Annotated in this window: 63 protein-coding genes and 2 riboswitches (2 of these 65 running past the window's edge); of the genes, 53 read left to right on the top strand and 10 right to left on the bottom strand. The window is 52.6% G+C overall.

Annotation, left to right across the window (positions count from 1 at the left end):
- The 3 genes from yaaA to dnaA all read right to left on the bottom strand — a co-directional run.
- A protein-coding gene (gene yaaA / locus YWK_RS0103630) for a S4 domain-containing protein YaaA (protein WP_026963731.1) crosses the window boundary here: on the bottom strand, nt 1–35 show its 5' portion. The gene continues 175 nt to the left of window position 1, outside the view; the window shows 35 of its 210 coding nt (coding positions 1–35); its start codon is at nt 33–35; its stop codon lies off the left edge, out of view.
- Nucleotides 36–157: 122 nt separating this feature from the next.
- Nucleotides 158–1,285 carry a DNA polymerase III subunit beta gene (gene dnaN / locus YWK_RS0103625; RefSeq protein WP_026963730.1) on the bottom strand — a complete coding sequence of 376 codons (1,128 nt, stop codon included), beginning with the start codon at nt 1,283–1,285 and terminating at the stop codon, nt 158–160.
- Nucleotides 1,286–1,574: 289 nt separating this feature from the next.
- A complete protein-coding gene (gene dnaA / locus YWK_RS0103620; RefSeq protein WP_026963729.1) occupies nt 1,575–2,945 on the bottom strand; it encodes a chromosomal replication initiator protein DnaA in 1,371 nt (456 codons plus the stop codon).
- Between the two features lie 538 nt (nt 2,946–3,483).
- On the opposite strand from dnaA, the gene rpmH reads away from it, so the two are divergent.
- The 14 genes from rpmH to YWK_RS0103555 all read left to right on the top strand — a co-directional run bounded on the left by rpmH (nt 3,484) and on the right by YWK_RS0103555 (nt 15,152).
- Entirely contained in the window at nt 3,484–3,618 is a 135-nt protein-coding gene (gene rpmH / locus YWK_RS21345) for a 50S ribosomal protein L34 (protein WP_084453451.1), read from the top strand.
- Nucleotides 3,619–3,755: 137 nt separating this feature from the next.
- A complete protein-coding gene (gene rnpA / locus YWK_RS0103615; protein ID WP_026963728.1) occupies nt 3,756–4,097 on the top strand; it encodes a ribonuclease P protein component in 342 nt (113 codons plus the stop codon).
- Nucleotides 4,098–4,135: 38 nt separating this feature from the next.
- Nucleotides 4,136–4,339 (top strand): membrane protein insertion efficiency factor YidD, encoded by a 204-nt coding sequence (gene yidD, locus YWK_RS18150; protein ID WP_035465947.1) that lies wholly within the window; start codon nt 4,136–4,138, stop codon nt 4,337–4,339.
- Nucleotides 4,340–4,352: 13 nt separating this feature from the next.
- Nucleotides 4,353–5,108, top strand: coding sequence for a YidC/Oxa1 family membrane protein insertase (locus tag YWK_RS0103610; RefSeq protein ID WP_245578501.1), 756 nt, complete (start codon nt 4,353–4,355; stop codon nt 5,106–5,108).
- 34 nt (nt 5,109–5,142) lie between these two features.
- Nucleotides 5,143–5,814: an RNA-binding cell elongation regulator Jag/EloR gene (gene jag / locus YWK_RS18145; protein ID WP_051375043.1), complete on the top strand. Its 672-nt coding sequence runs from the start codon at nt 5,143–5,145 to the stop codon at nt 5,812–5,814.
- A 158-nt stretch (nt 5,815–5,972) separates the two neighbouring features.
- Nucleotides 5,973–7,361, top strand: a complete 1,389-nt coding sequence (mnmE, locus tag YWK_RS0103600) for a tRNA uridine-5-carboxymethylaminomethyl(34) synthesis GTPase MnmE (RefSeq protein WP_026963726.1) — start codon at nt 5,973–5,975, stop codon at nt 7,359–7,361.
- 31 nt (nt 7,362–7,392) lie between these two features.
- Nucleotides 7,393–9,282 carry a tRNA uridine-5-carboxymethylaminomethyl(34) synthesis enzyme MnmG gene (gene mnmG / locus YWK_RS0103595; protein ID WP_026963725.1) on the top strand — a complete coding sequence of 630 codons (1,890 nt, stop codon included), beginning with the start codon at nt 7,393–7,395 and terminating at the stop codon, nt 9,280–9,282.
- Complete coding sequence (gene rsmG, locus YWK_RS0103590) at nt 9,275–9,970, top strand: 16S rRNA (guanine(527)-N(7))-methyltransferase RsmG (RefSeq protein ID WP_035465864.1); 696 nt, start codon at nt 9,275–9,277, stop codon at nt 9,968–9,970. Before mnmG ends, rsmG begins: the two co-directional genes overlap by 8 nt.
- A 135-nt stretch (nt 9,971–10,105) precedes the next feature.
- Entirely contained in the window at nt 10,106–10,930 is an 825-nt protein-coding gene (noc, locus tag YWK_RS0103585; protein WP_026963723.1) for a nucleoid occlusion protein, read from the top strand.
- Between the two features lie 325 nt (nt 10,931–11,255).
- On the top strand, nt 11,256–12,023 hold the full coding sequence (locus YWK_RS0103575; RefSeq protein ID WP_026963722.1) for a ParA family protein: 768 nt from the start codon (nt 11,256–11,258) through the stop codon (nt 12,021–12,023).
- Nucleotides 12,016–12,864 carry a ParB/RepB/Spo0J family partition protein gene (locus tag YWK_RS0103570; RefSeq protein ID WP_026963721.1) on the top strand — a complete coding sequence of 283 codons (849 nt, stop codon included), beginning with the start codon at nt 12,016–12,018 and terminating at the stop codon, nt 12,862–12,864. The genes YWK_RS0103575 and YWK_RS0103570 overlap by 8 nt, the downstream gene beginning before the upstream one ends.
- Before the next feature lie 15 nt (nt 12,865–12,879).
- Nucleotides 12,880–13,593: a DUF554 domain-containing protein gene (locus YWK_RS0103565; protein WP_026963720.1), complete on the top strand. Its 714-nt coding sequence runs from the start codon at nt 12,880–12,882 to the stop codon at nt 13,591–13,593.
- A 165-nt stretch (nt 13,594–13,758) separates the two neighbouring features.
- Nucleotides 13,759–14,271, top strand: coding sequence for a DUF4446 family protein (locus YWK_RS0103560; protein ID WP_051375040.1), 513 nt, complete (start codon nt 13,759–13,761; stop codon nt 14,269–14,271).
- The gene (locus tag YWK_RS0103555) at nt 14,268–15,152 is read left to right on the top strand and encodes a diacylglycerol/lipid kinase family protein (protein ID WP_026963718.1); all 885 of its coding nucleotides are present in this window, start codon (nt 14,268–14,270) and stop codon (nt 15,150–15,152) included. Before YWK_RS0103560 ends, YWK_RS0103555 begins: the two co-directional genes overlap by 4 nt.
- On the opposite strand, the gene yyaC is transcribed toward YWK_RS0103555, so the two are convergent.
- The gene (gene yyaC / locus YWK_RS0103550) at nt 15,149–15,760 is read right to left on the bottom strand and encodes a spore protease YyaC (protein ID WP_245578500.1); all 612 of its coding nucleotides are present in this window, start codon (nt 15,758–15,760) and stop codon (nt 15,149–15,151) included. The two genes, YWK_RS0103555 and yyaC, sit on opposite strands and share 4 nt — an antisense overlap.
- A gap of 110 nt (nt 15,761–15,870) precedes the next feature.
- Between yyaC and YWK_RS0103545 the strand changes: the two genes are divergently transcribed.
- From YWK_RS0103545 to YWK_RS0103495, 11 genes are all read left to right on the top strand, one after another.
- Nucleotides 15,871–16,449: a hypothetical protein gene (locus YWK_RS0103545; protein WP_026963716.1), complete on the top strand. Its 579-nt coding sequence runs from the start codon at nt 15,871–15,873 to the stop codon at nt 16,447–16,449.
- Nucleotides 16,450–16,540: 91 nt separating this feature from the next.
- The gene (locus tag YWK_RS18140; RefSeq protein ID WP_169727131.1) at nt 16,541–17,431 is read left to right on the top strand and encodes a mechanosensitive ion channel family protein; all 891 of its coding nucleotides are present in this window, start codon (nt 16,541–16,543) and stop codon (nt 17,429–17,431) included.
- 35 nt (nt 17,432–17,466) lie between these two features.
- Nucleotides 17,467–17,667, top strand: a complete 201-nt coding sequence (locus tag YWK_RS22215; protein WP_026963715.1) for a DUF951 domain-containing protein — start codon at nt 17,467–17,469, stop codon at nt 17,665–17,667.
- Between the two features lie 3 nt (nt 17,668–17,670).
- Complete coding sequence (locus tag YWK_RS0103530; protein ID WP_026963714.1) at nt 17,671–19,692, top strand: molybdopterin-dependent oxidoreductase; 2,022 nt, start codon at nt 17,671–17,673, stop codon at nt 19,690–19,692.
- 385 nt (nt 19,693–20,077) lie between these two features.
- Complete coding sequence (gene ychF, locus YWK_RS0103525; protein WP_026963713.1) at nt 20,078–21,178, top strand: redox-regulated ATPase YchF; 1,101 nt, start codon at nt 20,078–20,080, stop codon at nt 21,176–21,178.
- Nucleotides 21,179–21,300: 122 nt separating this feature from the next.
- Nucleotides 21,301–21,588, top strand: a complete 288-nt coding sequence (gene rpsF / locus YWK_RS0103520) for a 30S ribosomal protein S6 (protein WP_026963712.1) — start codon at nt 21,301–21,303, stop codon at nt 21,586–21,588.
- Between the two features lie 20 nt (nt 21,589–21,608).
- Entirely contained in the window at nt 21,609–22,070 is a 462-nt protein-coding gene (locus tag YWK_RS0103515; protein ID WP_026963711.1) for a single-stranded DNA-binding protein, read from the top strand.
- A 71-nt stretch (nt 22,071–22,141) separates the two neighbouring features.
- Nucleotides 22,142–22,372, top strand: a complete 231-nt coding sequence (rpsR, locus tag YWK_RS0103510) for a 30S ribosomal protein S18 (RefSeq protein ID WP_026963710.1) — start codon at nt 22,142–22,144, stop codon at nt 22,370–22,372.
- A 156-nt stretch (nt 22,373–22,528) separates the two neighbouring features.
- On the top strand, nt 22,529–24,376 hold the full coding sequence (locus YWK_RS18135; RefSeq protein ID WP_084453447.1) for a spore germination protein: 1,848 nt from the start codon (nt 22,529–22,531) through the stop codon (nt 24,374–24,376).
- Between the two features lie 46 nt (nt 24,377–24,422).
- Complete coding sequence (locus YWK_RS18130; RefSeq protein ID WP_035465863.1) at nt 24,423–25,541, top strand: GerAB/ArcD/ProY family transporter; 1,119 nt, start codon at nt 24,423–24,425, stop codon at nt 25,539–25,541.
- Nucleotides 25,538–26,746, top strand: a complete 1,209-nt coding sequence (locus tag YWK_RS0103495) for a Ger(x)C family spore germination protein (protein ID WP_035465861.1) — start codon at nt 25,538–25,540, stop codon at nt 26,744–26,746. Before YWK_RS18130 ends, YWK_RS0103495 begins: the two co-directional genes overlap by 4 nt.
- Nucleotides 26,747–26,820: 74 nt before the next feature.
- Here the strand turns inward: YWK_RS0103495 and YWK_RS0103490 are convergent, their stop codons facing one another.
- Nucleotides 26,821–27,069 carry a hypothetical protein gene (locus YWK_RS0103490; RefSeq protein WP_026963708.1) on the bottom strand — a complete coding sequence of 83 codons (249 nt, stop codon included), beginning with the start codon at nt 27,067–27,069 and terminating at the stop codon, nt 26,821–26,823.
- A gap of 171 nt (nt 27,070–27,240) precedes the next feature.
- Between YWK_RS0103490 and YWK_RS0103485 the strand changes: the two genes are divergently transcribed.
- The 5 genes from YWK_RS0103485 to YWK_RS18125 all read left to right on the top strand — a co-directional run bounded on the left by YWK_RS0103485 (nt 27,241) and on the right by YWK_RS18125 (nt 30,781).
- Entirely contained in the window at nt 27,241–27,543 is a 303-nt protein-coding gene (locus tag YWK_RS0103485) for a MazG-like family protein (RefSeq protein WP_026963707.1), read from the top strand.
- Between the two features lie 5 nt (nt 27,544–27,548).
- The gene (locus tag YWK_RS0103480; RefSeq protein ID WP_026963706.1) at nt 27,549–28,445 is read left to right on the top strand and encodes a DUF2232 domain-containing protein; all 897 of its coding nucleotides are present in this window, start codon (nt 27,549–27,551) and stop codon (nt 28,443–28,445) included.
- Nucleotides 28,446–28,459: 14 nt separating this feature from the next.
- The gene (rplI, locus tag YWK_RS0103475; protein ID WP_026963705.1) at nt 28,460–28,903 is read left to right on the top strand and encodes a 50S ribosomal protein L9; all 444 of its coding nucleotides are present in this window, start codon (nt 28,460–28,462) and stop codon (nt 28,901–28,903) included.
- A gap of 94 nt (nt 28,904–28,997) precedes the next feature.
- On the top strand, nt 28,998–30,365 hold the full coding sequence (dnaB, locus tag YWK_RS0103470; RefSeq protein WP_051375070.1) for a replicative DNA helicase: 1,368 nt from the start codon (nt 28,998–29,000) through the stop codon (nt 30,363–30,365).
- On the top strand, nt 30,362–30,781 hold the full coding sequence (locus YWK_RS18125) for a hypothetical protein (RefSeq protein WP_051375038.1): 420 nt from the start codon (nt 30,362–30,364) through the stop codon (nt 30,779–30,781). The genes dnaB and YWK_RS18125 overlap by 4 nt, the downstream gene beginning before the upstream one ends.
- Nucleotides 30,782–30,791: 10 nt before the next feature.
- Here YWK_RS18125 and YWK_RS0103460 read toward each other — a convergent pair whose 3' ends face one another.
- Nucleotides 30,792–31,160 (bottom strand): hypothetical protein, encoded by a 369-nt coding sequence (locus YWK_RS0103460; RefSeq protein ID WP_026963703.1) that lies wholly within the window; start codon nt 31,158–31,160, stop codon nt 30,792–30,794.
- Nucleotides 31,161–31,257: 97 nt separating this feature from the next.
- Between YWK_RS0103460 and YWK_RS0103455 the strand changes: the two genes are divergently transcribed.
- From YWK_RS0103455 to YWK_RS0103390, 13 genes are all read left to right on the top strand, one after another.
- Complete coding sequence (locus tag YWK_RS0103455) at nt 31,258–31,950, top strand: response regulator (protein WP_026963702.1); 693 nt, start codon at nt 31,258–31,260, stop codon at nt 31,948–31,950.
- A gap of 4 nt (nt 31,951–31,954) precedes the next feature.
- Nucleotides 31,955–33,700 carry an ATP-binding protein gene (locus YWK_RS0103450; protein WP_245578499.1) on the top strand — a complete coding sequence of 582 codons (1,746 nt, stop codon included), beginning with the start codon at nt 31,955–31,957 and terminating at the stop codon, nt 33,698–33,700.
- The gene (yycH, locus tag YWK_RS0103445; RefSeq protein ID WP_026963700.1) at nt 33,697–35,004 is read left to right on the top strand and encodes a two-component system activity regulator YycH; all 1,308 of its coding nucleotides are present in this window, start codon (nt 33,697–33,699) and stop codon (nt 35,002–35,004) included. The genes YWK_RS0103450 and yycH overlap by 4 nt, the downstream gene beginning before the upstream one ends.
- The gene (gene yycI, locus YWK_RS0103440) at nt 35,001–35,861 is read left to right on the top strand and encodes a two-component system regulatory protein YycI (RefSeq protein WP_026963699.1); all 861 of its coding nucleotides are present in this window, start codon (nt 35,001–35,003) and stop codon (nt 35,859–35,861) included. The genes yycH and yycI overlap by 4 nt, the downstream gene beginning before the upstream one ends.
- 114 nt (nt 35,862–35,975) lie before the next feature.
- Entirely contained in the window at nt 35,976–36,773 is a 798-nt protein-coding gene (locus YWK_RS0103435) for an MBL fold metallo-hydrolase (protein ID WP_245578498.1), read from the top strand.
- Nucleotides 36,774–37,011: 238 nt separating this feature from the next.
- The gene (locus YWK_RS18120; protein ID WP_051375036.1) at nt 37,012–38,286 is read left to right on the top strand and encodes a S1C family serine protease; all 1,275 of its coding nucleotides are present in this window, start codon (nt 37,012–37,014) and stop codon (nt 38,284–38,286) included.
- A 4-nt stretch (nt 38,287–38,290) separates the two neighbouring features.
- On the top strand, nt 38,291–38,770 hold the full coding sequence (rlmH, locus tag YWK_RS0103425; protein WP_026963697.1) for a 23S rRNA (pseudouridine(1915)-N(3))-methyltransferase RlmH: 480 nt from the start codon (nt 38,291–38,293) through the stop codon (nt 38,768–38,770).
- A 634-nt stretch (nt 38,771–39,404) separates the two neighbouring features.
- Entirely contained in the window at nt 39,405–39,779 is a 375-nt protein-coding gene (locus YWK_RS0103415) for a DUF423 domain-containing protein (protein WP_026963695.1), read from the top strand.
- A 135-nt stretch (nt 39,780–39,914) separates the two neighbouring features.
- A complete protein-coding gene (locus YWK_RS0103410; protein WP_026963694.1) occupies nt 39,915–40,244 on the top strand; it encodes a hypothetical protein in 330 nt (109 codons plus the stop codon).
- A 467-nt stretch (nt 40,245–40,711) separates the two neighbouring features.
- Complete coding sequence (locus YWK_RS0103405) at nt 40,712–41,905, top strand: ParM/StbA family protein (RefSeq protein ID WP_026963693.1); 1,194 nt, start codon at nt 40,712–40,714, stop codon at nt 41,903–41,905.
- A complete protein-coding gene (locus YWK_RS0103400) occupies nt 41,902–42,354 on the top strand; it encodes a hypothetical protein (protein WP_026963692.1) in 453 nt (150 codons plus the stop codon). The genes YWK_RS0103405 and YWK_RS0103400 overlap by 4 nt, the downstream gene beginning before the upstream one ends.
- A 131-nt stretch (nt 42,355–42,485) precedes the next feature.
- A riboswitch (cyclic di-AMP (ydaO/yuaA leader) is annotated at nt 42,486–42,611 on the top strand.
- Between the two features lie 3 nt (nt 42,612–42,614).
- Nucleotides 42,615–43,427, top strand: coding sequence for a lytic murein transglycosylase (locus tag YWK_RS18115; RefSeq protein ID WP_051375034.1), 813 nt, complete (start codon nt 42,615–42,617; stop codon nt 43,425–43,427).
- Nucleotides 43,428–43,451: 24 nt separating this feature from the next.
- Nucleotides 43,452–43,916 carry a hypothetical protein gene (locus tag YWK_RS0103390; RefSeq protein ID WP_026963691.1) on the top strand — a complete coding sequence of 155 codons (465 nt, stop codon included), beginning with the start codon at nt 43,452–43,454 and terminating at the stop codon, nt 43,914–43,916.
- A 219-nt stretch (nt 43,917–44,135) separates the two neighbouring features.
- On the opposite strand, the gene YWK_RS0103385 is transcribed toward YWK_RS0103390, so the two are convergent.
- Together YWK_RS0103385 and YWK_RS0103380 are read right to left on the bottom strand one after the other, a co-directional pair.
- Nucleotides 44,136–44,813: an LrgB family protein gene (locus YWK_RS0103385; protein WP_026963690.1), complete on the bottom strand. Its 678-nt coding sequence runs from the start codon at nt 44,811–44,813 to the stop codon at nt 44,136–44,138.
- The gene (locus tag YWK_RS0103380) at nt 44,797–45,183 is read right to left on the bottom strand and encodes a CidA/LrgA family protein (protein WP_026963689.1); all 387 of its coding nucleotides are present in this window, start codon (nt 45,181–45,183) and stop codon (nt 44,797–44,799) included. The genes YWK_RS0103385 and YWK_RS0103380 overlap by 17 nt, the downstream gene beginning before the upstream one ends.
- 196 nt (nt 45,184–45,379) lie before the next feature.
- Nucleotides 45,380–45,530: riboswitch (cyclic di-AMP (ydaO/yuaA leader) on the top strand.
- 199 nt (nt 45,531–45,729) lie between these two features.
- Between YWK_RS0103380 and YWK_RS0103375 the strand changes: the two genes are divergently transcribed.
- The 5 genes from YWK_RS0103375 to YWK_RS0103355 all read left to right on the top strand — a co-directional run bounded on the left by YWK_RS0103375 (nt 45,730) and on the right by YWK_RS0103355 (nt 50,534).
- Nucleotides 45,730–46,902, top strand: coding sequence for an ABC transporter ATP-binding protein (locus tag YWK_RS0103375; protein ID WP_026963688.1), 1,173 nt, complete (start codon nt 45,730–45,732; stop codon nt 46,900–46,902).
- On the top strand, nt 46,874–47,584 hold the full coding sequence (locus YWK_RS18110) for an ABC transporter permease (protein ID WP_084453456.1): 711 nt from the start codon (nt 46,874–46,876) through the stop codon (nt 47,582–47,584). The genes YWK_RS0103375 and YWK_RS18110 overlap by 29 nt, the downstream gene beginning before the upstream one ends.
- Before the next feature lie 53 nt (nt 47,585–47,637).
- Nucleotides 47,638–48,543: an ABC transporter substrate-binding protein gene (locus tag YWK_RS0103365; protein WP_425387171.1), complete on the top strand. Its 906-nt coding sequence runs from the start codon at nt 47,638–47,640 to the stop codon at nt 48,541–48,543.
- A gap of 215 nt (nt 48,544–48,758) precedes the next feature.
- A complete protein-coding gene (locus YWK_RS0103360; RefSeq protein WP_026963686.1) occupies nt 48,759–49,964 on the top strand; it encodes an MFS transporter in 1,206 nt (401 codons plus the stop codon).
- Nucleotides 49,965–50,111: 147 nt separating this feature from the next.
- A complete protein-coding gene (locus tag YWK_RS0103355; RefSeq protein WP_035465856.1) occupies nt 50,112–50,534 on the top strand; it encodes a hypothetical protein in 423 nt (140 codons plus the stop codon).
- 211 nt (nt 50,535–50,745) lie between these two features.
- On the opposite strand, the gene YWK_RS0103345 is transcribed toward YWK_RS0103355, so the two are convergent.
- Nucleotides 50,746–51,930: an ROK family transcriptional regulator gene (locus tag YWK_RS0103345; protein WP_051375032.1), complete on the bottom strand. Its 1,185-nt coding sequence runs from the start codon at nt 51,928–51,930 to the stop codon at nt 50,746–50,748.
- A 349-nt stretch (nt 51,931–52,279) separates the two neighbouring features.
- On the opposite strand from YWK_RS0103345, the gene YWK_RS0103340 reads away from it, so the two are divergent.
- The 4 genes from YWK_RS0103340 (at nt 52,280) to YWK_RS0103325 (ending at nt 56,037) form a co-directional block, all read left to right on the top strand.
- Nucleotides 52,280–53,533 (top strand): ABC transporter substrate-binding protein, encoded by a 1,254-nt coding sequence (locus tag YWK_RS0103340; RefSeq protein WP_051375065.1) that lies wholly within the window; start codon nt 52,280–52,282, stop codon nt 53,531–53,533.
- A gap of 124 nt (nt 53,534–53,657) precedes the next feature.
- Nucleotides 53,658–54,653, top strand: coding sequence for a carbohydrate ABC transporter permease (locus YWK_RS0103335; protein WP_035465855.1), 996 nt, complete (start codon nt 53,658–53,660; stop codon nt 54,651–54,653).
- A complete protein-coding gene (locus YWK_RS0103330) occupies nt 54,653–55,474 on the top strand; it encodes a carbohydrate ABC transporter permease (protein WP_026963681.1) in 822 nt (273 codons plus the stop codon). The genes YWK_RS0103335 and YWK_RS0103330 overlap by 1 nt, the downstream gene beginning before the upstream one ends.
- Nucleotides 55,475–55,629: 155 nt before the next feature.
- Nucleotides 55,630–56,037, top strand: a complete 408-nt coding sequence (locus tag YWK_RS0103325) for a DUF7376 domain-containing protein (protein WP_026963680.1) — start codon at nt 55,630–55,632, stop codon at nt 56,035–56,037.
- A gap of 439 nt (nt 56,038–56,476) precedes the next feature.
- Here YWK_RS0103325 and YWK_RS22815 read toward each other — a convergent pair whose 3' ends face one another.
- Nucleotides 56,477–56,998 (bottom strand): EsaB/YukD family protein, encoded by a 522-nt coding sequence (locus tag YWK_RS22815; protein ID WP_026963679.1) that lies wholly within the window; start codon nt 56,996–56,998, stop codon nt 56,477–56,479.
- A gap of 414 nt (nt 56,999–57,412) precedes the next feature.
- On the opposite strand from YWK_RS22815, the gene YWK_RS0103315 reads away from it, so the two are divergent.
- Nucleotides 57,413–57,443 carry the beginning of a hypothetical protein gene (locus tag YWK_RS0103315; RefSeq protein ID WP_026963678.1) on the top strand. It continues 419 nt past the right edge of the window, so only the first 31 of its 450 coding nucleotides appear in the window; it begins with the start codon at nt 57,413–57,415; its stop codon lies off the right edge, out of view.

Below are 57,443 nucleotides of genomic sequence, written 5' to 3'. Positions count from 1 at the left end.
AGCGTGATATAGGGGGTGTAAATTTGAACGTCCAATCTCTCACCTCCGGCGCCCGCGGAATTCAGATTCAGTACGGCGTCCACACAACATGTATTCCAGACGATATCGTTGCTCTCACACGCTGTGTGGGGCGCTGTACCGCAACTCAGCAGAGCGCCTACCGCATTAACACAGGTGAAATCAACTGTAATCCGTTTTCGTTCCCTACCTCACGGAATGTGAAAGGTTGATTCCATCCGTTAAACCGAACGTTGATTTCATCGGCCGACATGGCCTTCAATGCGTCGAGAACGTACTTTGCGTTGAAAGCAATGGACATGTCTTCGCCTGTTTTTGATGTTGCTTGAACGCTTTCCGAAACGTTGCCGATTTCGGGAGAACTTGAAGACAAGACGAGGGTATTGTCCGTCAGTTCCAAGCGCACCATGTGATTGTCTCTGTCGCGTGCAATCAGCGCAGCACGGTCGATGGCATCTGTAAGTTCTGCCGCTTTCACTGTCACGTCCGTTTTGGCAGAAGTCGGAATGATGCGTGACGTGTCTGGATATGTTCCCTCAATCAGCCGAGTGTAGAAATAGGTGTCATCAATGATGAACAAACTGTGGCTGTTGGTGAGCTGCACCGTGATGGGACGTTCGTCGTCTGGAAGCAGCTTTGCCAGTTCTCCTAAGGATTTGGCAGGCAGGATGGCGTTCCACTCCTGACCCTCAGGCGTGTTGACAGATACGGTACGAGTAGCCAGGCGCAAACCGTCTGTTGCCGTGAAGGTCATCTGGTTTTCTTTACATACCACGTGAATCCCGGTGAGGATGGGACGCACTTCCGAGTTGGCTGCCGCAAACGCAGTGGTACGGATGAGTTCCTTCAGGAGATCACTGGCAACTTGGATGGATTGCGCACCGTGAAAAACGGGCAATTTTGGGAACTCCGCTGCATCAATGCCATGCAAGTGAAACTCGGCTTGTCCGGATCGGATTTCCGTCATGTAGTTGTTGTTCACTCGAATCCAAACTTCCTGACCAGGGAGCTTGCGAATCACGTCTGCGAAATAGCGGGCAGGGAGCACAATGGAGCCCTCATCGACAATGTTCAACCCGGTGTCTTCACTGGCAATCACTTTGTCTTGTATGCCCAACTCCAAGTCGTACGCGGTGGCTGTCAGGGTGTCTCCCTTGGCTTGGAGGAGGATACCCGTCAAGACCTGTTTTGTGGTGCGTACTGCGACGGCTTTCGACACGGTCTGAATGGTTTGCAGCAAAGACGATTGACGAATAGAGAATTTCATGAATGGAGGAACCCCTTCCCGCATAAGCATGATTAACATCCAGGAATGAATCCATGTAAATTCGCCGTCAGGCGAAGAATGAATCGTTGTCCTTTATTAGCATATATGTTTTTGAGTTACATAAACATAGTAGTAATAGTAATAGGCCATGTGCGTACTGTGGACAAGTTGGAAAGATCGAGAATTGATGAGATATCCACAGTGTGGATAACTTGTGCACAAATCATGCGAAACTTGTGCCGTTATACACAGAGCGTGGCCCACAGATGCTTCTCTGGTTGAATTCTGATTAATACAACGTCCGAATTGCTTCCGCCAGCCGTTCCACGGTCGACTTGAGCGAAGGGTCTTTGGCCATTTCCTCAGCCACCTTTTCACATGCGTGAATGACGGTGGTGTGATCCCGTCCACCAAACGCATCTCCAATCTTAGGTAGAGATAAGTCGGTTAGCTCTCGTGTCAGGTACATGGCAATTTGGCGAGCAAACGCAATGTTCTTGGTACGCTTTTTCGCTTTAAGTTCGTCCACTTTGAGACCAAAGTGGTCACCGACGACCTTTTGAATTTGACTGACGGTAATCACTTTTGGCCTGTCAGCAGAAATAATGTCTCGCAAGGCCTGTTCAGCGAGGTCAATCGAGATATCCTGATTGACCAATGAAGAATACGCCATGACGCGGATCAGCGCACCTTCCAACTCGCGGATATTGGAGTTGATCTGCGTTGCAATAAAGTACGCGACTTCCTCGGGGACCTGTAATCCATCCGATTTTGCCTTCCGTTGCAGAATGGCAATTCGCGTTTCCAAGTCAGGTGGCTGAATATCTGTAATGAGTCCCCACTCGAACCGGCTGCGCAGTCGGTCCTCCAAGGTCGGAATTTCCTTAGGCGGTCGGTCACTGGAGATGACAATTTGTTTTCCAGCCTCGTGCAACGCGTTAAACGTGTGGAAAAATTCCTCTTGCGTCTGCTCCTTTTTCGCGAGGAACTGGATGTCGTCAATCAGCAGGACGTCGATGGACCGATAACGGTTGCGAAACTCTTCCGTATAGTTGTCGCGTATGGCATTGATAAACTCGTTGATGAACCGCTCTGAAGATAAGTACAGGACTTTCGCGTGCGGAGTATGGCGTAACACGTAATGGCCAATGGCGTGCATCAAGTGGGTCTTTCCTAGACCTACGCCGCCGTAGATAAACAGCGGGTTATAGGCTTTCGCCGGTGTTTCAGCCACAGCGAGGCTGGCTGCGTGCGCAAAACGATTGCTGGCTCCGATGACAAACGTCTCAAACGTGTATTTAGGATTGAGTGGATGTGTGGGGCCGGCGGCGTTTCCTGACTCTGGTAATTGAGTCTCGTTGGTCTTTTCATTTGAATTTTCAGTAGATTCGGTAGATACAGCGAAATGCACGCTAAATTCGTGTTCTGTCAGTGCGGTCAAGGCGTTTTCAATCACGCGCGTGTAATGTTTTTGCAGCCAGTTGCGCGTAAACGAGTTCGGCGCGTGCACCACCAGCCGATTCGTTTTCTCGTCGTAAGAGGCAATGCGGGTACCGGTGAACCACGTTTCAAAGGTGGGGCCGCTCATGCGCTCCTTCATCATCAACAAAACTTGTTCCCAGATTTCGTTGAAAAACCGAGAGTCAAATGCAGTCGTCATGGCAGTAAATGCGGACCTCCTGAGCTGCAGAAAGGTTGCGCAGCATGTGTAGGTCTTGTCGATAATCTGTGGATAAGATGACGTTGATAATTCCCTTGTCCCGACAAGACGTGACGAAATTTGTCGCTGCTTGCGGTGTGAATAATGTGGATAACTGTTCTGGGAGTTGTGCACAGAAACACAAGGATGTGTGTAAAGTTATCCACAGCATGTGGATAGTGTTGTGGATGAATTCCACTTATACACAAGCTGGTGCCGTGTAGCAACGCCAATCATAGCAGATATAACAGGGAAAGTGCAATGATGAGATCGATTTATCCACAATTTTCACGTTGTGCAAAAACGGTTTTGCAGAAGTTGTTCAGATGTGAATAACTCTGAATACGGGTGTGGATAATGTCGCGGGGTGTCGAAACTTGGTGTTGAAGTGGTTGTGGATATTTGATGGTGACTGAACACGGGGTTCCGTTGACAATTGTCGGGGCGCTTCAGTATAATGGCAGGCAGTGTCTGTTGATTGAAGGGAGGGTGGCCGCACATGCAACCGACGTATAAGCCCAATACGCGGAAACGGAAGAAAGTGCACGGCTTTCGTAAACGTATGAGCTCCAAGAATGGACGGAAGGTATTAGCCGCTCGCCGCAGGAAGGGACGTAAGGTCTTGTCGGCGTAACAGCGCCTGACATGGATCTTCCACATAAGAAAGGGCAAACCCGGTTCTTCGCATCTGGCGGGGAACGGGTTTGTTTCGTTTTATGAGTTATCCATGATATGTTATAGGTACGATTTGCCTATGAGAGGGCGTCGACGTTGCAATCTATATATCGGTTGAAAGAAAACAAGGACTTTCGGCGGGTATTCACTCGTGGAAAATCGGTCGCGGGTGGACAGTTTGTATTGTATTGGTTAGAAAACAAACGCACACCATATTTTCGCGTGGGTTTTTCCGTGAGCAAGAAGGTTGGAAATGCTGTGGTTCGGAATCGGCTGAAACGGCGTTTGCGCGCGTGTTTTCATGAGTTGACTCCGCAACTGGTAGAGACGCATATGGATTTCGTGGTAGTCTGTCGGAAGTCGGCAGCGGATACGACATATGAAGAAATGCGTACAGAATTATCTCGACTACTCCGTAAAGCGAAGATCATGGTATGATGGTCCCTAGGAGTTGGTGAAAGATTCGTTACGTGTTGATGAGTTTGATCCGTCTCTACCAGGTCGTCATATCTCCCCTTTTTCCACCGCGATGCCGGTTTGTGCCGAGCTGTTCGCAGTATGCGTTGGAATCTGTACGCCGATACGGAGCGTTTCGCGGCGGATGGATGTCGTTGAAGCGACTCATCAAGTGTGGACCTTGGCACGAAGGTGGATACGATCCTGTACCCACAGATAAGTAGGAGGAATCGTCGATTGGACTTGCAACAAACATCGAATTCAAAGTGGTTGTGGGGGATCAGTGGCTTCCTCATGTTAACCTTATCCGGGTGCTCGATGTATCCGAGGAAGCCCGGTGAATGGCCGTCTGGCGCTTGGGGAGATGCCCTGCAGTTTGTGTCGCGTACGATTGACTTTTTTGCCAATCATTTATGGGGCAATTACGGTCTGGCGTTGCTGGTAGTGACCGTGATTGTCCGTATCTTGGTGTTGCCGTTCATGGTGAAGCAAATCCGCCTGTCGAAAATGATGCAGCAGATGCAGCCGGAGTTGCAGAAAATTCGGTCCAAATACAAAGGCGACAACCGAAAGATTCAGGAAGAAATCATGAAGTTGTACCAAGAGACCGGTGTCAACCCGATGGCGGGTTGCTTCCCAATGCTGATTCAGTTGCCCATTTTGTACGCACTATTTGGGGCGATTGAGGGGAATGTCGGTCTGTTCCACAGTACATTCCTGGGGATCTTCAAGCTGGGTCAACCAGATCATTATTACATCTTGCCTTTACTTGCCGCGATTACGACCTATTTGTCGTCCCGTGTGACGATGGCGTCAACTGACCCACAGCAGAAGATGATGTTGTTCATCATGCCAGTATTTATTTTCTTAATTGGCAGCCGGTTCCCGGCAGGTCTGGCGTTGTACTGGGTGTACACCAACATTTTCACTGCAGTGCAGACATATTTCATCCGCGTGCGGCCTATGCAAAGGGAGCGCGCTGAGGGGAGTTAATTCGGTCCAGTCGGTCGCGTAAGAGGGGATTGCGATGAAGAAAGTAATTGCCACAGGACGTACCGTTGATGACGCAGTGACATCCGCACTCGTCAAACTAGGGGCGACCCGGTCCCAAGCAAGCATTCGCGTCCTGCGCGAGCCAGTCAAAGGTCTGTTTGGCATTATTGGCGCAAAGGATGCAGAAGTAGAAGTGTCCATTCGCCTCTCACCAGAGGAAATGGCGCGTGAATTTTTGCAAGGGACGTTGCGGAGGATGGGGATTGAAGCTCGGATTCGAACGCGTATGGGCGAAGAAGAAGGGAAATCCCTGTTGCACGTGGAGATTGTCTGTGATGAAAATGATTTGCCTGTGATCATTGGACGGCACGGTAGTACATTGGAAGCGCTTCAATACCTTTCGAACGTAGTGGTAAACCAAGGTCAGGAAGGGTACTTGAAGGTCGTGGTGGATGCTGGCGATTATCGCAGGCGGCGAATGGAAGGGTTGCAGCGGATGGCGGACAAGGCCGCGTTGCGCGCCGTGCGCATGAGGCGCCCGGTGGCAATGGATCCAATGTCGGCGTCGGACAGAAAGTTTGTCCACACGTATCTGCAGGAGCGAAGCGATGTGACGACGTCCAGTGAGGGTTCCGAACCCAACCGGAAGGTCGTTGTCGTGCCTCTCGTACAATCTGGACCGTCAAAGGGTGTTTCTGCAAAGTAAAGTGTGTATAGTATGGGTAAGTATCCACCCTTCTCTACGGAGAAGGGTGGTGTTTCTGTACTTCAGAGATTTTTAGAACGCAAGTGACATTTGGTCGAGCTGAACGACTCGTGGAATGTTGTTAAATCACTACATATGTGCAAGGGGGGGGGACACGGTTGCTCACACAGGAGGATACGATTGCCGCCATTGCGACTTCGCTCGGTGAAGCGAGTATTGGTGTTGTACGAGTGAGTGGAGATGGTGTAAAAAATGTGGCGTCTAAGGCGTTTCGGCTGAGAAACGGCGCTGTTCCAAAGTGGCACGATACCAGGCGCCTGTATTACGGACAGGTGGTGGATCCGTTCACCGGAGTTCAAATTGACGAATGCATCCTGTTGTGGATGCCAGGACCCCGGAGTTATACAGCGGAAGATGTGGTTGAATTTCAGGTGCACGGGGGTATCCGTGTCGTTCAGATGGTGCTGGAAGCTGTGTTGAAGGCAGGCGCAAGACTCGCTGAACCCGGGGAGTTTACGAAGCGGGCTTTTTTGAACGGACGGATTGACTTATCTCAGGCGGAAGCTGTCATGGACCTGATTCGCGCAAAAACGGATTTGGCGAGCCGGTCGGCACTGAGCCAGGTCAACGGGCGGTTGAGCGAGCGGATTCGTGCGCTTCGCAAAACGTTGATTGAGTTGCAAGCACACGTGGAAGTCACCATTGATTATCCGGAGCATGATGTGGAAAGTGTCGCTTGTGCGCAGGTGGTCGACACCGGATGTCACCTGTTGACTGAGATTGAGGCAATGATTGAAAATGCAGAGGTCGGTCAGATCCTCCGGGAAGGGGTGGTGACCACCATCGTGGGCCGCCCAAACGTCGGTAAGTCGTCCATTATGAACGCGTTGTTGCGCAGGGACAGGGCGATTGTGACTGACATTCCCGGTACAACGCGAGATGTGCTGGAAGAGTATGTGAACGTGCGCGGGATTCCGTTCCGACTCGCAGATACGGCCGGAATACGCGACACCGCAGATGTGGTCGAAAGAATCGGCGTAGAGAAATCGCGGCAAATGGTTCAGTCTGCCCAGTTGGTATTGCTGGTGCTGAATCGGAACGAACCGTTGACTCCGGAAGATGTACAATTGATGGAGGAAACTGCAAATGTGCCGCGGATCGTGGTGTTGAACAAGATAGATCTGCCGGCGGCGTTGGATATCTCAGATATTCGGTCCCGTGCAGGGGAGTCGCCGGTGGTAGAGATTTCTGCAAAAGAGGCAGAGGGTCTGGCGGCATTGGAGGAAGCGATGGAGAAGTTGGTCATGGGGGGAATGGCCGACAGGGGCGATATCAGTTACATGACCAACGCCCGACAATCTGAGCTGCTTCGAGCGGCACGCGAGGATCTGGTTGCCGCTGTGGATGCTGCGCGGGCCGGGGCGACACTGGACATCATCGCTGTCCAGTTGCAGTCGGCGTATGCGGCGCTTGGGCGCGTGATTGGTGAAGAAGTCGGGGAAGATCTTCTGGATGAAATCTTTTCGAGGTTTTGTCTGGGGAAATAATGCTCAATCGAATCAAGTGAGGCGAAAATGCATGAGGTTTTTCAGCGGCGAATACCAAGTAATTGTGATCGGAGCCGGACATGCCGGATGCGAGGCTGCCTTGGCTGCCGCGCGCATGGGTTGCAAGACGCTGTTGCTGACCATTAACCTCGACACCATCGCGTACATGCCGTGCAATCCTTCGATTGGTGGCCCGGCCAAAGGGATTGTAGTCCGCGAAATCGATGCGCTTGGTGGAGAAATGGCACGCAACATCGACCACACATATATTCAGATGCGGATGTTGAACACGGGCAAAGGGCCTGCAGTTCAAGCGTTGCGCGCGCAGGCGGACAAAGCGTTGTACGGCTTGAACATGAAATACACGCTGGAGAACCAGCCAAACCTCTCGTTGAAGCAAGGCATGGTAGAGGAGATTCTCACCGAAGGTGGACGGGTCAAAGGGGTAGTGACGAAAACCGGTGCGGAGTACCATGCGCGTGCGATTGTCCTCACGACAGGAACCTATCTGCGCGGGAGAGTCTTCATCGGCGACGTGTCATATGAGAGTGGTCCGAATGGGCAGATGCCAGCCATCAAACTGACGGACAGTCTGCTGGATCTGGGCTTTGAGTTGGTGCGCTTTAAGACTGGCACGCCGCCGCGGGTGAACCGCAACTCCATCAACTTTGACCACTTGATTGTCCAACCAGGGGACCCCGAACCGCAACACTTTTCTTTCGATCCGGACGTGCCCCCTCGTGAACAGGTCCCGTGTTGGCTGACCTACACGAATGAACATTCGCACGAATTGATTCTGGAGAACCTGCACAGAGCGCCCATGTATTCTGGAGAAATCAAGGGCACAGGACCTCGGTACTGTCCGTCCATCGAGGATAAAGTCGTGCGTTTTCGTGAGCGCCCGAATCACCAGGTGTTCTTGGAACCGGAGGGAAAGCGTACCGCTGAGTGGTATGTTCAGGGGTTGTCGACGAGCCTTCCGGAGGATGTCCAGTTAGCGGTCTTGCACACGATACCCGGGTTGGAAAACGCCGAAATGATTCGGCCTGGATATGCCATTGAGTACGATGCAATTGTACCTACTCAGTTGTGGCCCACACTGGAGTCCAAATCCATCGAAGGGTTGTTTACGGCAGGGCAGATCAATGGTACGTCAGGTTACGAAGAAGCTGCAGGTCAGGGGATTATGGCTGGGATTAACGCGGCCTGCAAGGTACTTGGACGTGAACCGCTCATATTATCCAGATCCGATGCGTATATCGCTGTGATGATTGATGACCTTGTGACGAAAGGGACCAACGAGCCATATCGCTTGTTGACGTCACGCGCGGAGTACCGCCTACTGTTGCGCCATGACAATGCGGATTTGCGGCTTATGGAGTTCGGTCGAAAGGTCGGTCTGTTACCAGAGAAGCGATACGATGCCATGATGAGAAAGCGGGATGGTATCGCGCAGGAAATCGCTCGGTTGAAACGTACGCGTGTCAAGCCGGCGCAGGCGAACCCGGTTTTGGAGGCGGCTGGATCTCGTCCAGTGGATGATGCCGTAACGTTAGAGCAATTGTTGCGCCGTCCTGAGGTGGAATACAAACACCTCCAGGAGATGGAGGGGGACAGTGCCGATACGTCGCTTGACCCGGCCGTCATAGAACAGGTTGAAATTCAGACAAAGTACTCTGGATATATCCAGAAACAATTGCAGGAGATTGAACGACTGTCTAAGTTGGACCAACGGGTCATTCCAGCAGACGTCGATTTTCACTCCATTCGAGGATTGGCTACGGAGGCACGCCAGAAACTCTCGGCAGTTCGCCCTCATACGGTGGGACAGGCGTCACGCGTTCCGGGAGTCACACCTGCGGACATTTCCATCCTCTTGGTGTACTTGGAGCAGAGAAAGGGCAGGGCGGCAAATGGCTGATGCGTTGACGTTGGTGAAGGCAAACGAGGCGTCGTTCCGGAGATATTATGAGTTGCTTATCGAGTGGAACGAACGGATGAACCTCACTGCCATTACGGATCCACAGGAAGTGTACTATAAACATTTCGTGGATAGTGTTCTGATTGTGGACACGTCGGAATGGAAGCAGGTGGTGGATACACGAGGATCTGTCGCGGATGTTGGCACTGGTGCCGGATTTCCCGGGATACCGCTTGCCATTTGTCATCCAGAATTGTCCTTCGTTCTATGTGATTCGCTGCAGAAGCGCATTCAGTTTGTCCAGCACGTCTGTGCAGAATTAGGTTTGAAGAACGTCCATGCGGTGCACGGTCGAGCTGAGGACTTAGCCCGTGATTCGGAGTTCCGAAACAGGTTCGACGCGGTGGTTTCCCGTGCGGTGGCGCGATTGAATGTACTTGCGGAGTTCACTTTACCCTTTGTGAAAACAGGAGGATTTGTGTTTTCCTACAAAGGTCCACACGTGGACGATGAGATGGCGGATGGAGAGCGAGCTGCGCACGTGCTCGGTGGGCGAATCGCTACGACGTACGTTCGAGCATTGCCTGGGGAATTTGGTGAGCGAACCATCGTTGTCATGGTCCAGGACAAGCCCACGCCAAAAGCATACCCTCGGAAGCCGGGAACGCCGAAGAAACAACCACTGTAGGTGATTGTCGAATTGTGCTGAACCGATAGATCCTTTGTCAATGGGAAGGATTCGCTGCTGTCGGCGTTGAACAACTGTTGTCGTGGAAGACTCCGTGCAGACACCGTAGGAACGAATTGAGGGGTATAGATGGCTATGCGTGAAGCTTGGGGTAGACTGCTTGGGTCTCGTGATGGTGGCGACGAGTCGAACGTGGTCCAGATTGGTGTTGACGAGATTGTATCCAACCCGTATCAGCCGCGTACGGTGTTTGACGAAAACAGTATTCAGGAACTGGCCAAGACCATTCAGACGCATGGGATCATTCAACCGATTGTTGTGAGGCGGCAAAAGGGGCACTATGAGCTGATTGCGGGTGAGCGAAGGTGGCGTGCGGTCAAGTCGCTAGGGTGGCGTACGATTCCTGCGATTGTACGAGTCATGAATGACGCCCAGACTGCCTCGGCCGCACTCATCGAGAATCTCCAGCGAGAAGGACTCACCCCGATTGAAGAAGCTGTCGCGTACCAGCAATTGTTGGAGTTGCACGGATTGACACAGGAGAGTCTTGCACAGCGGCTTGGAAAGGGTCAATCGACAATCGCCAACAAATTGCGGTTGTTGAACCTGCCGGAAGCGGTTCAGCAAGGTCTGTTGGCGCGTCAGATTACGGAGCGTCACGCTCGAGCTCTCCTTGCGCTGCCCAGTGAGGATCTTCAGATCAAATTGTACGAGGAGTGCGTGGAGCGGGGCTGGAACGTCAAGCAAATGGAAGAGCGGGTGAAAGGCATCCTCTCGAAAATGCAGGAAGGGACTCGGAGAAAGCCACGCAAACGCGGGCTCTCCCGAGACGTGAGACTAGCCGTGAACACCATTCGTCAGTCGTTGGAAATGATTCAACAATCGGGTCTAACGATTGAATGTCAGGAGAACGACGACTCAGAGTTCTACGAATTTGTCATACGGGTTCCTAAAAAATAGGACCACGTTTTTCATTGGTTACATGAAATCATCATTGTCATGTGTATTGAAGATATTCATACTGAAATTCCAAATCGTTCGCGAGATGTAGTGGTGTTTCACCACTGTCATGGCATTTCGCAAAACGCTCATATAGATACCATTCACACCGGCGGCCCAGGGATGGTGCCGTCGCTTCTTTTTCACCAATCAGGGTCATTTCTTCTGTCTACGAAATTCCGTGGATGGGAAAACAATCAGGTGTCCACGCACTTCGTCATTTGGAGTACAATGTTTGTTAGCAAATCGGGACGAAGTAGGCACCGGGTTTAAGGAGGATGCATCAGTGGCCAGTGGTCGAGTGATAGCAGTTGCGAACCAGAAAGGCGGCGTCGGTAAGACCACAACTGCGGTCAATCTCGCGGCGTGTATAGCAAACTTGGGAAAAAGAGTTCTGTTGATTGATATTGATCCGCAAGGCAACACGACTTCTGGAATCGGCGTAAACAAGGCAGATGTGCGTTACTGCGTATATGACGTCATCATTAATGATGTACCGATACAGGAAGCGATTTTGCCCACTTGTGTCGACAATCTATCTGTATTGCCTGCGACGATTCAGCTTGCAGGTGCAGAAATTGAACTTGTTCCTACGATATCTAGGGAAGTTCGGTTGCGCCGCGCCATTCAACCGATGCGACAGCAGTTTGAATATATCGTCATTGATTGCCCTCCCTCACTCGGTTTACTGACGGTCAATGCGCTGACGGCGGCGGATTCTGTGTTGATCCCGATTCAGTGCGAGTATTACGCGCTGGAAGGTTTGAGTCAATTGCTCAACACCATTCGATTGGTACAGAAGCACCTGAACACGTCCTTGGAAGTGGAGGGCGTGTTGTTGACGATGTTGGACGCGCGCACAAATCTAGGAATTCAAGTCATTGAAGATGTGAAGAAATATTTCCGGGATAAGGTGTACCAAACCATCATTCCGCGAAACGTTCGGTTGAGTGAAGCGCCGAGTCACGGCCAACCAATTATCTATTATGACCCGAAATCTAAAGGAGCGGAGACCTATATGGATCTCGCGAAGGAAGTGGTAAAGGTTGAATAAGCGGGGACTCGGAAAGGGACTGGAGGCACTTCTTCCACAGTTAAACGTTTCGGAGTCGGACGCTGTTGCCCACTTGGATGTGCGTGATCTCAGACCGAATCCCTATCAACCAAGGCAAGATTTTAACGAGGAAAAGCTGCAGGAACTGGCAGATTCCATTCGCGAGCACGGTATCATTCAGCCCTTGGTGGTTCGCAAGAGCAGCATTCGGGGTTATGACATTGTGGCGGGGGAGCGCCGCTTTCGTGCCGCACAAATGGTTGGACTCACCACTGTGCCTGCAGTTGTGCGCGAGTTTAGCGACGTCGAATTGATGGAAATTGCCGTGATTGAGAATCTCCAGCGCGAGGATCTCAATGCGATAGAAATCGCCGAAGCTTATGCTCAGTTAATGAATAAGGCACAGCTGACACAAGAGCAGCTTGCCAAGAGGGTGGGACAAAGCCGAAGTCACGTGGCCAACATGTTGCGGTTGTTGCAACTGCCTAGACAGGTTCGTACACTTGTTTCACGTGGAACATTGTCTATGGGTCATGCCCGCGCACTGCTGGCAGTGGAGGACGAGAAAAAGCAGGCGGAGTTGGCCGAAAAGGTTGTAAAGGAAGACATGAGTGTACGGAAACTGGAATCACTCATCTATTCTCCGAAAAAGAATGTTTCACGTGAAACAGTACCTCAAAAGAACGTCACGCACATTAAACACTATGAAGAACGACTTCGCACGTTCCTCGGTACACAGGTAAGAATTCATCAGGGAAAGAAACGGGGTAAGATTGAAATTGAATATTTTTCGCCGGACGATTTAGAACGTATTCTCAATCTGTTTTCCAATCTTCATTAGAAGGTGGTGACCCGCGTGTTTTTACTTGGCAGTCTGGTGAACGCGGGTGCCATTCTGCTCGGTTCTGCGGTAGGTCTGATCATTCCAAAGATGCCAGACCGAGTACAGGAGACCACGATGCAGGGGTTATCACTGGCTGTGGCTCTCATCGGACTCGATATGGCGCTACACGATAGCCAAGATGTCATGTACATCATTCTGAGTCTCGTGATAGGTGGCTTGATTGGTGAATGGTGGAACGTTGAAGGAGCACTCCTTCGAATGGGTCAAGCCATTGAAACGAGGACGCGTCAGTGGCAAACTGGCCAAGTCGTGGAGGCATTTGTCACAGCCAGCCTGGTATTTTGCATCGGTGCCATGGCCGTTGTGGGCGCGATTCAGAGTGGTGTGAGCGACGTTCACAAGATCCTTTACGCCAAGTCTCTGTTAGATATGGTCTCCGCGACTATCTTTACGACCACACTCGGCGTAGGCGTGGCGATTGCAGCAATCCCTGTGTTGCTGTACGAAGGACTGATTGCCACCATCTCGCACTTCGCGGGCGCTGTCTTACAAAACCCTTCGGTCATTGCATGCATGACCGCGACCGGTGGACTGCTGATTGTTGGGATTGGTATCAACCTCATGGGTTTGAAAAGAATCAACGTCGGCAATTTACTTCCGGCCATGTTGGTGGCGCCAACCTTGAAATGGGGCGTACCTACGGTGTTGTCTTGGTTGCACCTGTAGCCAGTCCGTATCTTTAGTGAAATTTGGATGGCAAGGATAGAAGGGGGTTACAGATACTAAGCGATATCATGGCGCACCGCGAGTGGCTGCCATCGCACGTGTGTGAAATCAGAAGGGTGCAACAGATTTTGAAAAGGCCTAGGAACAGAAACGGAGAGGGGAACCATGCCATACTTTCAACAGTATCAACTTTATGTGATTGCCTTATCAGCAATCATCTCCATCATCGGATTTGTACTTGCTCTGGTTGCCGTATTCGCCAACGGCGCATTGAAGCGACGTTTGAAAAGGTGGAAATCCATCCGAGCTACTGCGGACCTCGAAGAGGTCTATGACCGCACCGTGAAACAGGTGGAACAATTGCGCCAGGAACTTGGGGGAACGCGTCAGATCATTGAACAACTGCAGGAGCAAGTTCGGAGTAAAGTGTCGACGGCCAGAGTGATGAGGTACAACGCGTTTGCCGAGACCGGCAGCGACTTAAGCTTTTCTGTGGCTTTGTTAGACGACAATGGCGATGGGGTCGTGATATCTTCCATTTACGGCCGAGACGAATCGCGTACATATGCAAAACCTGTGAAGGCCGGGACGTCCACCTACACACTGACAGATGAAGAGTTACAAGTGATTCGTGGAGACCATGAAAAGGTTGAGTCGAGGCGCAGCGTGAACGTATGAGGCGTTTACACTTCATTGTGAATCCGGCCGCAGGACGAGGCCGTTCACTGAAAACATGGTCGAAAATTGAAGCATACTTGAAGCAACATGAGCGATTTCGCGCGGTGCCTTACACTGTTGCGTACGACGTTCAGGACGAGATTCCCGCAGACGACGACACAGTGCTCGTTGCAGTGGGCGGTGATGGGACTGTGCATCGAGTGGCTCAAGTCTCCATTGCTCAAAACCGCCCACTGGCGGTGATTCCTGCCGGCACAGGGAACGATTTTGTCCGCAATGTGGGGATTCCAACCTCGTTGGACGCTGCCTTACTTACTGCGATGTCCCAACCGATACGACGGCTGGACGTTCTCCAGGTCAACGACGGTTGGACGGTGAATGCATGCGGGTTTGGATTGGATGCTGACGTTGTCCACCATGTTGAACAGAGTCCAAAAGTGAAGCGACTTGGCAGATTGGCCTATGGCATCATCATGCCGAAAACCTTGTATCACTATCGTCCGTTTGCAATGGAGTTGGTTGTGGATGGACAATCGTTTGCATTTCATCACGTTTCCCTAGTGGTGCTCTCCAATGGACGGAGTATTGGTGGTGGAATGCAAATCACACCGCACGCCGTAATGAACGACGGACGGTGTGACATTTGTATTGTGTCTGACCTGACGAAATTCAGTCTCCTGAGACTTTTCCCTTCTGTATACCGTGGACAGCACATCCGTCATCCTGCTGTTACCTTTTTTCAAGGGCAGGAGGTACGCATTCACTTTCGCAACACAGCCAGACGTAGTGAATTTGACGGTGAAGTGGGAAGGACCTATGAAGAAATTACAGCGACTGTGCAACCGGGCGGCCTGCGCGTGATTACACCGGCAGAACTCTAGCTGCGCATGGCCTGTGAAATGCCCAATCGCATGTTGCGGCGAAACAAACCATTCCTGATGGCTTCCACGACAATGTCCGTCATTTTCATCACAATGCCGAGTCTCGTATTTTGTAACACAAAGTACTCCATAAATCCCGACACATTGACGACCCCGGTCACGGTGAAATCCCCAAACTCCGGCAACGTTTTCTTCACACCTGCTCCCGGCCGCAAAGGCCCACGTTCAACGATGATCTGTCCGACGTGGTCAAACTTCCCCAAACACGCGTCAACCGCGATGACGAACGGGTTCTCCTTGTGTGATTTGGCGATGTATTCAAGTGTTGCGGCCAAGTTTACCGCATGAACAGGCTCGTCCAACGTGCCGTACACTTTCGCGCCCACTACAGAGTACAACTTGGACCCAATGATGGGACCGAACGAATCCCCGGTCGACCTGTCGGTGCCGACGCAAACAATGACGACTTCACGACGGCCAGCCGATTCAAGGAGACTATCCATTGCACGACTGAGTCTTTCTACCGCGTCGTCGTCGTCAAATGAGACGCGGAACGCAGGAAACTCGCCGCTGGTACCGCACACTTCGGAAGATTGAACGTTGTCCACTCCGGAAATCCTCCTAACTCGGAATATTCCCAGTATACGTAGGCGTACCATCAACTATACCTGTGTGTTTGTCCGCTCAATTGAGTGTAGACATAGAAGGGGAGACGACATTGATAGACGTATTTTTGCTCGCAGAGATCACGTGGATGGTGGTCTGGTTTCGCAACAAGGGGCTTCGGCGAGCCGTCCTGTACGCCGGGGGGATCATTTCTGCAGGGTACGTGGCTGCAAACCTGACACGGTGGCTGGCCACTGCTTTCATACCCCCAACCAGTTCCGCATTTCATTGGATTCAGTCCCAAATCTCGCTGAATACACAGACAGTTTCTGCACTCTCTCGATTTGTGCCGCCGGAGCCGGCTGTTTCTGGGATAGATCAATTACAGTGGCTTGCCCTTCACATCATCCAAGGCATTCTCTTCGCAGCCATCACCACCGCCATCTTCCTGGCGTTTGTGATTACAGGCTACTTATCGGAAGTGTTGTGGGATGGGCCGAGTACGTTGGACGGAGAGAAAAACAGGATATCCACTGCGCTGATGGGGGCAGGCTGCGGACTATACGTCTGTTTGATGACCTGTTTACTGTTTATCAATTTGGCTTGGTTCAAGGGACTTCCGCTCTTGTCCGGCATGCTCCAGCATTCTGTAGCGGTGAATCTGCTGGCCCAAACCCACTGGCATACGTAAGCCTTATGACTGCTGTGCAAAAACACAGTTACTTTGTCGGGATTCATGGCCCTGTGCTATCATGGAGACGGGAAAGGCAGGAGATAGCATAGTGCAGTACTTACTCGACTGGTATGCAGACTCGCGGAACTATCCGATTGTCACCGTGCTTGGCCACATCATTCTCGTGATTGTCTACTTTATCCTCGCTCGCATCGCCATTCGAATTTCGATTTCAGTCATCAACCGGCTGATGAAGTCCCAGACGATGCGAATGGACGAGCGTCGAAGAAACACGTTGACGTCCTTGCTCGACAACGTGGTGCGTTACCTGATTTACTTCATCTTCGTCGTGGAAGCCCTGACTTCGATAAATATCCACGTTGAGACCTTGCTCGCCGGTGCAGGCATCGCTGGACTTGCCGTAGGATTTGGCGCGCAGAGTTTAATCAAAGATGTGTTGACGGGGTTGTTTATTTTGTTTGAAGACCAATACGGTGTGGGCGACCTCGTGAAAATCAACCAGTTTACAGGTACGGTGCAGAGTATTGGCCTTCGACTGACGCGCATCAAGGCCTGGACTGGGGAAGTCGAAATTATCCCCAACGGTCAAATTCAACAGGTCACGAATTACTCCAGGCACAATTCCATCGCCGTGATTGACATTGCGGTCAGTTATGAAGCAGACCTGAAGCATGCCATGAGAGTGATTCAAATGGCAATGGACCGCGTGAAGGCCGAAAACGACAACATCGTGGGCGATGTACAGATTCAAGGCGTACAATCTCTCGGAGAAAACCATATTGTCATTCGCGTGACGGCGGAGTGTCGCCCGACGACGCAGTACGGTGTTCAGCGCTTAGCCTATCAGCGGGTCAAAGAAGCGTTTGATCAAGAAGGCATTGAAATACCAGGTGCAACGCGGATGATCTGCGTGCAAGCGCCACCGGACAAGGCACACGCCAACGCCGTTTTGGAATCGGCACACACGTCTGAGTCTTGACAACATCGCGATGGGGAACCAAGGGGGGCCACACGATGACCGTGAACTACGCATTGGGAGACACCGTTCAACTGAAGAAACCGCACGCCTGTGGGGCGAACGAATGGGTCGTCATCCGCATGGGCATGGACATTCGCGTGAAGTGTGCGCGGTGTGGGCACAGTGTTCTCATTCCGCGCGTCCGCTTTGATAGGATTGTGCGGAAGTTGCTCAAGCCTGCTGACAGTGAGGGATGATGGATGAACATAAAGACCGCATGTCCACTGGATTGCTGGGACACGTGCAGCATCATCGCACACGTGGAAGGCGGTGTGGTGAAAGACCTCGTGGGCGATCCGGATCATCCGGTCACACGGGGTTTTCTCTGTAACAAGGGGCGGCGTCTGAAAGACCGGATGTATCATCCCGACAGAGTTCTGCACCCGCTGAAAAAGGTAGCCGGCAGTTGGACGAGGATTTCGTGGGAACAGGCACTCCGGGAAATTGCAGATAAAATTCAACATGTCTTAGCGACACATGGGCACCATGCGATTTTGCACGCGTATGACTGGGGCTCAGGTACAGTCCTCAAGAATCTCAATCAACGCTTCTTCTACCTGCTTGGTGGGTGTACGGAGACCGTCGGCAGTTTGTGCTGGGAAGCCGGACTCGAGGCGCAACGCTACGATTTCGGACAAGCGAGAAGTCATGCTCCGAACGATCTCACGAACGCCAGTGGGATTGTGGTTTGGGGGAGAAATGTGAGTGTGACGAACATTCACATGACGCCATTCTTAAAAAAAGCCATCTCGAACGGCGCGAAACTGTGTATTGTGAATCCTTTACCTACCGATCTTCACCCGCGGGCAGATCTCGTCATTGCTCCTCGCCCCGGCACGGACGGTGCTTTGGCACTGGGTGTCCTGAAGCACTGCAAAGACTGCGGCTGGCTGGATGAGACGTTCCTCAGACAGCACGCTGTGGGGTGGGCCGAGTTTTCTGCCTATCTGGACCAGTTCACGCTGGACGTCGTCGAGCAAGAAACGGACGTTCCCATCGAGCACATCGTACGCCTCGCGGAGTTCTATGGTACCACCCGGCCTGTAGCTACGCTTCTCGGACTTGGTATGCAGCGGTACCCAGGGGGAGGCAACGCGATTCGCGCCATTGACGCACTTGTCGCTGCGACGGGCCACGTGGGCATCCCAGGGGGAGGCGTCAATTACGCGAACCGGATGATGTCGGAATTTCTCAATGACAGCGCTCTGACTGCGCGCGATGGTGCAGATGTGCGCGAGTTTTCGCGGGGGCAGCAAGCAGACGAGATTCTCTCTGCCAACCCACCTATCGAGTTGATGTTCGTCACGCGCACCAACCCGGTGACGCAAGTTCCTGACACGGCGAGGCTCCTCGAGGCGTACAAACGTATTCCCTGCATCGTTGTGGTCGATATGTTTATGACCAAGACTGCGGAATTGGCAGACTACTTCCTTCCGTGCACGAGTGTCCTCGAAGAGGAGGACTTCGTGTACTCGACGATGTGGCACAATTACGTGACGTACATCCACCGGGTCTGTGAACCTCGCGGCGAGGCACGACCGGACTGGGAAATCTTTGCGGCACTGGCGGACGAACTGGGATTTGGGGACAAGATGAGGCGTCCCGTGGAGGAGTGGATGAGTCTGGCGCTCCATCCGCTTCGCGAACACGGGATTACGTTGCAGGAACTGAAACAGCAAGGAACCATTCGAGTGCCGACGCCGGATGTCCCTTGGTCTGATTATCAATTCCGCACTCCGTCTGGAAAGTACGAGTTTGTGTCGGAAACGGCGCGTGCCGAAGGACACAGTGGGCATGCCACATATGTGAAACCGAGAGAAATCGGCTCACATGGAGCGCGGTGCGAGGAATCTGGTTCCGGCAGAGCGCGGTTTCCGTACCCCATGCTGACCATTCACCCGAGAGTCTCAGAAAACTCTCAACACCGAGATGCGCCCAACGTTCCACCGATTCCTACACTGGAGGTATCGTCGGCGATCGCAGCAGAGAGAGGATTGAAGCAGGACGGGCTGGCTCGGGTGTGGAATGACCAGGCCGAATTGACAGTTCGCGTAAAAATCAAGGCGGGAGGACATCCCTACACAGTAAAACTAGAGTCTGGTTGGTGGGGACAGGGTATCACGGTGAACCATTTTACGAAGCGTCACAAGGCAGATTTCGGAGACCAGACCGCACAGTATGACTGCACTGTGAACGTGGAGCCCATGACTGCCGAGGAATGACATGAAAAGAGCCCAGGTAGGGCTCAAGATGACATGTCATAAGTTCTACTCCATTACGCGCAGTGCAGAGAAGAACGCGATGGCTTCTTGGGGGACAATACTGTGGCAGCTAACGCCTTTGTCGGTACTTTGCGTAGCCGCAGCTTCCGAATCAAACGGCGGAGCATAACCAACACCTCCTTGCAGAACTAGTTTGCCATAGATGCAAAGTTGTATCCACTCATCTGAATGACCTGAGGTGGATTTGGGCGCGCTCGGCGCCCGTTGTTGCAAAAAAGCGCGCAAGAACCTTGCAAAATCACAAGTTTTCGTACCACGCATCATTGTTTCGTCGTACTACATTCAATATAATGGGGCAAGCAACAAGTTGGAAAGAGGTGCTCGAATGCCACTACAGGCTGGAATTGTTGGACTTCCCAATGTTGGCAAGTCGACATTGTTCAATGCCATCACGCGGGCGGGTGCGGAAGCAGCCAACTATCCGTTTTGTACCATAGATCCAAACGTCGGGGTTGTCGAGGTTCCGGATGTGCGCTTACAAGAACTGGCCAAGATTGTCCATCCACGGCGGATTGTGCCGACGGCCTTCGAGTTTGTGGACATCGCGGGACTGGTCGCAGGCGCGAGCAAAGGCGAAGGCCTCGGAAATAAGTTTCTGGGTCACATTCGCGAAGTTGACGCGATTGTACATGTTGTTCGGTGCTTTGAAAACAGCGATATCACGCACGTTTCGGGCTCCGTGGATCCGATTCGAGACATCGAGACCATCGACCTGGAATTGATTTTATCCGACCTGGAGTCAGTCCAGAAGCGACTGGAAAAGGCCAAGAAAAACATGAAATCCGGGGAGAAAAAGTATGCGGTCGAAGTGGAGGCGCTCACGCGCCTGGCGGCAGCCTTCGAAGAGGGGAAACCAGCTCGGACCGTGGACTTGTCCGATGAGGAGAAGGACGCCCTCAAGGACCTCCCTCTGCTGACAGCAAAACCGGTGTTGTATGCTGCAAATGTTGGGGAAGACGACATCTCGGACCCGGACGCAAACCCACATGTGGTCAAAGTTCGTCAACGTGCAGCAGAGGAAGGCGCTGAAGTCGTCGTCGTCTGTGCGCAATTGGAGGCAGAGATTGCGGAACTCGAGGGAGAAGACCGGCAGGCGTTTCTCAATGACCTTGGTTTAACGGAATCTGGATTGGACAAGCTCATCCGTTCCTCATACAAACTGCTAGGATTGATTACGTACTTCACAGCTGGCGAACCGGAAGTCCGGGCCTGGACCATTCGCCGTGGAACGAAAGCTCCGCAGGCGGCAGGCGTGATTCACTCCGACTTTGAACGCGGCTTCATCCGCGCCGAAGTTGTCTCTTATGAAGATTTGATACAAGCGGGTTCTTACCAAGCAGCTCGCGAAGCCGGTAAGTTTCGCCTCGAAGGAAAAGACTACGTCGTCCAAGATGGAGATGTCATGCATTTCCGCTTTAACGTATAAAGGATTGTCTTGTAGTTTCTAGGCGTACGTGGTATCATGTAGCCTTGGCACGCTTGTTTGTGCCGCACCTGTCCTTGCTCGGTCGGCATGGCCGGGCCACAGTCCACAAGGAGGTGAAATACATGCGCCAGTACGAAACGATGTACATCTTGAAGCCTGACCTGGAAGCGGAACAGATCAAAGAGTTGGTTGAAAAATACCAATCCCTCGTCACTGAGCACGGCGGACAGATCGATCAACTTCAGGAAATCGGTAAGCGCCGATTGGCTTACGAGATCAATCGTTACCGCGAAGGCTATTACGTGCTCATGCAATTCTCGGCTGACACGGACTTCACTCGCGAGCTGGAACGCATGCTGAGACTCGAGGATAAAGTTATCCGCTATCTCACCGTGCGTTTGGGCGAATAGATCTCGTTGGAGGGGTATGCATGCTGAACCGGGTGATACTCATTGGGCGCCTCACACAAGACCCTGAGCTGCGCTACACGAATTCAGGTACGGCGGTAGCTTCGTTTGGACTCGCCGTAGATCGTCCGCGACCCAATCAAAACGGGGAACGTGAAACCGACTTTATCAACATTGTCGTCTGGCAAAAGCAGGCTGAGCTGTGTGCACAATACTTGCACAAAGGCCGTCTTGCTGCAGTGGATGGACGGCTGCAAATCCGCAGCTACGAAAACCGCGAAGGCCAGAAGGTTCGCGTTGCCGAAGTGGTCGCAGAATCAGTTCGCTTCCTGGATCGTGGTGATCAGGGGATGGGCGGTGGAGCAGCGCCGTCTGGAGGGCCACGAGTCAATCCGGAGAGCAAGCGTAGCCCGCGCTTTGAAGATGATCCATTTGCAGACGACAGTCAGATGATCGATATTTCAGAAGATGATTTACCGTTCTGAGACGGTCGTTGTATCGCTTGCACCTGCAAGGTGTGTTCGCCAAAGACAATTACGACGAGGAGTTGATTTCAATGCCGCGTAAAGGCCGTGGCGGAAAGCGTCGTAAGGTTTGTCAGTTCTGCGTGGACAAAATTGATCACGCCGATTACAAAGACGTGAATCGTTTGTCGAAGTATCTGACGGACCGCGGCAAGATTTTGCCTAGACGTATTTCCGGGAACTGTGCACGCCACCAACGCCAAGTGACCGTCGCTATCAAGCGCGCACGTCAAGTCGCGTTAATGGCTTATACAACCGAGTAAGATGTAACAACCAAGTAAAGGAGTGCACTCTTCGATATCGAAGGGTGCACTCCTTTACTTTATCTGCCTATGGGGCGAGGAATTGAGTAAGCACAACGGATAGGGATAGCCGACTTGGTCATGCTATACATGAAAGCCCAACCATAGGTGGTCGTTATGACGTTAATCGGGAAGTTAAAATACCGGAAATCCATACGAGTTGGCGACGTCCGGCCGTCACGCGTGCAGGTGCATTCGGGGCGAGCGCACGGACAGGACGGGCCGTCGGCAGAGGCTGTATCGGAATACCGCTTATCTGCTGACTTGGACGAAAACCTTGCTGGTATGAAATCCATTCTTGGTATGGATATGGACTTACTCATACGACAGTTCCGCATTCAAATCAACCATGGGACACATCGATGCGCGCTCGTGTACCTCGACAACGCGTCGTCCAAATCGGACATCAACAAAATTCTGGCGAGTCTCATGTTCGACCTGGATAAAAGTGAACAATCTGGGCCTACTCTCTTTGAGATGGTGATCTCGCAGTGCATTCCATACGCTGACGTCAGCGATATCACAAGCATGAAACAGGCGGCAACATGGGTGATTTCTGGGAACTCCGTGCTATTCATGGATGGTGTGGTGAAGGGCATCGGCCTTTGCACCCAGGCATTCAAGGAACGCGCGATTGAACCTCCGGGAACAGAACAGGTCATTCAGGGTGCGCGCGAGGCGTTTATCGAATCTCTGGGAACCAACGTATCTTTGATTCGGCGCCGTATGCGGTCGCCAGACCTGCGGGTTCGCCAAATGCAGATTGGCCAACGCACGACGACAAACATCGCCTATCTTTACCACGCGAACATCGCCAACCAGGAACTGATCAATGAAGTGGAACGTCGTCTCCGCCTCGTGGAAACAGATGCGCTGTACGGATCCGGGTACTTGGAGCAGTTCATTGAAGACAATCACTACTCGCCGTTTCCGCAGGTGCAAAACACGGAGAGGCCGGACAAGGCCGTAGCGGCCATGTTGGAGGGGCGAGTGGTCATCCTCGTGGACGGATCGCCTTTCGCATTGATTGTGCCTGCCGTGTTCTCGCAATTTTATCAGACGGCAGAGGACTACGATACGCGCTTTCACATGGCGAGTATGATCCGTGGGATCCGCTTGTTAGCCCTCATCTTTTCGCTGATATTTCCGTCGCTGTACGTGTCTCTGATCTCGTACAACCCGGAAATGATTCCAACGAAATTCGCAGTTGCGGTGGCCGGGGGTCGAGCTGGGGTTCCGTTCCCAGCGATTGCAGAAATCTTTGGATTGGAATTGGTGATGGAAATTCTGAGGGAAGCCACCATTCGCCTGCCGCAGCAGATTGGAGGGGCGTTGTCGATTGTAGGGGTTCTCGTCATTGGTGAGGCTGCGGTGCAAGCTGGATTCGTCAGTCCTATCACCGTTGTCATTGTTGCCATGACCACCATTGGTTCGTTTGCGACACCGGCCTACAATGCCGCTGTTGCGCTGAGAATGCTGCGGTTTCCGGTGATGATTCTGGCCGGCATGTTCGGACTCTACGGTGTGATGGTGGGCATCATCTTCATCATCAACCACTTAAACTCTCTCGAATCGTTTGGTGTGCCGTACTTAAGCCCGGTTGTTCCTGCGGACGCGTCCGGACTGCAGGATACGGTGATCCGAGCGCCCGTGTGGTCGATGAGAAAGCGACCCAAGCAATTAGCCACAGATGACACCGTCCGCGTCAACGTCGGTTTACAGGATCTCGCGGAACAGAAACAGAGCCCCTTGGATCCACGCAACTCGCAGATGCAGAACGGGCAACAGCCAAATTCCGCCGGCACCAGCGCCGGAGGAGGGTCTGGCAGCCAAGGGGCCGGTAGTGGAGGGTCTGGTAGTGGAGGGTCCGGTCGCCGAGGATCCAGTAGCCAGGGATCCGGTAGCCAGGGGTCCAGTAGTCAGGGATCCAGTAAGGGATCTGGCAGTCAGGGTTCCAGCAGTTAGGCGTCAAACAAAAACAGGGCCGACAAGAAACGATGAGGGGGACCCTATGAACAAGCCAAAAACCATCACGGTCATGCAATTTGCCATGAACCTTGGGACCACCATTATCGGAGTGGGCCTCTTGGCATTTCCGAGGATTACGGCTCAACACGCGGGAACTGGCGCGCCTCTGGCGACGCTATTTGGAGTCCTGCTCATGTTGGGATGCGCCCTCATGCTGTCGTATCTGGGCCATCAGTACCCAAACATGACTCTGTTTGAATACAGTGACAAACTGCTCGGTCGTTGGCTGGGACGCATTGTGACCTTGGCATTGGTCTTGTACTTCTTGGAACTGGAGGCGATGGCAGCGCGGGAGTTTGGAGAAGTCGTGGTCACTTCTGTGTTACAGCGGACACCGCTGGAGATTACCATTCTCATTATGTTGGTCCTCGCAGCGACCGCAGCGCGCAATGACGTCACGGTGTTTTCTCGTATCCTGACGTTCTACATGCCATTCGTATACATTCCGGTACTGGTCCTCATCGCACTTACCCTGCGCAGCGCTCGACTGACAAACATTCTTCCTATCATTTCCTTTGGATATCAAACCAATGTTTCAAACTACGTATATGCGATTTTGTTCGTGGCCTGTCTGTTTCAGAACTACATGATTACGGGTCTCCTGACGCCGTACATGTATCAGACGAACAAGGCGTGGAAAGGCGCGCTCATCGGTGTCGTAGCGGCAGGTGCGGTCTATTTAATCCTCGACGTGGCGACGTTGGCCGTGTTTGGAACAGAGGAAATGAAGAACTTGATTTGGCCAACACTGGAATTGGCCAAGACGGCTGCGATTCCCCTGTTCTTTCTCGAACGGTTGGACCCCGTCTTCTTGGCAGTCTGGGTGACCGCCGTGTTCACGGCGATTTTTGCTTCTTACTACTTTTCCATTCAAGGGCTCGTCCATCTATTCAACTTTCAGGATCATCGGGCCTTCACGTCGCTTTTAGTTCCCGTGGTTTTTCTCGCAGCGATGCAGCCTTCGAACATTGTCGACGTATACCGAATGGTGCAATGGGTGGGTTTGAGCGGCCTGGTTCTGACGGTCGGTATTCCCGCCTTGCTCTTCGCGCTGCATTTCGGCACCGGTGCATTGAAGCGGAAACAGGTGAAGCGGGCATGAGGTTCCGACGCGCCGCAGTCATACTCATCACGACATTGGTTACTCTGTTTACGGTCACCGGGTGTTGGGACCGAATTGAAATTGAGCAACGTGCAACCGTATTGGGCATGGCGATTGATCCTCCAGATGAATCCGATGTTCGCGGCGTCACGGGTCCGGCCGCGCGCGGCGAAGGTCCTGGCTTTAAAGTGACGGCGCAAATCGCAATCCCTGGACGAATTCCTTTGGGGCCAGGCGGCGGTTCAGGGGGCGCCGCCTCAGACAAACCTGTATGGGTCATTCAGGCCACTGGGAAGACCATGGACGACGCTGTGAGCAGCTTGCAACAGGAGCTCGCAGAGAAGATCTTCTTAGGGCATCTGCGCGTTATCATCGTGAACCAAGAACTCGCGAAATCCGAGGCGTTCAATGACATCCAAGACTTTTTGCGTAGAAATGCGGAAATTCGGAGACTGGCCTGGCTTTTGGTCTCAACTGGAAACGCAGAAGAAGCGATGAACTCGTCGCCGAAGCTGGAGCGGGTCCCGACTTTATACCTGGTAAACATGATGGACCAGTCGGTCAAGTTGGGGACCTTGCCCAATGTATATCTCGGCAGTTTTTGGTCGGTCTTGTCCTCAAGGGGGCAGACGCCAGTACTGCCGGTGATCTCGGTACGAGAGGATGAGATCCGAACCCAAGGTCTCGCCATTTTCCACCACGGGAAAATGGTGGGAACATTGAACAGACTAGAAACGTCCACGTACATGGAAATACAGAACGAGCGGCGGTCTGGTTACGCGGTGGCGGTGCCAAGACCCTCAGATCCGTCGCACAGCATAACAGTTCGTGGGACGACACGTTCGTCCAAACGTGCTGTGCACATCGTGGGCGGTCGCCCGGTCTTTGATGTGTATTCTAGAATTGATTCAAACATTGAGGAAAAGACTGGAGACAAACCGTTTGAAAAGCCATTTGAAACGGGGATTGGCAAAGTACAGGATGAACTCACAGCGATGGTTGCACAAAGACAAAAGGAATTGATTGCCAGGGTGCAGTCGTTGGGTGTGGATATATTCGGGTTCGGAGAGTATGTACGGGCCACTCAGCCGGCGTACTGGGCTCGGATTGGAAATGGAAAGCAGTGGGAAGAGGTGTTCAAAACGCTGCAAGTTCGTGTGCATCCTAGGGTGTACATACGGAGATCCGGCATGTCGGCACGGTGATGGTACTTTGCAGTTCACGGGACAACAGGTTCAGTCGGTGGCGCTTTGCAAATCGTCGGGATGCAGTCAACACCTCAGACCAACCAGTTAAACACCTGTAGTATGATAAAACCTGCGAGACTCCCGAACATGTACACCATACACGCGATGTGGGCTACCTTCACCTCGCGACTCTGGGGCATGTTGTTGCGCATCTTTTTGTAGTCCACATAGTACACAATCCAGCCCGTGACGAAAATCAACGCCAAGACGTTGCGGGTGTAATGTAATGAGAACAGTGCGACCAACGTCTCCTTTGTCAACGCACACCACTCCTTGTTCATGATGTCCAGCTCATCCTGTGGTGAAGGGTGCACGTTTGGAGGCCAGAGTATGCCATTATCGCCAATGATGCACGCGATTTGCCCGGTGCCGGGGGAAGGATATTCAATAGACAGCGTGGAATATGAACATGTTCATGGATTACACTTACCACGACAGAGGAGGGCATCGCTGTGCCGAACACGGATCCCCACATGCAGATTGCCCGCAAAATCCGTTCGATTGAGACGGCGAAGATTGAATTGGTTCAACAAGTCTCCGAGGTGTTTCGCGGTATTCAGTCCGGTAACGAGCGCGATATCGCGGAATCTCTCGGAGGTTTGGTCGCCATTGCATATTTTATGGGACAACAGCTGGGCGTAGATCTCCCGGTGATTGACCGAGAGGCTCAGAGTGGTTTGCCGCGTTCGCTGGGGCATGAAGTCATGCACTCCGGCGAATTTCATTACGTCCAACGGTATCTCGCTTCGAGGTGAACCGATTGAATTCACCGGATTCAGTCAGTCGTGAAGTGATCCTGGCTGGAGTGGCATACGTTGCCTTGTTGGGATTCGCTGTCACGCCGACCACACGCATTCTTGCAACATCCCTGTTGCCAGTTCCTTTGATTGTACTCACGGTAAAAAACATTCGCTGGGCACCTGTGGGGATGGCTGCGTTATCAGCTCTGCTGATGGCTGTTTTAGGATATACATGGTTTTCTCCGTTGTTTGGACTCGTGGTGTACTTTATGGGTTGGTCCATGGGAGAAGCGTTAAAATCAAATCGTGCACCGTATCAGTCGCTGGTGGTGGGGACGCTCTCTGTCGTCATGCTGGAATTGGTCGGATTTGCGATGTTGCGTTCCATGGGTTTGGATTTCTACGCGACATTCAGAACGGTCCTGCTGGAGAGTGTACAGCAGTCGTCTTCGATGCCGCAGGAAGCAGCTCGCAACCTGATAGCCGATTTGGTGGATAGGGTTCACCTATTGACACCTGCCATACTTTGCGTCGCAGGCTTTTTGATTTCCTTGGCCAACGTACTGGGTGCGAAACTGATCTTGGGACCCAGGTCTTGTGCAACCGGCCTATTGACTCAATACCAGTTGCCACAAACCGTCGTTGCTGTCTACGTGATTGCATCGGTGGCGCTTCTCTTCCCACCAGGAGATAGTACATCATTCTGGTGGCAAGCTTGCGTCAACGCGGCTTACCTCGGTGGATTTTTCATTGGAATTCAAGGGCTGTCATGGTGTTGGCGAATGGTTCAACCCATGCGAAGCAAGTGGCTGATTCTTGTTCTTTTATTGATTTTGGCGCCTATACCCTTTGTACACAGTATTTACATTCTCGCGGGATTGCTGGATCTGATGAACCGTGCAAACCGCATGAGGTAAGGGGGCATCGTCTGATGAAAGTGATTCTGTTGCAAGACGTCAAAGGACAGGGGAAAAAAGGCGATATTAAAAACGTATCCGAAGGATACGCACGGAACTACTTGTTTCCACGAAACCTCGCGCAAGAGGCGACGGAGGCAAACCTGAAGCAATTACAGGCGGAAAAAGAAGCACAGGCCCGCAAGGAGGCCGAGGAGTTGCAGGCTGCCAAGGCGCTGGCCGAGAAAATGTCCGACCTAAAAGTCACAGTACACACGCAGGCTGGTGAAGGCGGAAGGCTGTTTGGCGCCATCACAACCAAGCACATTGGAGACGCGCTGGCCAAGCTTGGGTACGACATTGACAAGCGAAAAATCCAATTGCCTGAACCGATTAAGTCCCTCGGTGGACACCAAGTACATGTTAAATTGCATCCGGAAGTGACCGCCACCATTACCGTGTTCGTCGAAGCGGAGTAACGATGCCGCGCTGCGTAAGACGCGGGCACAATCCACATCAATGGGTAAACAGCAAGCATGATGCTAAGAGGGTGTAACCGTGGAAGGATTAGATGTGTACCGGGAACCCGTCGCGTCCAGTCAGGATTCCGCGATTGCCTTGCCTCCACAGCACATTGAGGCGGAGCGACATGTACTCGGTGCGATGCTGATGTCTTCCGAAGCGGTGGCAGAGGCGCTGGAAATACTGGATGCGCGTGATTTTTACAAGAGAGAGCACCAGGTCTTGTTCGATGCGATACAGGATTTGGCCGAGCGCGGTGAACCGGTCGATGTGATTACGGTCACCGCCAAACTTCAATCGAAAGAGGGGGCCTTGGAAGCTGCGGGAGGGACGCAGTACATTGCGGGCTTGGCCGCTTTGATGCCCACCGCGCTTCACGTCCAACACTACGCAAACATCATCAGCGAGAAGGCGATGTTGCGGAGGATCATTGCAACTGCGTCGGAGTTGGCGAACTCTGGATACTCTGGTGCGCCCGCCATGGATGTGCTGGCAGAGGCGGAGCGCAAGATTATGGAGCTGTCGCAAAACCGCCGCGTTCGCGATTTCACGCACATCTCCGACGTATTGGAGACCACGTTTGAACGGATTGAACAGCTGTACAACAGCGAAGGACAGATCACCGGGGTTCCGACCGGCTATAGTGATCTCGACCGCATGACGAGTGGATTTCAGAAGTCGGATCTGATTATCGTTGCTGCGCGTCCGTCTGTCGGGAAAACGGCGTTCGTCCTGAATATTTCACAGAACATCGCCGTGCGCGAGGGTCTGCCAGTGGCCATCTTCAGCCTTGAAATGTCGAAGGATCAGTTGGTGCAGCGCATGCTGTGTGCGGAAACATACATTGATGGGCACAAGTTGCGCACCGGAAAACTGGATGACGATGATTGGCCCAGACTGTCCATGGGTGTCAGTACGCTCAGCAATGCGCCCATTTACATCGACGACACGCCGGGCATCACGATATCTGAGATGCGGAGCAAATTGCGCCGATTGAAAATGGAAGTCGGACTGTCCTTTGTGGCCATTGACTACTTGCAGCTGATTCACGGTCGCCGCAACTCCTCAGAGAGTCGGCAACAGGAGATTTCCGAGATTTCTCGTTCACTCAAACAACTGGCACGCGAACTTGAGGTGCCGATTGTCGCCCTCGCTCAGTTGAGCCGTAGTGTTGAACAGCGGCAGGACAAGCGACCGATGCTGTCGGACATCCGTGAGTCTGGAAGCATTGAGCAGGATGCCGACGTGGTTGCGTTCTTGTATCGTGACGACTACTATGATCCTGAGTCGGAGAAGAAGAACATTATCGAAATCATCATTGCGAAACAGAGAAACGGTCCCGTTGGGAAGATTGAGCTTGTATTTCTGAAGAACTACAACAAATTTGTGAATCTGGAAAAGGTGCATTCTGCAGAATGACAGATACAGTTCGGCCGCATCTCAATCGCCGCAGCCATCAGCAAGCGTTGGCGCGGCAAAAGCGCCGCCGGCGAAAACGCAGATTGGCCCGGGCACGGCGCATTCGTGTCCTGAAGGCGATTCGCAGTATTCGATTTTGGATCCGGTGTACCGCCTTTGCCGCCGGATTTCTGGCGTTGGCGTTCTGGGCGAGATTCGCTGTTGTATACGGCATCCCGCTCTATGCAGAGCGGGGGGCCCTTGCCAACGTCGACATGTACATTACGGTCAAACCGTGGTGGTTCGGGCCCCCTCTGTTCGATTTAGGCAAGTACGGGGTGAGTTCGATAAAGTCTACGGAACCGTATCAGGTGCTGTTGGATGAACTGGGCAAATACGCTGAAAGTCCGCAGTTTGTCTGGGTTTCCAGACACTGACCAAGGTCTGTTACGTGTATCCATTGCACTCTTTTATGATTCGTACTGCGTCTTCCACTTGATGCTCGGGACAGACTACGGTCAGTAGCCAATTCCGCCCGGTCACGTTGTCTTGCCCGTCCGACATCCCGCTGGCGCTTGGATCAGCGCCCAGTAGAATTCCGGTATCGCGTGATGTGACATCTGTGTTCAAGGAAAGCGCCGCGAGGCTGGGTAAGTCACCGGTAATCGCGTAAAATCTGCGCTCTGGGACCCTGCCTCCGTACGCGTGCAATTGGTCCACCTGAGCCACCTCGACACCCATTTCACGAATTTTCTGAGCCGCTCGATTGGCCTCAGATTCTGAAAAAAACGAAGACAATATCGTTCGCTCCCGCATGTACTGTCCCCCCTTAGTCTGACGTCGTTAGTTTGGAGCGGGGCAGAACAAAACATCCACGGAAATCCTGCACTTTCTCGGCAACGAAGGAGGGTGTCTGACAGTGCACATTCTGGTGGTTGAAGACGAGGAACCCATCTCCAACATTCTCAAATTTACGCTGGAAAAAGAGGGGTATACGGTAGACACGGCATGTACTGGCCAGGAGGCCATTCGACTTGCAAAAACGGTGGATCCACACTTGATTCTCCTCGATGTCATGCTTCCAGAACTGGACGGCTTCGAGGTTTGTCGCGAGGTTCGGACATTCAGTACAGTGCCGATTATTATGCTGACGGCCCGCAATTCTGAGATTGACAAAGTTCTGGGCCTGGAATTAGGTGCGGACGACTACGTAACGAAGCCATTTAGTACGAGGGAACTGCTCGCGCGCGTGAAAGCCAACCTGAGGCGCTCGTTCGCGGAGGATGAGACGCGCTTCGACTTGCGTGAAAAAATTACCCTCGGCGAACTTGTGATTGACTACAACACGTACAGCGTCACCAAGCGTGGGATTCCGATTCCCTTGACACACCGGGAATTCGAGTTGCTTGCATACTTGGCTGCGCGGCCAGATGTTGTGTTTACCCGGGACCATCTGCTCACTCAGGTATGGGGAACGGATTACGTCGGCGATGACAGGACAGTCGACGTCACCGTGCGCCGCTTGCGGGAAAAACTCGAGGACAACCCAGGTGCCCCAGTCTACGTTCGCACGAAGCGAGGTGTCGGGTATTACGCTACGAGGTAGGGCAGTGTGGCGCGGATTGCGGAGCATTCGCACAAAATTTGTCATTGTGTACTTGCTCCTCATCCTGTTCGCCATGCAACTCATTGGCGCGTATTTCGTGCGCACATTGACTGTGTCCTTAATTCACTCAGCTACGGACGCGGCGGAAAACCAGGCGCAGTTAATCGCCACGATTGCAGCGCCAGAGATCAACAGCAACCAGCAGCCAGGGAAGCCGCATCCATCCATCATCAGTACCTTGCCGCAGTTGTTCAGCGGTGCCGTCTACATCCTCAATAAGGACGGAGTCGTTATCGACAGCAGCGCTGGAGCGGCGTTGATTGGACAGAAGCTGCTGGATTCCGTCGCAACGCAAGCGATGGTCGCGCATGCGCGCGCCGTCGCGATTCACTACGATACGGTCACAGGGCAGCACCTGTTGGCTATCGCCGTTCCTATCGTAAGCCAGCGGCAATTCGTAGGGATTGCGGAATACGTCGTGCCCATTCAAGCCACGTACAACACGGTCCGGCAAGTGACAACCATTTTCTACACAGGCAGTGCACTCGTGCTCACACTGACTGCGGTTCTAGGCGTGGTGCTGTCACGGACCATGACACGGCCCATTCTCGACGTCATCAAGCAAGCCCGAAACATGGCTGCGGGAGATTTCACGCAACGTGTGAGTGTCCACAGTGACGACGAGCTTGGAGACCTGTCCACAGCCATCAACGATTTGGCGGACAAGTTGGAAGAAGCACTGTCTGAAAACACACGGGAAAAGGAACGTTTGCGCGCTGTCATTACCTACATGGGTGACGGCGTGATTGCGTTTGATGCATCTTTGCAGCCTGTGTTCCAAAACAGAGCAGCAGAAGGGTTCCTGCGCAACACGGAGGAACCTGCGGCGGACGTATTGGGCATCTCGAAACTGGTCGCAGAGGGAGTCGCCGAGCGCGCGTTTCTGAAGCCCGTGGGAACGACCGTGTTACATGTGCACTTTACCTCGATACACAAAAACGGCGACACCGAAGGCTACGTTGCGGTCATGCGCGATGTGACTGAGCAAGAGAAGCTGCAAGACGCGCGAAGAAACTTTGTAGCCAACGTATCCCACGAGTTGCGAACGCCGTTGACCAGCATTAAGTCGTACATAGAGGCGTTGCAGGATGACCAGACAGACGCTGGGTTGCGGGAGACGTTCTTACGTGTGATTGAACAGGAAACCAACCGTATGGTCCGTCTGACGGAAGACCTTTTGCAACTGTCAGGACTGGAAATGGGAAAAGCCCCGTTCAACGAGCGTGTCATTCCGGTACAACAGTGGTTGTTCGACGCTGTCCATCGATTTCAGTTCCAGGCGCAATCACGCAATGTTCAACTCACCTTAACCTGTCCTGAGGATGCCAACGTAAAGGGGGACAGAGATTGGCTTGACAGGTTGATGGACAATCTTTTGAGTAATGCCCTCAAGTACACGCCAGACAACGGTCGCGTAGAGGTGGCGGTAACCGTGGAACCAGACGACGTTGAGATTTGTGTATCGGACAACGGGATTGGCATCCCTGCGGAAGACTTACCTCACGTCTTTGAGCGGTTTTACCGGGTGGACAAGGCGAGGTCCAGGAGAATGGGAGGGACCGGGCTTGGCCTGGCGCTGGTACGCGAAATTACAGAGCGACACGGGGGGACGGTGGCTTTGTCCAGCCAGGTTGGGGAAGGGACGCAAGTGTTTGTTCGGTTACCCAGATCCGAGGGGGAAAAGTCATGAAACTGGCTCACATAAAAACCGGAGTGTTGGCCTTTCTCGTGACTCTGAGTATGCTGCTGAGCTACGTGTTGTGGCGGGGGAACTGGCAAAACAGCAGCGGCGTCTCGTTCACCGTGGGGCAGAACTTCTCAACCGTCAAGTCGCCTCAAGTGGGCGATGTGGCCGTCCCTTATCAAATGATTTTCACTTCGGCCGAGAATCCAAGGTTGAACACCATCGTCATGCCGGCTACGCCGTTGTATGCAGAATGGATACGGCGTTTGACCCATGCGACCATCACTGGCTGGCGCCAGGTTCCTTCATCCAGCCAACGGCCAACAGGCACTTCTGTAGAGTTTGATTTTGGCGATAATCTGCAAAGTGGGGACGTCGCACAACAGCTCCCGAATCTGGCCACCAATGCTGTGGCGGGAAACGTGAGGCGCGTCATCTTGTATGTATCCGGAGCGTCCACAAAGTCCGTGTATCTCCGATACGACACAGAAAATGCCACCTATGAAGGGGAAACAAACCTTAACGTTGCGAGGTTTACACACGATGTGGCGACGCTGGTCAGACAGAGTCCGTGGAAGCTGTGGAACACCGCGACGAATCACTTTGTTCCAGCGCGAGATACCACCGCTCAGGCGTTTGAGGTCACCGTGTCATCCCCATCGATTGTGCCCTTAGTGCACTCTTTTTTTGTCAATCCTCAGGCTCTAACGCGGGTTCAGGAGGGAAACGGCACGGTGTTGTGGACCGACGGGAGCCAAGTGGTGTGGTGGAGTTCGGCGCAGCAGACATTGACTTATGCGGATCCAAACGTCTCCAAAACCACACAAAGTGCGCAGCCCGATGTTTCCGCAGCAGTGGACTTCATGCGCAATCACGGAGGTGCACGCCCAAATACCGTGTTATACGTCAATGACAATGCGGGGAGCCCGACCTCTTTTACACTGCGCACGTACATCAATGGATTGCCGATTTTAGGGAGCAACCAAGAGTATCAGGTCCAAGTGCAGAACGGAAAAGTGGTTCAATATAAGAGACCGCTCTTGGATATCGGCGCCCGGATTTCCGCGACTACGGTGAAAGTCATTGGTATCGAAGAGTTGACGGAAGCGTTGAAGACCGTGGTGCCAAAGGATACGCCATGGAAACTGCAGCACAGCGTATCCGTCGAACTTGGGTATTCCATGCGTGTCAATCCTGGGCAAGACTCGGCTTCCTTGACGCCGATGTATTTTGTTACAGAAGGCGGTACGTTGCTGGCGCTCGTGGATGCACAGACTGGAAAAGTCAGCAAAGGGATGAATGAACGATGAACTGGGAAATGGCGAAAACCTGGCTTATCGTCTCGTTTTTCATACTCGACTTGATTCTCGGGGTACAGGTCTACCAAAGTCATCGGGAACTGATGGGGTACGTAGAATCATATCCGGATCAGCTTGCAAATACGAAGACCTTGCTGGCCGAGCACGGGTTTAGTTTGAGTGCTACTGTCCCCGCTCAGCATCCGGATATGCCGTTTGTGCGAGCCACCTATGCGACACCGTCGTTGCAACTGTTGGGGAATACCGCATTTCCTTCAGCGAGGAACTCGAACGATGACGACGGTGCCCGGATGGTGCAATCCACTGACGGCACACTTCAGGTGACAAACCCAGGCGCGTGGAAAGTCAGATACACAGTATGTCCGAAAGTGTCTGATGCAGACCTCTCCACCGCGCTTCACTACGTCTGGCATGGGGATAGTTATATCCGCGACACCGGCTTCGCAAGTGGAGACATCGCGAACAGCAACCGGCCCTTGTTCATCATGCAATTTGACTCGTTTCCCTTCTTTGATGTACCGGTCACTCTAGATGTCAAAGATCATCAACTACTCGGCTACACACAAATCTATCTCACCAATGTGACTGCGAGTGGAGATAAGAAACCAACCATATCCGCACTGGATGCACTGAACAACCTGGCTAGCACGGTGGACAAATCGACGCAGCGGCAGGATAATAGAATACTAAGCATACAGTTGGGCTACTACCATAAAATACCGGGTTCTTCCACAGAGACAGAGCATGTGTCGACCACGTCTTACTGGTTTCCTGTGTGGAGGGTGATGACCGCACGGGAGATTTTCTATGTGAACGCGTTTACCGGTGAAGTGGAGACCCCTTCCTAGACTGTCATTCATCGTACTTCAAGCTCGAGTGTTTCTTTCAAGTCCGAGCCCATCCAAGTGCCATGAATGATGTGCCAAATGGTAGTTTTTATCTTCAGGGCAGGAGGAATCCGGGTGTTGGAATTCAGTGTGCTTGCCAGCGGAAGCTCTGGCAATGCGGTGTACATAAAGACAGACCAGACGTCCTTGTTGCTGGATGTGGGTATTAGCGGCAGACAGGTTCAACAGCGGTTACAAGCCGCGGCCAATGCCAAACTAGAAGACATAGACGCCATTCTCGTCACGCATGAACACATAGACCACGTACGGGGACTCAAACAGGCGGTGAAGGTTTCAGACGCGAAAATCTATACCACACAGGGCACGTGGCACCACGTGTATCGACAGGTCGAGGAACACTGTAGTCCCGACCGCGTCACATGGGTTGTTGCGGATCAACCGTTCACTGTAGGCGATATCAAGGTGACGCCGTTCAGCGTGTCGCACGATGCGGAAGAACCGGTAGCGTATCGCTTTGATGCGGGGGACGACAGCCTCGCGGTAGTGACAGACTTAGGTTACGTCAGTGACCACATCAAGCAAGTGATTCAGGATTGTGCTGCATACGTGTGGGAGGCAAATCACGATGTGGACATGCTGCGTGCGGGCCGGTATCCGTGGAGCGTGAAACGCCGCATTCTCGGCGATAAAGGGCACTTGTCCAACTACGATTGTGCTGTAGCTTTAGCAGATATTCTTGGAGATCGGCTGGTGGAAGTGTACCTCGCTCACTTGAGCGAAGAAAACAACCAGCCTGATTTGGCGGAACTTACAGTGCAATCCGTCCTTCGCGAAATCAAATCGAGCTATGGAGAGCAGGTTCGGTTGCATCGCACGGCTCGACATACTGCGACCACGTTGCGCGCCTTATGAGGGCGCATTCTCGTTGAGAAAGGTTCAAGTACGCAACGCATAGATGTGAGCCGAGGGGGTAGACTGTACTTTGCCGCTGTCGAGTTCGGACAGGAAACATGTGTCGACTGTGATGGGGTCATGCTCGGTGGCAAACCCTCTTACCGACGTGTTGAGGCCTTGTTTCCAGGGATTTTATAATAGAAAACGGAAAAGATGGCACACGCTCATCGGTACGCGAAAGGAAGGGTGAGGAAACGTGGGATTTTACGGCAAAGGTGATGACAGGCCGGATTGGAAAAAAGGCAACGCCGTGAAGTGGGTTGCAGTTGTCGTGGTTTCTGCTTTGGTAGGATCCGCTGCCACGTTCGCAACCATTCCCATGCTCGCAAACCACGGAGTGATTCCTGCTTCCATTCAAGCTTCTACAGATGACACCGGAGGGCTATCTCAGACCTTGCCGACCTCTGTGAACGTGAATGTATCGGACGGCATCACGGAAGCTGTGAAGCAGGTTGAACCCGCTGTGATGGGCGTGGTGAACTATTCCCAGGTGTCGGACTTTTTTTCACAGAACAATAAACTGCAGGCCACCGGCGTTGGAACGGGGGTTCTGTTCTACAAGAAGGATAAATACGGATATGCTGTCACCAACAATCACGTGGTGGACGGCGCAGCCAAAGTGGAAGTCGTGCTCGGGTCTGGGAAGCACGTTCAGGCTCAGGTTGTTGGAACCGACCCATACACCGACCTGGCCGTCCTGCAGGTCCCTGTCACCGCGGTAAAGAACATTCAGCCTGCGCGTTTTGCAAATTCCGATAACATCGAAGTTGGAGAACCCGCCATCGCTATCGGTACGCCGATGGGCCTGGACTTCGCGGATTCTGTGACAGCCGGGATTGTCAGCGCGAAAAAGCGGATTATGCCTGTGGAAGAGCCGCAGACGCAGCAGACCCTTGATTATCAGGCGGTCATTCAGACGGATGCAGCCATTAACCCGGGAAATAGTGGCGGTCCACTGATCAATATTCACGGTGAAGTGATAGGTATCAACAGTAGTAAAATTGTGGCTCAAAACTTCGAGGGCATGGGATTTGCCATTCCCGCCAACGAAGCCAGAAGTATCGCGGAGCAAATTCTCCAAACCGGCCACGCGGTGCATCCGGCGCTCGGCATATCGGGATATTCGTTAAACGCTGTACCCGAGCAGTACTGGCCCGACGTTCCGGTAGACTACGGCATTTGGGTCCGCGCTGCAGACTCAAGTGACGCGAAGGCGGCGGGTATCAAATCTCAAGATGTAATTGTCAGCATTGACGGCCACACTGTGAAGAGCATGGCAGATCTGCGGACGTACTTGTTTCAGAAGCAGCCGGGTCAGACGGTTACACTTCGACTGTATCGCGGCAGCCAACAGCTGAACGTAAAAGTGAAATTGGGCGAGATGAAGTCGGTGAATACCGCGGATACTCCGTCCAACGATGGTAGCAGCTCCGACAGTCCATTTTCGGTGCCCAACTTCTTCGGGTATTGAGAGTATGCAAGTCGTGGTTATCGCTGTTGGGAAAGTCAAGGAACGGTATTGGCGCGAGGCGCTGGCTGAATACGCCAAGCGCCTTTCCGGTTATGTGAAGTTGGAACTCGTGGAGGTCGCGGACGAACCGACGCCGGACCATCCATCGGATGTGGAGCGTGAGCAGGTATTGGCGCGTGAAGCCGATAGGATGGAGAAGTGGCTTCGGGACCGCGACGCGATTGTGGCACTGGACATCCGAGGCAAGGCGTGCACTTCGGAAGCGTGGAGCAAACAGTTTGCACAGCTAGAAAGCGGAGGATATGGGCGCATTGTGTTTTTGATTGGCGGCTCCTTGGGGTTGGCGGACAGGCTTTTGAAGCGAGCGGTGTTTCGATGGAGCTTCGGCCCCATCACGTTGCCGCATCAACTGGCGCGAGTGCTACTGCTGGAACAGATTTACCGGGGAATCAAAATTGCGCGGGGCGAACCGTACCATAAGTAGCCGAAACAGCCGTGGGTGCCCCGCTTGCAGGCGTAAATTGCACAGGGAGTTCATTCAGTGCTGCCAACGCTTCGGTCAACCAGAGCACGGGATGGCCTGTGGCCCCAGGTTGTAGCATAGGGATTGCGCTTACATTTGGCTCTTGTCGATTCATGGTGGCTACCCGATGTTCAGAATCCTTCGCAGGGGTAGAAATGACTGGCTTGAGAGCATCTATATTTGAACGGCGTATTTTGTGATGTGTTCACGTTGGGCGTTCCGCATCCAATCATCAGTATGAGGAATATGGAAAACAGTGTGATGATACCTCTTTTTGCTGTTTGGAAACTCATGGCAACACCCTCTGATGATGAGAACCAGAATCTCTTGATGTTTCGCATGCTTGACCAGGCTCACTTGTTTCTGAGACAGTGTACCACCAGTAGGGAGTCACATGTTGGCGAAACGTGAGCGATGTGGCAGGAGTTGTGTGGTAGAGTTGAATTGAGTCTAGGTTGGATGCAGATTGGGGTTTATGAGGTTCGGTATTTGTCATGCGTGACATGTTTGAGCGATTTGCAAAGCGCTCTCGTCGCGTCGAGTCATGCTGTTGCGTATCGCTGACCTATAACGGCAATTCGGTTCAATGGAGGAGATGGAATTGGGATTCGCATTCGTCGGAGCCGTGTTGGCTTTTGCGTCGGTAGCACTGGGTGCGTTTGGTGCGCATGCGTTGAAAGGGAAGATATCGGAGACGATGTTAGAGGTGTTCCATACAGGGGCACAGTATGAAATGTACCATTCGTTGGCGTTGGTAGCGGTGGGAATCATGCTGCGGTTGGGAATCGGTAATTCCATGGTGCAGGTCGCTGGTTGGTTGTTCGTGGTGGGCATCCTCCTGTTCTCTGGCAGTCTATATGTGTTGAGTATAACCGGGAGACGAGGATTTGGTGCCATTACGCCCCTAGGCGGGCTCTGCTTCCTTGGAGGATGGGCACTGTTTGCCATTGGAGTGGCTTTAGCGATGTGAGGCTGCGCTGTAGGCGTACCATGTTGTAGCAAAGGTCCATGCCAGTGTTGCAAGAGGACGGAGGCGTCATCATTCTGCGGTGGCGGGCATACGTTATTAAGTGTCGTACCGCAGCGCTGGTAAAGGAGGAGGGCCATGGGACAAGACGGAGTCTTTCGCGCAGGCCAACGTGTTCGTATCCGGGCTAGTGCAGACAGTGAGTTTGCCGGACATGATGGCGTCATCATGCACGTCGCGGGAAGCATCTGCGACGTAAGAATCCGCTACAAGCCGCCCGGTTCCAAGGTGCGAAGTACATATATCGGCGCGTTTCAAAAGAGTGACTTGGAAAGCCTGAGACGGTCTGTGGACCTCGCGATGTTTGAATCACGACCGACCACCTCCGTCTTGAGACATACGTCCATCCAGGTGTCTCTCGTAGCCATTGTCCTTATCTTGCTACTGGTTCTCGTATTACACCATTAGTTCATCCTTGGCATCAAATAAATCGATTCATTGATATCCATCATGCACAGCCCCCTCGAGGATTCCATCCTTGTTTTGGGGCTTTTTATGTTACACCCCCATAGTGGGATGTGTCTATTGAAAGCTTAAAGCTTAAACTGTAAAAGTTAAACCTTAAAGGTTAAAGTTTAAGCTTTAAAGTGTAAAGTTTGAAAGGTAAATCGTGAAGTTTAAAGCTGTGAGCGCCGTCATCAGGGGCATCATGTGGATGATTTGACATCGCCTTCCCGTATCAACTTTGAAGTGTAAACTCTAAAATTTACGGTTTAAACTTTAAAGGTGACACTTTAACATTCAAACCTTAACGTTTACCTTTTAAAAGGTAAACTTTCACGCTTACCCTCAGAAACAAAATAAGCAGGTAGAACTCTTTGTATGTCGAACATTTATATCGAATACGAATTTCGTTTGATGAGAGGAGAACCAACTTGGCCAAGAACGAAACTTTCGTGACGAGTATCGCACTGTCCATGGACAACGGAAGCAGCCATATCAAAGGTATCTACGACGACTTGAACAACACATTCATTTTCCCGAACGTGGTATCGCAACCGGTTGGCGAACGCTTCCTCCTAACCGACAAGGGAGATCCACTGGATTTCCTAGACGTACAAGTCACATCGCCAGCGATTGAGAGCGAGCAATATCGCCATGTCTACGTAGGGAACTTGGCGATTGGCGACGAAGGCGTCGTCCATGAAATTGTCGGAGACAAAGCCGCGCAGAAAAAGGCGCAACGGCCGGAGACCATGGTCACACTGCTGACCGGAGCGGCATACGCCGTGGCCAAGAAGCACGAGGAAAACATCAAACGGGGTGTGAAGCGGATTAAGGCCACGGTTCACCTGGCGATTGGATTGCCCATTAGTGAAATTGCCAAATTCCGCACTGAATTTGCAGCGAAGATTACGAGCGGCGTCCACTCGGTTACCTTCGTTACGACCCCGTTGTTTAAAGGCGTGACTGTGGAATTGGAATTCACACTTCCCATTGACATTGCGATTGACGATGTGTCCGGCGTCTACGACATCGAGGCAACCTCGAAATCGCCGCTTTCACACAAGGGGTTTGGCATTGCGGACGTCGGTGGCGTCGACATGGATATTGCCTTCTTCCGGCCCGGCCTTGAGCTCGACCAACGGCATTCAACGGGGACAAAAATTCACCTCAACGACGCGTTGGAGAACATTCGCAACGAAGTGAACGCACAGGGCGAGGAACTGATTGCGAGTACCGCGGAACTCACGCAAATGCTTGTGAATAAGGAATACGAAATTTACGCGGAAGGCAAAGTTGTGTTTGATATGACCAATCTCGTGAACAGGCACATGCGCATCCTGGCAGAAAAGGTGCTGAAGTCTGCTCGCAACGCTTGGAAGCACGTGCGCTACGCGAACGAGTTTTGGTTTATCGGCGGTGGATCCATTGTGTTGCAACCCTGGATTGAAAAACTCAACGCGGAACTTGGGTTGCCCATTCGTTTCGATTCCGCTGAATACAGTCAATTCCGCAATGCACGCGGGACCTTTCTATTGTTAGATCACGCACTCAAACACACAGGTGAGGTGGCAGTCACTGCCCGGAAGGAAACTAAGGCAGAGGGAGAGAGCGATGCCCATTGAAAAAGCGTCGTTCCACCGTCTACGTGCGGCCGGGAAAGGACGTCACACTGTACGTTCCAGCGGAAACACCGCCTGAGGTCATCGCTTATTTAAACCACCTCAAAGAAGAAGGGACCTTCAGCCAAGGTGTAATGGAAATCTTGACGAGGTACGTTCAACAACAGGGATCCGTTCACGTATCGAACGATATGGATACCCGAGTGAATGAGGACCTATCTGCAATGTCCGACCTTGCCACCTCACCCGAATGGCCGGCGCCAGGCGACGAGATGTCCATGGAGCCGAATTCAGACGTTGAACCACCGCGGACGGAAGACCTTCGAATGGAACCGCCAGTGGCCAAGGAGAGTTCAGATCCGGCGCCGCGAAGTAAACTCGATTTGGCGCAAATCTTTCTGCAGGCGCAACGTAATTCCGGACGACTGCTCGAGTCCCGGGAAAACCACTAAAGTGACAAACCATCTTGGGCCACCCGCACGGGTGGCCCAATTGTTTCCAGTGGACACAACGGACGTAAATCTAGTAACCTTGACGAAAAGTATAAGTCGAAGACTGTATACCATAAATGCATATTGAATGAACCAAAGAAGCGCCGAACCGTCAGCGGGCGGGGGAGATTTTCTTTTGGGGTGAAGGACTTCATGTCTAGGGCAACCTTTCTGCCCGAACCCGTCAACTAACCTCGTAGGCGAAAGAAAGGAGATATTTTATGTACTACCTTCGTCATGGCGTTGTCCTACTGATGGGCGCGATATGCCTACTCGGTCTACCATTCACTACGCAAGCACGAACAGCCAACGTCTTCCATCAAGTTCACACGTCTCAGCCTCAAATAGATTCACAACAGCGCATCAAGAATGACAGCGTTCATCGAACGCACATCACCGGTCCGAAAGCTCCCTCTATCAAACTCAGTACGTACACGGTGCAGCCGTCCGATACGCTGTGGGAGATAGCGCACGTCAGCGGGCTGTCCATATCGGCTCTGCAACAGATCAACAGCATGCAAAACACCACCATCTACGCTGGTGAACGCTTGCAGGTACCGCAAAAATGGCAAGTGTATGCCAAAACGCGTACCTCTACACAACCAAATGCTACCCGGTCGGCTGGTGACGCAAGCCCCTCACGTGACATTGCGAACACCACAGCATCCATTCCGGGAGTTCCGTCAAATCTCATCCCGCTGTACAAAGCAGCAGGCAATCGATACGGAATTCCGTGGACGGTTCTGGCCGCCATTCATAAGACGGAGACGGATTTTGCGGTATCCAATTGTCCAGTGAGCAGCGAAGGTGCGATGGGGCCGATGCAGTTCCTTCCATCCACTTTTGCAGCGTACGGCGTAGCGGCACCAGGACACCATGGTCGGCCGGACATTCACGATGTCAGCGACGCCGTTTACACGGCAGCGCACATGCTCGCGATGGACGGTTTCTCCAGCAATCCGGCCGGTGCAATCTATGCCTACAACCATTCTACTGCGTACGTGAAGCGAATTATGGCGCTGGCACGTCTGTAGAGCCATCAAGGAGGAGAATGCAGTATGAGTAATCAGCAACCAGCTGCGACAGAAGGTCCACGTAATTTCATGCTCTCAACCGAGATCTTTGAACACCCGAATTTGGATATCTATGCGCAGATGGTGTGTATCGTTCTACGCGCCTACTCCGCTGAATCCAACTTGCCCACGCTAAAGGATCTTGCTCGGCAGGGTCGGATGAATCCGAAGCAGGCGACCAGGGCTTTGCAAAGCTTGGTTGAGTTAAAAATCCTCCCACACAAGTTGTTTCGCCAGATTGTTGGAGATTTCTCAGACGACCGCCTCTCGTGGGCAGCAAAGGGTGTCCTTGCTTACTGTAAAGACCATCCGCAAGTCGGCCTGAAAGAACTGCTGGAACTGTCCAGCCAATCCGGTGATGATGAACACAGCATCCGCAAAGCGCTGCGCGAGCTGAAGCGCTACGGATATTTAGAGGAGTTTACAGAACTTCGCCAATACGCGAACTGAATCACGGTCTCTTCCTCTGTGGATTTCAATTGCAAAACGCCACTGGGTCGCACGTCGGCCGAGTGGCGTTTTGCGTGTTGGTGGATTCCTTTTCGGGTATCGAGCTGATGAGACATGTCATATTGGTAGAGCGGACGTTGAGCGAATCCTGAGCGCAGTTGTCCATTGCCCGGGGAATGTGACCCAATGCGTGTTTGATACCATTCCGCAGTACGGGAATCATCCAAGAAGGGGTAGCAACAACGGTGCAGCGAGTACGGTGAACGCGGCAGCGACAATCATGGATAAGCTGGAAAACGTACCTTCCAATTGACCGAACTCAAACGCCCGGGATGTACCGATTGCATGAGCCCCCATGCCCATCAACATGCCTTTGGCCACTGCGGACTGAATTCGAAACCAGCGAATGGATAGTGGACCTAGGATTAACCCTATTAACCCCGTTACAATCACAAATACGGCGGTCAACACCGGACTGCCTCCAATCTGCTGGGAGATTTGGATTGCAATCGGCGTGGTGACGGACCTGGGCGCAAGGCTATTTGTCACCATGTGACTCAAGTCCAGCGCGCGTCCAAACACAACCGATGTCACAATACCCATCACAGAGCCCAGACATAGACCTGTGACGATTTCGAGCGCGTGTTTCTTGAGCAGGTGGAAGTGTTTATAGAGTGGAATGGCAAAGGCCACCGTAGCTGGGCCCAGCATGAATGTGAGTACGTGTGTACCGCTCACATAGGTGGAGTACGGGATCCGTGTCAAGGACACGAATATCACGAGTACGACCAGGCTCACCACCATCGGATTCAGCACCGTCCAACGCCAGCGTGTGTAGATGCTCCGGCAGATCCAGTACACGACGATGGTCACCAACAAACTAATCAGTGAGAGCACGCTGCTTCTCTCCTTTACGTTTCCACTGAGTAAACTTTTCCGCAAACAGTCCGGTGGTAATCATCACAGCGGCCGTGCTCATGCCAATGACGAGCACGAGTTGCAAGCCTTCCGTTTTCACAAGTGACCCGTATTGGATAATGCCGAGCGCGGACGGTACAAAGAACAACAACATGTTGGAGATCAGCCAGTTTCCGCCGACCTCAACCCATTGTAGTTTGACCATCCGCAGTTGCAACAAAGCGAACAGGAGAATCAACCCGACGATACTTCCGGGAATCGGCAAGTGTGTCAGCCCAGAGACCCAGTTGCCGAACATAGATAATGCAGTCAGCAAGCTGATTTGCAACGCCACTCTGACGATTTTCACGACACATCATCTCCTGATCAAAAGCCTACGCGGAATCCATTCATCTGTCCAATCGAAGTCATTCATTCGTCATGTGACCTTCGAATGGTGTGGAAATACATCGCCACGGGAAGTTGTGTCACTGGACTGAGAAATTCGACATAGCATACGTTGTATGTTACACTTTATAAAACCTATTCATTTCCACACAAGGCAATCTAGGGACGGGCCGAATTTTGGGTGGAGACACTCAAAAACGGGGGAACCATTATCTGGGGTGAATTGCTTTCTCACGCCAGTGAGCAGAGCATAGGCGTTGATTGCGCCAAACCCGTCAGCTAACCTCGTAGGCGAATACTGTGGGATTGCTGGAGATCCTCATCGATGATTCAACGTACACCAGCTGCACGAACTTCTATCGCAACGTGGTTTTCCATGGCGTATTCACGTGCGTGATGTAAACCTGCTTTGTTGCACCCACCTTATTGATATCCGTCCTTGGTTATCCCTGCCTTGTAGGGTAGTACCACATGGCCAACGACCATGTAGAAGAAAAAGGGGGATACCATGGAGTCCTGTGCTGTGCAATTTCAGAACGTTTCCAAGACGTATGGGCGTCACCGGGTCGTGACGGATCTCACTCTTGCCATACCCGCCGGTCGGCTGGTCACCGTCATTGGACCGTCTGGGTGTGGAAAAACGACGACGCTGAAAATGATCAATCGCTTGATTGAACCGTCATCCGGGATCATTTACGTCGAAGGGCAGGACGTCCGCAAGCGCAATCCGGTCGAACTGAGGCGCAGCATTGGCTACGTCATTCAACAGATTGGACTTTTTCCGCACATGACCATTGAGGAGAACATTTCACTGGTGGCAAGGTTGAACCACCAGGACAAAGGGAAGACACAGCGGCGCGCAGAGGAGTTGTTGGACCTTATCGGACTAGACCCTGCAAAATTTCGCCACCGATACCCGCGGGAGCTCAGTGGCGGTCAACAGCAACGTGTCGGCGTGGCCCGGGCGTTGGCTGCGGATCCGTCGATTGTCCTGATGGATGAGCCCTTTAGCGCGCTGGATCCCATCAACCGGGAGAGCCTCCAGGATGAATTGATTCGACTGCAGGCCACGTTGCAGAAAACCATTATCTTCGTAACCCATGACATGGATGAGGCCATCAAGATTTCCGACCAAATCGTGATTATGAAGGACGGCGAGATGGTACAAGCGGATTCGCCGGATCAGATTCTGCGTCATCCCAAGAACGATTTTGTTCGCGAATTCGTCGGCGAGAAACGCTTTCAGCAAGCTGCTTGGGCCGCTGTGGCCAGCGATGCCATGACGAATGCAGTCACGGTTTCGGCAAATCGCGGATTGGCGGAAGCGGTGCGGCTCATGGGTCGGTATCGGGTGAATGGACTCATCGTGACAGATGCCCACCACCGCTATCTCGGCGCCATCGGCACTGTAGAAATTTGCAAGCACTACGGAAATGAGCACAAGACGGTGGCCGATGTGATGAACCGTTCCATTCCGGTTGTTTCTGCGGACACTCCAATGAAGACTGTTCTTGACCTGATGGAAACGGACGGCAGAGGATACATCCCTGTACTCGACCGCGAAGAGCGGTTGTTAGGTGTCATTACGCGCGCGAGTTTGATCCGCCTCGTCGCAGAAACGTACAAAGGGGGAGTGGACGTTGAGTACGCTGATGCAGGCCTTGTCTCAGAACTGGGATGATTTGATCCAAGGCCTTGCCCAACACATGTTTCTGTCCTTGGTTGCCCTGTTGCTGGGGTGCGTGATTTCGGTTCCACTCGGCATCTACTTGACGCGGCACGAACGCCTGGCAACGCCTGTCATCACTGTTGTATCGGTCATTCAGACGATTCCCAGCCTCGCGTTGCTCGGATTTATGATTCCGCTGCTCGGCATTGGCACATTGCCTGCATTGATTGCCCTGACTTTGTACGCGTTGCTTCCGATTGTCCGCAACACGTACACCGGCATCAAAGAGGTGGATCCTGCTTTGATTGAATCTGGTACAGGCATGGGCATGACCAAGCGCCAGATCTTGTGGATGGTTGAGCTGCCGATGGCGCGCGGCATCATCATTGCCGGCGTGCGAACCTCGGCGGTGACCACCATTGGCGTCGCGACACTGGCCACGTTTATTGGTGCTGGCGGGTTGGGGGACATCATCATGCGGGGCATTGACATGATTGACACGCCGACCATCCTCGTAGGCGCTATCCCGGCGGCACTGTTGGCGATTGTCTTTGACGTGCTGCTGATGTGGCTAGACCGTCGGTTGACACCTCGTGGACTGCGCGTGGACGCGAAAGCGTCGCAGAGCAACAAAGCCGACATCGACGCTCGTAGGCTGGACGAGGTGCAGACTCGGGTAAATCGCGGTGCCTAAGGCATGAAATTGGGGTGAACCTTGATTTGAATATAGCGAGCAAGTTCAAGCAAATGTGGTCAAAGCGAGTCACCCGTGGTGCGATGGCTGTCGCCATGGCGCTCGGGCTGACAGTGTGTGTCAGTGCGTGTGGAATTATCGAAGACCGATCCGATACGATTGTCGTGGGCGGCAAAAACTTTACCGAACAGGACATCATGGCAAACATGATGAGGGACCTGATTGAACATGATACGAAGCTGCACGTGAAAATGAAGTCGTGGCTGGATAGCAACGTGGTCTGGAACGCCATGCAGAGCGGCAACATTGATGTGTATGTGGAGTATACCGGCACGGGACTCGCCAACATTCTCAAAGAGAAGCCGATGACGGATCCACAAAAGGTGTACGACACAGTCAAGCAGCAGTTTGAGCAGAAGTATCACATCACGTGGCTCCAGCCGATAGGATTTAACAACACCTATGCGATGGCGATGCGTGCTGACCAGGCGAAGCAACTGGGGATCACCAGCATTTCACAACTCGCAGAGAAGTCCAATCAATTGACGTTGGGGACGGAGCAGGACTTCATCACACGCGCCGACGGCTTGCCAGCCATGGAGAAACTGTACGGAACGAATTTCAAATCGGTCAAGTCAATGGAGATTGGTCTGAAGTACCAGGCACTCAACAACAAGAAGGTTGACGTCATTGACGCCTTTTCGACCGACGGAAACATTCCTGCCAACCACCTGGTGTTGCTTCAGGACGATAAACACCTGTTCCCACCGTATTACGCGGTGCCCATCATCCGGGACAGCGTTCTGAAGGCACACCCAGAACTTCGGTCGGTGCTCAACAAACTGGCAGGGAAGATTACGGACACGGAAATGCAGAAGCTGAACGAAGAGGTGGACCTGCAGCACAAGAAGCCTGCGGATGTGGCGCAACAGTGGCTCCAGGNAAATGGGCTACTCTAGGGAACGACGAGAGGAAAGTGTACAAGCACAAAAGGACGTGAAACCGGATTGGGACTTCCGCCGACGAGGTGGAGGTCCCTTTCTGCTTCCTTGGAACTTGTCGACTCCAGGTCGGGAGCAGCGGGAGGCGGTTTTGTGTGTAGGGCGTGACTTTGCGACAATAGATGGGAAAATCGACGACTGCAAAACGCTCAGATTTGGAGGGAGTTTTCATAGTGTCTTACATTCAAAGGGGGCAACCCGGTTATGTTCGAGCCACGCTGGCGCTGTTTGCCGGTGCGTTCATCACCTTTGCCATCCTCTATACCACCCAACCCATCATGCCGGAATTGTCCCGGCAGTTTCACATCAGTCCTGCGATGTCCAGTCTATCCCTGTCGTTTGCTACCGCAGCCCTTGCGGTTTCTATGTTGTGGGTATCGGGCGTTTCAGATCAGTGGGGGCGCAAGCGCCTCATGGCTGTCTCGCTCTTTTCTTCTGCGGCCCTCTCCATCCTCGTTGCCGTGGCACCGAACTACCCTACGTTGCTTGCACTGCGGGCCGTGCAGGGCGTTGTGCTCGCGGGGTTTCCGTCTATCGCCATGGCGTACGTCAACGAGGAATTTCACCCCAGCTCTGCCGGTATGGCGATGGGGTTGTACGTGAGTGGCACGTCCATCGGCGGCATGGCAGGTCGGATCATTACGGGGATGGTGACCGACCTATCTTCCTGGAGGATTGCCGTTTTTGTCATTGGTATCATGAGTATGGTGCTGGCCACTTGGTTTTGGTTTAACCTTCCGCGCCCAGCACACTTCTCCCCACAAAAGATGGGTCTTCAGGCACTCGTTTCCCGGCTCAGCCATGCTGCTCGAGACCGGATACTCCTCGGGATTTACACACTTGGCTTCTTGCTCATGGGCAGCTTCGTCACCATGTACAACTACATCAGCTACCTGTTGATGAGTCCACCGTACCACCTCAGTCAGACTTTGGTCGGATTTATCTTTGTGGTCTACCTCACGGGGACGTTCAGCTCAACGTGGATGGGACGGGCAGCGGACTCCATCGGCAAGTCGAAGGCCTTACGAATTTCGGTAACGATTTCCATAGTGGGTTGTCTGGTTACGCTGTTCCCATCATTACTTCTCAAAATTGTCGGGTTGGCTCTATTCACGTTTGGTTTTTTTGGTGGGCACGCCATCGCCAGTGGATGGGTGGGGCAACTTGCACCGTCTTATCGAGCGCAGGCGTCCTCGCTGTATCTGCTGTTCTACTATGCAGGCTCCAGCATCGTCGGTTCGGCTGGCGGGCTATTTTGGAGTGCCTACGGATGGCTCGGTGTTGTCACCATCATCACAGCATTGCTCATTGTTGCCTATGGGATGGACTGGGTGGTGACAAGAGCCATTCGAAAACGCGATGCGGGTCCATCCGCCTAAGGGCGAAGCCCTGTTTATGTACTTCCTGCGCGTCGCGTCAGCCTAAGATGGATGGTATTCAAATATTTGTGGACGTTCCCACGCTGGCCGTGCTCATATAGGGCAGATTGCAATATGATGTTCTATCCAGACTACGGAGGAAGCGAAATGATTTGGGGTGGAAACACACACGGGAATCTGATTCCGCAAACAATCCTACGCAGCCTGGATATCCTCACTGCCGTGTTGCTTTTGACCGGCCAGCTGAAAATCACATCAGTTTTTTTGTCGTCTGAGTCCTTTGGACTATCCCTGGCAGGTCCCATCACGGGATACGCTGCAGAAGGGAAGACCCCAAGTGCGGAATTGGCCTTAGACGCACTGGATGTCATCACGGCTCTATTGCTCATTACGGACCAAATCAACGTGGTGGGTCCGTTTATCGGGTCTAGAACGATTTCCATTGTCGTCAGCGGACCGCCGTTTGGATATGCAAAATTAGCAGGCTACTTACCGAAAACGCAGGAGTTCTTTACCGATTATCGAGTACGGCTGATGAGCAAGTTCAATCAGCCTGGAACGCGGGGGTGATGTTGTGAAGCTTGATTCAATTCCCAAAATCAAGCCGTCACCGGGTGCGATTTTTGCGGCTGCAGCCTTGCTGTCTACCTTTGTGTTCTTTTTCACGCGACCCACAGATGGCAAGCAAATATGAAAGACCGCTGAGAACGGGGCACGGACGCGTTGTGTCTGACATGTAGCGCGTACGGGACAACGCCACGCATGATAGAATGCGGGGATGTCAATTTTCCACAAAGTCGGATTGATACAGTGTCTCCGCAAGTGCAATGCCGGCGGCGCCTATCGCCACACTGTCCGAGTTTGCTAGAAGGATTGGCGTCTCTCTCACCGGTTGTACGGATTTCAGATCCATAGATGATTTGAGTTGGGGCAACAGGTATTTGTATGCGTGGGACAAGTGGCCACCGAAAAACACAGCGTCAGGATTGAGCGTGTTGGCAATATTGGCCATCCCAATGCCGAGAAAGCGCCCCAACGTCACCAGGGCCTGGACACACCCATGATTGCCTTTGTTGGCGGCCCGAACGACTTTCTCTACGAAGTCCTCTTCTACGTCCTGAAAGTCTGTGACACCGTTTTCAGCAAGATAGCAAAGAAGGCTTTCTTCGGCCGCGTAGCGCTCCCAACAGCCGTAGTTTCCACACGTACAACGAACACCCATGGCGACGATGGTGGTATGTCCGTACTCGCCAGCCACGCCACGGCTACCACGATAGAGTTGGCCTCCAATGACAATGCCGGCCCCGATACCAATTCCCGCCGAGATGTACACAAGATTTTTGGTGGTCGGATTCATCCGATACGCTGCCCAGGCGCCACAGTTCGCATCGTTATCGACAAACACAGGTACGCGGAACCGTTCCATCAACGCGCTGCGGATGTCCCAATCCACAACGCCCATGTTTGGCAGCATGTACACGTGACCGTTGTGGAAGTTGACCATCCCCGGCAAGGCGATGCCAATCCCCAGCACGCCGTGCGGACTAGGGGGTGCTGCCGCCATCGCATTGGCTGCTTGCGCCGTGATGAGAGCCAAAAGATGTTCTTGTACATCTGTTCCACCCATGTCCATCGGAACGGTGTGTGCCCAACGCACGGTTCCGTTGGCATTGCACAGGGTCGTTGTGACGTGTGTGATTTGAACATCCAAACCTACAGTAAACGCCGCGTCTGCGTTAAATTCCAAAAGGATAGGCTTTCTACCACCTTTTGAATGGCCGTATCCGACTTCGACAACAAATTGCTCGTCCATCAGTTCATCGACAAGGGAGGACACGGTCGCCTTATTTAACCCCGTTGTCTCAGCAATTTCGATGCGGGAAATGGGGCTCCGCGCACGTACGCAATGAAGGACTGTGGCTTTATTCAATTGTCTCATCGTGGATGCATCGATGCGCTGTGCCACCTTGTGTCTCCTCCTCATGGAAGGTTTTCAATATATCAGTATTGCAAGACTTCGGAGAATAGTTTAGTATACAAACCAAGACGGGCAGAAAACCTCGCTAGACTCTTACATAGTATACTGAATCCGCTTACAAATAAACAGCTTGGTTGAATAGATAAACGAACTGGATTCAGTGACGTTGATTGCTGCGAGCGTTGAGGCGAGGTTGGACTGCCAGCGTGTATCCGTAACCCATCGAAGTAAGCGGATACACCGGATCAGACTTTACTATCGTCGATAAGGGGGGCAACCACACGTGAAACTGGGCAAAGCCTTGAAATGGGGCTCTACGGTGGCTGTTGCGGTCGCAATGACCACAGCGTGCGGAACGTCAAACAACACAGAGAATACAAGCAACGCCGCTGCGAACAGTGGTTCCGCAGCAAAGAAGGTTGAAATTTTCTCTTGGTGGACAGGAGCCGGTGAAGCGGACGGGCTTCAAGCGCTGATCAAGTTATTTCAAAAGCAGAATCCGGATTATCAGGTGCAAAACTCCGCTGTCGCTGGTGGTGCAGGGACGAATGCGAAGCAAGTTCTCGCGACCCGTATGAAGGCGAACAATCCGCCTGACACGTTCCAGGTGCACGGTGGCGCCGAGCTCATGTCCTGGGTGGACGCAGGGAAGATGGAGCCACTGAACGACTTGTACCAACAGGAAGGTTGGAACGACAAATTCCCGAAGCAGCTGATTGACATGGTCAGCAAGGACGGGAACATCTACGGTGTCCCGGTGGATATTCACCGCGGCAACGTCCTCTGGTACAACAAGAAGATCTTTGACCAATATCACTTGACGCCGCCGAAGACGTTTGACGACTTCTTCAAGGATGCAGATGTTCTGAAGTCGCACGGCGTCACACCGCTGGCACTCGGTGACAAAGACACGTGGGAAGCCACCATGCTGTGGGAGGACGTATTGCTCGGTACCATCGGTGCAGACAAGTACGACCAACTGTGGCAAGGTAAGCTCTCTTTTGACGATCCCGGTGTAAAACAATCCCTGGAGACCTTCAAGAAGATGCTGTCCTACACCAACTCTGACCACGCTTCGTTGGTCTGGCAAGACGCGTCACAGCTCGTGGCGAACGGCAAGGCTGCGATGAACGTGATGGGCGACTGGGCGAAGGGCTACTACACGACTGACCTGCACCTGAAGCCCAACGTGGATTTTGGATGGGTAACCACACCTGGTACGGACAGCGATTTCATGGTGATCACGGATACCTTTGGCCTGCCGAAAGGCGCGCCGCACCGAGATGGAACACTGGCGTTCCTGAAGGTGCTCGGGTCTGAGCCTGGACAAGACGCGTTCAACCCGCTCAAAGGTTCCATTCCAGCTCGTTTGGACGCGGACACCAGTAAATACGATGTCTACAGTCAATCGGCGATTCAGGACTTTAAGAAAGATACGCTGACCCCGAGTTTGGCACACGGGTCTGCTGCAAATCCTGGATTCCTCGATGCGGTCAACCAAGCGATGCAAGTCTTCGTCAGCAGCGGAGACGTGGACGGTTTCATTGCTCAGCTGAAGTCTGCCGCACAGCAGAACCCACTCGGGCAGTAATGCGTTCAACGATGCACGTGCGCTGAGGCGAAACTGGATTCGAAAGACGTACGCAGGGGTCAGGCGGGTGAACATCGCTGCCTGACCTTCTGTGTGAACGACTCCGTTGAAAGGGGGACTCCTTGTGGCACAGAATGTCCAAACTTCGACTGGATCGCCTCTAACCGGGTTGCCTCCGGCCTTGGCAAAGCGCAAGCGTCCCTGGACGTGGGAAAGAGCGTACCCGATTTTGACCATTCTCCCGTCTTTCATTGCAATTGCGGTGTTTGTCTACGGGTTTATCGCTTGGACGGGTTGGATCTCCTTGACCCATTGGAACAGCCTCGTCCCCAATATGTCCTTTGCCGGCTTGAAAAACTATGCCATGCTGTTCGGCGAATATCGCTTCCAAGCCGACCTTCGCAACTTACTATTCTTTACAATCCTGTTTATCTTCCTTTGTCTGGTGATAGGACTGTTATTGGCCATTCTGGTGGACCGCAAGATCCGAGCGGAGGGACTGTTTCGAAACATCTTCATTTTTCCAATGGCGCTTTCTTTCATTGTCACAGGCGTCGTGTGGCAGTGGCTGCTCAGCCCTCGTTCCGGAATCAACTTAATTCTTAAGGCATTTGGTTGGAATCCCAGCCAGTTACCGGGGTGGTATACGTCGACGAAGATTATCCCCAGCATTCATTGGGGGCAAATTCAATTTGGGATTCCTGTTGCTTTGATTGCGGTGGTGATTGCGGCTGTCTGGCAAATGTCCGGCTTCGCAATGGCCCTTTACCTTGCGGGGTTACGCGCCATTCCTGAGGAAATACACGAGGCGGCTCGCGTGGACGGTGCCAGTGAGTGGAAGGCATTTTGGAAAGTGACGTTCCCTCAGTTGCGTCCAATGACAGCGACAACCATCATCATTCTTGCGCATATTTCCATGAAAATATTTGACCTGATCTACGCGATGACCGGGCCGGGCGCTGCGTTCGTGACAGATATGCCAAGCTTGAACATGTTCAACACGACGTTCCAAGGGAACCACTACGCAGAAGGCGCAGCCATCGCCATCTTCATGTTGATTGCGCTGGCCATCGTGATTGTGCCGTATCTCATCAGCAGTTTGCGCAAGGAGGGAGATTAATGGCTTTGCGAACAATCAATCGAACTATTCTCTACCTCCTTCTCATAGTGTTTGCGCTCGCGTACTTGGTACCCGTTTACGTCGTGATTGTGACCAGCTTAAAAGGAAATGCTGAGATTGATCTCGCCCACATGTGGTGGTTGCCGAAACACCTGGATTTCTCCAGTTACGCTGAGGCGTTCAACAAGTTGGCACCCAACTTGGGGAACAGTTTCTACCTTGCGATTCCCGGAACCATCATCTCTGCACTGCTCGGGTCTTTGAACGGCTATGCCTTATCGAAATGGAAATTTCGCGGGGCCAATGTCATCTTTCCGCTGATTCTGTTCGGTATGTTCATTCCGTACCAGAGCGTCTTGATTCCAGTGATTCAATTCATGACTGACATCGGCCTGTACAACACCATTCCGGGGCTGATTCTCATTCACGTGATTTACGGACTGCCGATTTGTACGCTGATTTTCCGCAATTTCTACGCCGGCATCCCGACAGACCTAATAGAGGCGGCGACGATTGACGGCACGGGATACTGGGGGATCTACCGCCGCATCATCCTTCCGCTGTCCATCTCAGGCTTTGTCGTGGTTGGGATCTGGCAGTTCACATCGATATGGAACGAATTTCTATTTGCTGTATCCATGACACAACCGCCCAATCAACCGGTTATGGTGGCTTTGCAGAACTTGTCGGGCAGCCAAATTGTGCAGTGGAACGTACAGATGGCCGGTGCATTTATCGCTGCACTACCGACTTTGCTCGTATACGTGTTGTTGAGTCGCTACTTCGTTCGCGGTTTGTTGGCAGGTTCCGTCAAGGGCTAACCCACATTTGTGACCTTATCGGGAATACGTAGCAGGGTCTCCATCCAGTGCAGATGGAGACCTTTTTGACTGTCGCGACTTGCAAAATCAGCATGAATAGCACGTCCCAAACATACAAAATAAGCAGACTGGTATGGGACGGGGAGGAAGATTGGATGCCGGCAAGTATTCGCAAAGACATTCAGGTGGCAGTAGATGAATATGTCCGTTTGTACGAGCAGCAAAAAGCGTTGAAAGAGGAACTTGACGCCCTGCGTGGCGTGATTGAACCGTACATGAAGGAGCAGGGACTCCCGAACATCACGGCAACGGACGGGCGTGCCAGGTTGGAAATCACTGAACAGCAACGCCCCGTGATGAACGCGCGCTATACCACCTATGACATTCAGGACATTGCACCGCTTCTATCGGCGAGTGTGCGCAAAAAGTGCGTTGTCGAAGTGGTGGACAAAGAGAAGTTGGAGGCGCTTCATAAACTCGGCGAGGTTCCTGCAGATGTGCTTGCGCGCAAGGTGACAAAGTCGACGTCCAGTTTCACCGTACGTTCCATGGCACACCACTGACAGAAAACGCGACCCCCTGGCGCCTCTGTCGGGGGGCCTGTACAACGACCGATTCAATAGATGAGTAACTGTTTCAAAGTCCAGAGAGCCCAGTAGTCATTTCCGGACAGTGTATGCATTGCCGTGTCCAGTGTCCTGGGAGTGGATCGTGCAACTGTAGATAGATATCGCGCGGTCAAGTTAGACGGATCCGCCTGGATGGCCTTTTGAAAGTCCGCTATCGCGAGGTTGTCGTTCTTTGTGCTATGTGCATGAACGGCAGCTTTCACCCACTGTTGTGCTTGCTGTTGCGTATTGGGTTTCGCGGGTGGTTTTGCCTGCGATTTCGGTGTTGGCGTCGCTGTGTTAGATGGCCGAATGACCGACCTGGGCAGGTGTTGTCGGATGGGTTGTAATTACGGAGTTCCACGGCGGAGTTTGCGGCTGTTCGGCCACAGTATCACTTCTGAGTATGGCCGGTAACGCCATGTAGGCTGGGCCAGACAAAGTGAACGCGGGGGCCGGTGTACGAAACGCAACTTGCGCTAGGCTGTACACAGCCATCACGCCCACGATGAATGGCCATGTACGGAATGAGTGACTTCCACCGAATTCTATCTGTCACCTCTACCGGGATGTCAGCCACGGGAGGCTCAATTGTCACCTCAGGCACCGGAATGGGTAAACGAGGGGCGTTGAAATCAGTGAGCCACAACGTAGTCCCGTCTGTGATGTTGTGACTCATCAGTGTTTCATGCCTTCCAAACGGAGGTTGACCTTCTATGCCCAAGACCCACACAGGTTTGTGGTCTCCAGGATGATTTTCCTCCTGTGTCGCGCACATCGGCAATAATAGCGGTATCAGCTCACCCACAGGGATATCCGTGGGTAACTGCAGGTCTATTGCCCGTGTCGGTCCTTGAACAGTCAATAGAACAGATGACGACTGATGCTGTTGAAAACGTGCCCGTTGCAAAGCCATAGTCAGATACCCCCGTGATGTGAACGGAATCCGTGCCGTTGTACAGACCATCTCCATCTATCATAACAGCACAAATTGCCACAAGCGTAGACAAACACCCAGACGACACCTCGACTTGTACGCGAAGTAGAATCTCCTATTCCTCTTGTACCTTTATAACTTCTTTCAACGCGTAGGTTGAGGTTCTCTGTTTTGGATGTTTGAGACGCGTCAATAAATACCGTAGTGATGGTGGGGAAAAAGACAGACCGCCTTGCCACGATAGAAACACAGGCCAACAGAAAAGTCAAATTTATCTTAGAATATTACCTAGGCGGCAAGCATACGACCCTTCGTGGATCCGCCGAATGAACGCAAGACACGGAAGGCATAAATACACCAAAAGAAGTGCACGAAGTAGCGAGGTGAAGACCTTTGCAAATACGGAACGGATACTATGCACGCT

The sequence above is a fragment of the Alicyclobacillus pomorum DSM 14955 genome, assembly GCF_000472905.1.
Taxonomy (GTDB): domain Bacteria; phylum Bacillota; class Bacilli; order Alicyclobacillales; family Alicyclobacillaceae; genus Alicyclobacillus_A; species Alicyclobacillus_A pomorum.
The sequence above is the reverse complement of the archived record's forward strand: the minus strand, read 5'-3'. Positions and strand labels throughout refer to the sequence as shown.

Bases quoted from the DNA above. Each gene is read 5' to 3' on its own strand.
- dnaN (WP_026963730.1), bottom strand. From the start codon at position 1,285: ATGAAATTCTCTATTCGTCAATCGTCTTTGCTGCAAACCATTCAGACC.
- dnaA (WP_026963729.1), bottom strand. From the start codon at position 2,945: ATGACGACTGCATTTGACTCTCGGTTTTTCAACGAAATCTGGGAACAA.
- rpmH (WP_084453451.1), top strand. From the start codon at position 3,484: ATGCAACCGACGTATAAGCCCAATACGCGGAAACGGAAGAAAGTGCAC.
- yidD (WP_035465947.1), top strand. From the start codon at position 4,136: ATGAGTTTGATCCGTCTCTACCAGGTCGTCATATCTCCCCTTTTTCCA.
- jag (WP_051375043.1), top strand. From the start codon at position 5,143: ATGAAGAAAGTAATTGCCACAGGACGTACCGTTGATGACGCAGTGACA.
- mnmG (WP_026963725.1), top strand. From the start codon at position 7,393: ATGAGGTTTTTCAGCGGCGAATACCAAGTAATTGTGATCGGAGCCGGA.
- rsmG (WP_035465864.1), top strand. From the start codon at position 9,275: ATGGCTGATGCGTTGACGTTGGTGAAGGCAAACGAGGCGTCGTTCCGG.
- noc (WP_026963723.1), top strand. From the start codon at position 10,106: ATGCGTGAAGCTTGGGGTAGACTGCTTGGGTCTCGTGATGGTGGCGAC.
- YWK_RS0103560 (WP_051375040.1), top strand. From the start codon at position 13,759: ATGCCATACTTTCAACAGTATCAACTTTATGTGATTGCCTTATCAGCA.
- YWK_RS0103555 (WP_026963718.1), top strand. From the start codon at position 14,268: ATGAGGCGTTTACACTTCATTGTGAATCCGGCCGCAGGACGAGGCCGT.
- YWK_RS22215 (WP_026963715.1), top strand. From the start codon at position 17,467: ATGACCGTGAACTACGCATTGGGAGACACCGTTCAACTGAAGAAACCG.
- YWK_RS0103530 (WP_026963714.1), top strand. From the start codon at position 17,671: ATGAACATAAAGACCGCATGTCCACTGGATTGCTGGGACACGTGCAGC.
- ychF (WP_026963713.1), top strand. From the start codon at position 20,078: ATGCCACTACAGGCTGGAATTGTTGGACTTCCCAATGTTGGCAAGTCG.
- rpsF (WP_026963712.1), top strand. From the start codon at position 21,301: ATGCGCCAGTACGAAACGATGTACATCTTGAAGCCTGACCTGGAAGCG.
- YWK_RS0103515 (WP_026963711.1), top strand. From the start codon at position 21,609: ATGCTGAACCGGGTGATACTCATTGGGCGCCTCACACAAGACCCTGAG.
- rpsR (WP_026963710.1), top strand. From the start codon at position 22,142: ATGCCGCGTAAAGGCCGTGGCGGAAAGCGTCGTAAGGTTTGTCAGTTC.
- YWK_RS18135 (WP_084453447.1), top strand. From the start codon at position 22,529: ATGACGTTAATCGGGAAGTTAAAATACCGGAAATCCATACGAGTTGGC.
- YWK_RS18130 (WP_035465863.1), top strand. From the start codon at position 24,423: ATGAACAAGCCAAAAACCATCACGGTCATGCAATTTGCCATGAACCTT.
- YWK_RS0103495 (WP_035465861.1), top strand. From the start codon at position 25,538: ATGAGGTTCCGACGCGCCGCAGTCATACTCATCACGACATTGGTTACT.
- YWK_RS0103490 (WP_026963708.1), bottom strand. From the start codon at position 27,069: ATGAACAAGGAGTGGTGTGCGTTGACAAAGGAGACGTTGGTCGCACTG.
- rplI (WP_026963705.1), top strand. From the start codon at position 28,460: ATGAAAGTGATTCTGTTGCAAGACGTCAAAGGACAGGGGAAAAAAGGC.
- YWK_RS18125 (WP_051375038.1), top strand. From the start codon at position 30,362: ATGACAGATACAGTTCGGCCGCATCTCAATCGCCGCAGCCATCAGCAA.
- YWK_RS0103460 (WP_026963703.1), bottom strand. From the start codon at position 31,160: ATGCGGGAGCGAACGATATTGTCTTCGTTTTTTTCAGAATCTGAGGCC.
- yycH (WP_026963700.1), top strand. From the start codon at position 33,697: ATGAAACTGGCTCACATAAAAACCGGAGTGTTGGCCTTTCTCGTGACT.
- yycI (WP_026963699.1), top strand. From the start codon at position 35,001: ATGAACTGGGAAATGGCGAAAACCTGGCTTATCGTCTCGTTTTTCATA.
- rlmH (WP_026963697.1), top strand. From the start codon at position 38,291: ATGCAAGTCGTGGTTATCGCTGTTGGGAAAGTCAAGGAACGGTATTGG.
- YWK_RS0103415 (WP_026963695.1), top strand. From the start codon at position 39,405: ATGGAATTGGGATTCGCATTCGTCGGAGCCGTGTTGGCTTTTGCGTCG.
- YWK_RS0103410 (WP_026963694.1), top strand. From the start codon at position 39,915: ATGGGACAAGACGGAGTCTTTCGCGCAGGCCAACGTGTTCGTATCCGG.
- YWK_RS18115 (WP_051375034.1), top strand. From the start codon at position 42,615: ATGTACTACCTTCGTCATGGCGTTGTCCTACTGATGGGCGCGATATGC.
- YWK_RS0103390 (WP_026963691.1), top strand. From the start codon at position 43,452: ATGAGTAATCAGCAACCAGCTGCGACAGAAGGTCCACGTAATTTCATG.
- YWK_RS0103375 (WP_026963688.1), top strand. From the start codon at position 45,730: ATGGAGTCCTGTGCTGTGCAATTTCAGAACGTTTCCAAGACGTATGGG.
- YWK_RS18110 (WP_084453456.1), top strand. From the start codon at position 46,874: ATGCAGGCCTTGTCTCAGAACTGGGATGATTTGATCCAAGGCCTTGCC.
- YWK_RS0103355 (WP_035465856.1), top strand. From the start codon at position 50,112: ATGATTTGGGGTGGAAACACACACGGGAATCTGATTCCGCAAACAATC.
- YWK_RS0103340 (WP_051375065.1), top strand. From the start codon at position 52,280: ATGACCACAGCGTGCGGAACGTCAAACAACACAGAGAATACAAGCAAC.
- YWK_RS0103330 (WP_026963681.1), top strand. From the start codon at position 54,653: ATGGCTTTGCGAACAATCAATCGAACTATTCTCTACCTCCTTCTCATA.
- YWK_RS0103325 (WP_026963680.1), top strand. From the start codon at position 55,630: ATGCCGGCAAGTATTCGCAAAGACATTCAGGTGGCAGTAGATGAATAT.
- YWK_RS22815 (WP_026963679.1), bottom strand. From the start codon at position 56,998: ATGGCTTTGCAACGGGCACGTTTTCAACAGCATCAGTCGTCATCTGTT.